52 protein-coding genes are annotated in these 54,911 nt (G+C 48.9%); 25 read left to right on the top strand and 27 right to left on the bottom strand.

Annotated elements, in window-relative coordinates:
- Window positions 1–181: 181 nt before the first annotated feature.
- Complete coding sequence (locus tag AC2YIT_RS31115; protein WP_106599443.1) at window positions 182–526, bottom strand: hypothetical protein; 345 nt, start codon at window positions 524–526, stop codon at window positions 182–184.
- A 203-nt stretch (window positions 527–729) separates the two neighbouring features.
- Here AC2YIT_RS31115 and AC2YIT_RS31110 point away from each other — a divergent pair, with 203 nt between their 5' ends.
- Window positions 730–3,015: an ATP-dependent helicase gene (locus AC2YIT_RS31110; RefSeq protein ID WP_430850563.1), complete on the top strand. Its 2,286-nt coding sequence runs from the start codon at window positions 730–732 to the stop codon at window positions 3,013–3,015.
- Between the two features lie 87 nt (window positions 3,016–3,102).
- Window positions 3,103–4,599: a DUF4301 family protein gene (locus tag AC2YIT_RS31105; protein WP_430850561.1), complete on the top strand. Its 1,497-nt coding sequence runs from the start codon at window positions 3,103–3,105 to the stop codon at window positions 4,597–4,599.
- A 122-nt stretch (window positions 4,600–4,721) separates the two neighbouring features.
- Here the strand turns inward: AC2YIT_RS31105 and AC2YIT_RS31100 are convergent, their stop codons facing one another.
- Both AC2YIT_RS31100 and fcl read right to left on the bottom strand, forming a co-directional pair.
- Window positions 4,722–5,195 carry an Lrp/AsnC family transcriptional regulator gene (locus tag AC2YIT_RS31100; protein ID WP_015813234.1) on the bottom strand — a complete coding sequence of 158 codons (474 nt, stop codon included), beginning with the start codon at window positions 5,193–5,195 and terminating at the stop codon, window positions 4,722–4,724.
- Between the two features lie 186 nt (window positions 5,196–5,381).
- The gene (gene fcl / locus AC2YIT_RS31095) at window positions 5,382–6,323 is read right to left on the bottom strand and encodes a GDP-L-fucose synthase (protein WP_430850558.1); all 942 of its coding nucleotides are present in this window, start codon (window positions 6,321–6,323) and stop codon (window positions 5,382–5,384) included.
- A gap of 93 nt (window positions 6,324–6,416) precedes the next feature.
- On the opposite strand from fcl, the gene AC2YIT_RS31090 reads away from it, so the two are divergent.
- Window positions 6,417–7,433 carry a toxin-antitoxin system YwqK family antitoxin gene (locus AC2YIT_RS31090; RefSeq protein WP_487281778.1) on the top strand — a complete coding sequence of 339 codons (1,017 nt, stop codon included), beginning with the start codon at window positions 6,417–6,419 and terminating at the stop codon, window positions 7,431–7,433.
- Between the two features lie 46 nt (window positions 7,434–7,479).
- A complete protein-coding gene (locus tag AC2YIT_RS31085) occupies window positions 7,480–9,174 on the top strand; it encodes a hypothetical protein (RefSeq protein WP_487281777.1) in 1,695 nt (564 codons plus the stop codon).
- Here the strand turns inward: AC2YIT_RS31085 and dacB are convergent, their stop codons facing one another.
- Both dacB and AC2YIT_RS31075 read right to left on the bottom strand, forming a co-directional pair.
- Window positions 9,175–10,449 (bottom strand): D-alanyl-D-alanine carboxypeptidase/D-alanyl-D-alanine endopeptidase, encoded by a 1,275-nt coding sequence (gene dacB / locus AC2YIT_RS31080; protein ID WP_487281776.1) that lies wholly within the window; start codon window positions 10,447–10,449, stop codon window positions 9,175–9,177.
- A 64-nt stretch (window positions 10,450–10,513) separates the two neighbouring features.
- A complete protein-coding gene (locus AC2YIT_RS31075; protein WP_487281775.1) occupies window positions 10,514–11,983 on the bottom strand; it encodes an ArnT family glycosyltransferase in 1,470 nt (489 codons plus the stop codon).
- 161 nt (window positions 11,984–12,144) lie between these two features.
- On the opposite strand from AC2YIT_RS31075, the gene AC2YIT_RS31070 reads away from it, so the two are divergent.
- Genes AC2YIT_RS31070 through AC2YIT_RS31060 form a run of 3 tightly spaced genes read left to right on the top strand, consistent with a single transcriptional unit; the run spans window position 12,145 to window position 17,835 of the window.
- Window positions 12,145–14,076, top strand: a complete 1,932-nt coding sequence (locus tag AC2YIT_RS31070; RefSeq protein ID WP_487281774.1) for a RecQ family ATP-dependent DNA helicase — start codon at window positions 12,145–12,147, stop codon at window positions 14,074–14,076.
- Window positions 14,073–15,506, top strand: a complete 1,434-nt coding sequence (locus AC2YIT_RS31065; RefSeq protein WP_430850546.1) for a DUF5723 family protein — start codon at window positions 14,073–14,075, stop codon at window positions 15,504–15,506. Before AC2YIT_RS31070 ends, AC2YIT_RS31065 begins: the two co-directional genes overlap by 4 nt.
- 1 nt (window position 15,507) lies before the next feature.
- The gene (locus AC2YIT_RS31060) at window positions 15,508–17,835 is read left to right on the top strand and encodes a CehA/McbA family metallohydrolase (RefSeq protein WP_487281773.1); all 2,328 of its coding nucleotides are present in this window, start codon (window positions 15,508–15,510) and stop codon (window positions 17,833–17,835) included.
- Between the two features lie 5 nt (window positions 17,836–17,840).
- Here the strand turns inward: AC2YIT_RS31060 and AC2YIT_RS31055 are convergent, their stop codons facing one another.
- The 8 genes from AC2YIT_RS31055 to AC2YIT_RS31020 all read right to left on the bottom strand — a co-directional run bounded on the left by AC2YIT_RS31055 (window position 17,841) and on the right by AC2YIT_RS31020 (window position 28,013).
- Complete coding sequence (locus AC2YIT_RS31055; protein ID WP_430850542.1) at window positions 17,841–18,164, bottom strand: DUF6787 family protein; 324 nt, start codon at window positions 18,162–18,164, stop codon at window positions 17,841–17,843.
- Window positions 18,165–18,170: 6 nt separating this feature from the next.
- On the bottom strand, window positions 18,171–18,902 hold the full coding sequence (locus AC2YIT_RS31050) for an RluA family pseudouridine synthase (RefSeq protein WP_430850540.1): 732 nt from the start codon (window positions 18,900–18,902) through the stop codon (window positions 18,171–18,173).
- Window positions 18,903–18,929: 27 nt separating this feature from the next.
- Window positions 18,930–19,748, bottom strand: coding sequence for a 3-methyl-2-oxobutanoate hydroxymethyltransferase (panB, locus tag AC2YIT_RS31045; protein WP_487281772.1), 819 nt, complete (start codon window positions 19,746–19,748; stop codon window positions 18,930–18,932).
- Between the two features lie 250 nt (window positions 19,749–19,998).
- Entirely contained in the window at window positions 19,999–21,339 is a 1,341-nt protein-coding gene (locus tag AC2YIT_RS31040; protein WP_430850536.1) for a murein hydrolase activator EnvC family protein, read from the bottom strand.
- 65 nt (window positions 21,340–21,404) lie between these two features.
- Window positions 21,405–22,280, bottom strand: coding sequence for a lipoprotein insertase outer membrane protein LolB1 (gene lolB1 / locus AC2YIT_RS31035; protein WP_487281771.1), 876 nt, complete (start codon window positions 22,278–22,280; stop codon window positions 21,405–21,407).
- Entirely contained in the window at window positions 22,270–24,003 is a 1,734-nt protein-coding gene (locus tag AC2YIT_RS31030; RefSeq protein WP_487281770.1) for a tetratricopeptide repeat protein, read from the bottom strand. The genes lolB1 and AC2YIT_RS31030 overlap by 11 nt, the downstream gene beginning before the upstream one ends.
- 180 nt (window positions 24,004–24,183) lie before the next feature.
- Complete coding sequence (locus tag AC2YIT_RS31025) at window positions 24,184–26,619, bottom strand: TonB-dependent receptor plug domain-containing protein (RefSeq protein WP_487281769.1); 2,436 nt, start codon at window positions 26,617–26,619, stop codon at window positions 24,184–24,186.
- Window positions 26,620–26,678: 59 nt separating this feature from the next.
- Complete coding sequence (locus AC2YIT_RS31020; RefSeq protein ID WP_487281768.1) at window positions 26,679–28,013, bottom strand: APC family permease; 1,335 nt, start codon at window positions 28,011–28,013, stop codon at window positions 26,679–26,681.
- 104 nt (window positions 28,014–28,117) lie between these two features.
- Here AC2YIT_RS31020 and AC2YIT_RS31015 point away from each other — a divergent pair, with 104 nt between their 5' ends.
- The 4 genes from AC2YIT_RS31015 (at window position 28,118) to AC2YIT_RS31000 (ending at window position 31,600) form a co-directional block, all read left to right on the top strand.
- Complete coding sequence (locus AC2YIT_RS31015) at window positions 28,118–29,230, top strand: sensor histidine kinase (protein ID WP_487281767.1); 1,113 nt, start codon at window positions 28,118–28,120, stop codon at window positions 29,228–29,230.
- On the top strand, window positions 29,227–29,922 hold the full coding sequence (locus AC2YIT_RS31010; RefSeq protein ID WP_487281766.1) for a LytR/AlgR family response regulator transcription factor: 696 nt from the start codon (window positions 29,227–29,229) through the stop codon (window positions 29,920–29,922). Before AC2YIT_RS31015 ends, AC2YIT_RS31010 begins: the two co-directional genes overlap by 4 nt.
- 122 nt (window positions 29,923–30,044) lie before the next feature.
- Entirely contained in the window at window positions 30,045–30,785 is a 741-nt protein-coding gene (locus tag AC2YIT_RS31005) for a dioxygenase family protein (protein WP_487281765.1), read from the top strand.
- A 110-nt stretch (window positions 30,786–30,895) separates the two neighbouring features.
- Window positions 30,896–31,600 (top strand): pirin family protein, encoded by a 705-nt coding sequence (locus AC2YIT_RS31000; protein ID WP_430850520.1) that lies wholly within the window; start codon window positions 30,896–30,898, stop codon window positions 31,598–31,600.
- On the opposite strand, the gene AC2YIT_RS30995 is transcribed toward AC2YIT_RS31000, so the two are convergent.
- On the bottom strand, window positions 31,597–31,968 hold the full coding sequence (locus tag AC2YIT_RS30995) for a PIN domain-containing protein (protein WP_430850518.1): 372 nt from the start codon (window positions 31,966–31,968) through the stop codon (window positions 31,597–31,599). The genes AC2YIT_RS31000 and AC2YIT_RS30995 overlap by 4 nt on opposite strands.
- Entirely contained in the window at window positions 31,943–32,140 is a 198-nt protein-coding gene (locus tag AC2YIT_RS30990; RefSeq protein WP_430850516.1) for a hypothetical protein, read from the bottom strand. Before AC2YIT_RS30990 ends, AC2YIT_RS30995 begins: the two co-directional genes overlap by 26 nt.
- Window positions 32,141–32,362: 222 nt before the next feature.
- Here AC2YIT_RS30990 and AC2YIT_RS30985 point away from each other — a divergent pair, with 222 nt between their 5' ends.
- Window positions 32,363–32,593 carry a hypothetical protein gene (locus AC2YIT_RS30985; RefSeq protein WP_309988874.1) on the top strand — a complete coding sequence of 77 codons (231 nt, stop codon included), beginning with the start codon at window positions 32,363–32,365 and terminating at the stop codon, window positions 32,591–32,593.
- Window positions 32,593–33,006, top strand: a complete 414-nt coding sequence (locus AC2YIT_RS30980) for a putative toxin-antitoxin system toxin component, PIN family (protein ID WP_430850514.1) — start codon at window positions 32,593–32,595, stop codon at window positions 33,004–33,006. The genes AC2YIT_RS30985 and AC2YIT_RS30980 overlap by 1 nt, the downstream gene beginning before the upstream one ends.
- A gap of 61 nt (window positions 33,007–33,067) precedes the next feature.
- Here AC2YIT_RS30980 and atpC read toward each other — a convergent pair whose 3' ends face one another.
- Together atpC and atpD are read right to left on the bottom strand one after the other, a co-directional pair.
- Entirely contained in the window at window positions 33,068–33,310 is a 243-nt protein-coding gene (atpC, locus tag AC2YIT_RS30975; protein WP_223406105.1) for an ATP synthase F1 subunit epsilon, read from the bottom strand.
- A 90-nt stretch (window positions 33,311–33,400) separates the two neighbouring features.
- Entirely contained in the window at window positions 33,401–34,915 is a 1,515-nt protein-coding gene (gene atpD / locus AC2YIT_RS30970; RefSeq protein WP_487281764.1) for a F0F1 ATP synthase subunit beta, read from the bottom strand.
- Window positions 34,916–35,181: 266 nt separating this feature from the next.
- Between atpD and AC2YIT_RS30965 the strand changes: the two genes are divergently transcribed.
- From AC2YIT_RS30965 to AC2YIT_RS30925, 9 genes are all read left to right on the top strand, one after another.
- A complete protein-coding gene (locus tag AC2YIT_RS30965) occupies window positions 35,182–35,415 on the top strand; it encodes a DUF433 domain-containing protein (RefSeq protein WP_430850509.1) in 234 nt (77 codons plus the stop codon).
- Window positions 35,415–35,666, top strand: coding sequence for a DUF5615 family PIN-like protein (locus AC2YIT_RS30960; RefSeq protein WP_487281763.1), 252 nt, complete (start codon window positions 35,415–35,417; stop codon window positions 35,664–35,666). The genes AC2YIT_RS30965 and AC2YIT_RS30960 overlap by 1 nt, the downstream gene beginning before the upstream one ends.
- Window positions 35,667–35,771: 105 nt before the next feature.
- Window positions 35,772–38,432: a tetratricopeptide repeat protein gene (locus tag AC2YIT_RS30955; RefSeq protein WP_487281762.1), complete on the top strand. Its 2,661-nt coding sequence runs from the start codon at window positions 35,772–35,774 to the stop codon at window positions 38,430–38,432.
- Between the two features lie 40 nt (window positions 38,433–38,472).
- On the top strand, window positions 38,473–38,928 hold the full coding sequence (locus AC2YIT_RS30950) for a hypothetical protein (protein ID WP_430850503.1): 456 nt from the start codon (window positions 38,473–38,475) through the stop codon (window positions 38,926–38,928).
- A 37-nt stretch (window positions 38,929–38,965) separates the two neighbouring features.
- Complete coding sequence (locus AC2YIT_RS30945; protein WP_487281761.1) at window positions 38,966–39,676, top strand: ABC transporter ATP-binding protein; 711 nt, start codon at window positions 38,966–38,968, stop codon at window positions 39,674–39,676.
- 47 nt (window positions 39,677–39,723) lie between these two features.
- The gene (locus tag AC2YIT_RS30940; RefSeq protein WP_430850499.1) at window positions 39,724–39,912 is read left to right on the top strand and encodes a hypothetical protein; all 189 of its coding nucleotides are present in this window, start codon (window positions 39,724–39,726) and stop codon (window positions 39,910–39,912) included.
- 93 nt (window positions 39,913–40,005) lie between these two features.
- Entirely contained in the window at window positions 40,006–40,728 is a 723-nt protein-coding gene (locus tag AC2YIT_RS30935; protein ID WP_487281760.1) for an RluA family pseudouridine synthase, read from the top strand.
- Window positions 40,729–40,802: 74 nt separating this feature from the next.
- The gene (locus AC2YIT_RS30930; protein WP_487281759.1) at window positions 40,803–41,537 is read left to right on the top strand and encodes a hypothetical protein; all 735 of its coding nucleotides are present in this window, start codon (window positions 40,803–40,805) and stop codon (window positions 41,535–41,537) included.
- A 57-nt stretch (window positions 41,538–41,594) separates the two neighbouring features.
- Window positions 41,595–42,395, top strand: coding sequence for a hypothetical protein (locus AC2YIT_RS30925; protein WP_487281758.1), 801 nt, complete (start codon window positions 41,595–41,597; stop codon window positions 42,393–42,395).
- 66 nt (window positions 42,396–42,461) lie between these two features.
- Here AC2YIT_RS30925 and AC2YIT_RS30920 read toward each other — a convergent pair whose 3' ends face one another.
- Together AC2YIT_RS30920 and msrA are read right to left on the bottom strand one after the other, a co-directional pair.
- Window positions 42,462–42,986 carry a hypothetical protein gene (locus AC2YIT_RS30920; RefSeq protein ID WP_487281757.1) on the bottom strand — a complete coding sequence of 175 codons (525 nt, stop codon included), beginning with the start codon at window positions 42,984–42,986 and terminating at the stop codon, window positions 42,462–42,464.
- Between the two features lie 141 nt (window positions 42,987–43,127).
- The gene (msrA, locus tag AC2YIT_RS30915) at window positions 43,128–43,814 is read right to left on the bottom strand and encodes a peptide-methionine (S)-S-oxide reductase MsrA (RefSeq protein ID WP_430850490.1); all 687 of its coding nucleotides are present in this window, start codon (window positions 43,812–43,814) and stop codon (window positions 43,128–43,130) included.
- A 145-nt stretch (window positions 43,815–43,959) separates the two neighbouring features.
- Here msrA and AC2YIT_RS30910 point away from each other — a divergent pair, with 145 nt between their 5' ends.
- The gene (locus AC2YIT_RS30910) at window positions 43,960–44,505 is read left to right on the top strand and encodes a CopD family protein (protein WP_430850488.1); all 546 of its coding nucleotides are present in this window, start codon (window positions 43,960–43,962) and stop codon (window positions 44,503–44,505) included.
- Between the two features lie 127 nt (window positions 44,506–44,632).
- Here the strand turns inward: AC2YIT_RS30910 and AC2YIT_RS30905 are convergent, their stop codons facing one another.
- The 4 genes from AC2YIT_RS30905 to AC2YIT_RS30890 form a co-directional block, all read right to left on the bottom strand.
- Window positions 44,633–45,904, bottom strand: a complete 1,272-nt coding sequence (locus AC2YIT_RS30905) for a M56 family metallopeptidase (protein ID WP_430850486.1) — start codon at window positions 45,902–45,904, stop codon at window positions 44,633–44,635.
- A gap of 5 nt (window positions 45,905–45,909) precedes the next feature.
- Window positions 45,910–46,278 (bottom strand): BlaI/MecI/CopY family transcriptional regulator, encoded by a 369-nt coding sequence (locus AC2YIT_RS30900; protein ID WP_430850484.1) that lies wholly within the window; start codon window positions 46,276–46,278, stop codon window positions 45,910–45,912.
- Window positions 46,279–46,511: 233 nt separating this feature from the next.
- Window positions 46,512–47,180: an FAD-binding oxidoreductase gene (locus AC2YIT_RS30895; RefSeq protein ID WP_430850482.1), complete on the bottom strand. Its 669-nt coding sequence runs from the start codon at window positions 47,178–47,180 to the stop codon at window positions 46,512–46,514.
- A gap of 66 nt (window positions 47,181–47,246) precedes the next feature.
- Window positions 47,247–47,852 carry a Crp/Fnr family transcriptional regulator gene (locus AC2YIT_RS30890; RefSeq protein WP_430850480.1) on the bottom strand — a complete coding sequence of 202 codons (606 nt, stop codon included), beginning with the start codon at window positions 47,850–47,852 and terminating at the stop codon, window positions 47,247–47,249.
- Between the two features lie 146 nt (window positions 47,853–47,998).
- Between AC2YIT_RS30890 and AC2YIT_RS30885 the strand changes: the two genes are divergently transcribed.
- Window positions 47,999–48,580 carry a hypothetical protein gene (locus AC2YIT_RS30885; RefSeq protein WP_430850478.1) on the top strand — a complete coding sequence of 194 codons (582 nt, stop codon included), beginning with the start codon at window positions 47,999–48,001 and terminating at the stop codon, window positions 48,578–48,580.
- A gap of 160 nt (window positions 48,581–48,740) precedes the next feature.
- Window positions 48,741–51,914 (top strand): T9SS type A sorting domain-containing protein, encoded by a 3,174-nt coding sequence (locus AC2YIT_RS30880; protein ID WP_487281756.1) that lies wholly within the window; start codon window positions 48,741–48,743, stop codon window positions 51,912–51,914.
- Between the two features lie 31 nt (window positions 51,915–51,945).
- Here the strand turns inward: AC2YIT_RS30880 and AC2YIT_RS30875 are convergent, their stop codons facing one another.
- The 4 genes from AC2YIT_RS30875 to AC2YIT_RS30860 all read right to left on the bottom strand — a co-directional run.
- Window positions 51,946–52,323 (bottom strand): pentapeptide repeat-containing protein, encoded by a 378-nt coding sequence (locus tag AC2YIT_RS30875; RefSeq protein WP_487281755.1) that lies wholly within the window; start codon window positions 52,321–52,323, stop codon window positions 51,946–51,948.
- A 128-nt stretch (window positions 52,324–52,451) separates the two neighbouring features.
- The gene (locus AC2YIT_RS30870) at window positions 52,452–53,375 is read right to left on the bottom strand and encodes a hypothetical protein (RefSeq protein ID WP_487281754.1); all 924 of its coding nucleotides are present in this window, start codon (window positions 53,373–53,375) and stop codon (window positions 52,452–52,454) included.
- Complete coding sequence (locus AC2YIT_RS30865; RefSeq protein ID WP_487281753.1) at window positions 53,375–53,605, bottom strand: hypothetical protein; 231 nt, start codon at window positions 53,603–53,605, stop codon at window positions 53,375–53,377. Before AC2YIT_RS30865 ends, AC2YIT_RS30870 begins: the two co-directional genes overlap by 1 nt.
- A gap of 445 nt (window positions 53,606–54,050) precedes the next feature.
- A partial coding sequence (locus AC2YIT_RS30860; protein WP_487281752.1) for a transposase occupies window positions 54,051–54,911 on the bottom strand: 861 nt, incomplete at its 5' end.

Raw genomic sequence — 54,911 nt, 5'->3', positions numbered from 1 at the left:
TGCTCCGGGACTCCCGAAACTCGTGGCCCTGATCGTTTTCAGTGCCGTTATCCCCGATTGGGAGTGCAAAAGTGGCAGCTTCTTTTCTTAAATGCAAGTGGTGATAGCAAAAAATTGTAAAAAAACTTTTCGACTTTTTAGCAACCGCTTGATAACCAGAAATTACCAATCCGTAATTTTTTCACAAATTTTTGAAGTACTCGATCACATGCATCTTCAAAAGCGCTTCCTGCTTCAAAAGATCCCCCGGAGGAAGCGCACGTTCCAGTTTGTAATGCGGCCATCCATCCTTGTCGGTGTATTCAAGGCTGTAATAGGACGATAGGCTTAGCACCTTGCATATGCCAATATGCATCAGGTCTTGCTTTTGCTCCTTGGAAAATCGCTTCGCACCTTGCCCTAATTCCTGCACGCCTATCAGGAACAGTACACCGTTCAGGTCGCCCGGGCGCTTGCCTACCATTTCTTCCAATTGCCCCAGCAGATGCTCCCATTGTACTTCAAGCGGTTGGTCCTCTATATTCATTGTACTCATTTGTTCTGTTCGCATGCAGGCGATGCCTTATATATATGATGAAATCTGAAATTGTTGCTAATTAACCAACAATGCACACCTTATGTTCTGGTTGCGGAATAATATTTAGGAAGGGCCTCTCTTACAAGCCCAGAGATTCAGGATGCTTTTGACGGTTTTTCCTAACTTTGGCTTTTGCTATATATTATAAGTAATTGGAAAAGCATACAACTTTGAACCACAACGATTATCTCTCGACCTTGAATGAGCCCCAACGGGAGGCTGTGCTGCACGGAAATGGCCCTTTGATGATCATTGCGGGCGCGGGTTCAGGGAAAACAAGGGTACTGACCTATCGCATTGCGCGGTTGATTGAGACGGGTGTCGACCCATTCCGCATTTTGTCCCTCACATTTACCAACAAAGCATCCGGTGAAATGCGCAGCCGGATCGAAGGCGCTGTCGGTACCGAAGCCCGGAACATCTGGATGGGTACTTTCCACTCCGTTTTTGCCAAAATACTCCGCATCGAAGCGCGCTACCTGGGCTATACCAGCGATTTCTCGATCTATGATACCGACGATTCGAAGTCATTATTAAGAAGTATCATTAAAGAATATAACCTCGACGATAAGGTTTACAAGGCCAATGTGGTTTTCAACCGGATCTCCGGAGCAAAGAACCGGCTCATTTCGCCCGATGACTACATAAATAATGCAGTGATCCAGGCCGACGACGACGCGGCCAAAATGAAGGAGATCGGCAGGCTGTACAAAACGTACGCAACACGCTGCTTCCAGGCCAACGCCATGGATTTCGACGACCTGCTTTTCAATACCAACGTCCTTTTCCGCGATTTTCCCGACGTATTATATAAGTACCAGCACAAGTTCCAGCATGTGATGGTGGATGAGTTTCAGGATACGAACGTATCTCAATACCTCATTACCAGGAAGCTGTCCGCGGTACACCGTAACATCGTGGTCGTGGGTGACGATGCGCAGAGTATTTACGCATTTCGCGGCGCAAACATCGAGAATATCCTCAATTTCGAAAAGGATTTCCCGGATGTGCGCGTGATCAAGCTGGAACAGAACTACCGCTCGACGAGTACGATCGTGAATGCAGCGAACTCGGTGATTGCCCGGAACAAGTCGCAGCTCGAAAAACATACTTTTACTTCCAATGAAGAAGGTTCGCTGATCGACGTAATCAAGGCCGGCTCGGATAATGAGGAAGGCCGGCTGGTGGCAACCGCGATTTTCGAAGAGAAAATGCAGAAATCGCTTCGCAATGAGAACTTTGCGATTTTGTACCGTACCAATGCTCAGTCCCGGTCATTTGAAGAAGCTTTGCGAAAACTGGGCATCAAGTATCGCATTGTAGGTGGTCAATCTTTTTACCAAAGAAAAGAGATCAAGGATTTGCTTGCTTACCTGCGGTTTACAGTGAACCAGCGAGACGAAGAGGCTTTCAAACGGATCATTAATTTGCCAAAAAGAGGCATCGGTGATACGACCGTGGCCAAAATCGCGGTAACAGCTTCGGAAAACAATGTGGCGATCTGGGATGTCGTGGCGAATATCAACCAATTTGGCTCAGGCCGCTCTATTGCTCCCATCGAAGGGTTTGCGACGCTGATCAAGAGCTTCAAAATTTTGGTCGAAGAAGGCAAGGATGCGTACGAAATTTCGTCCCATATTGCCAAAGCATCGGGAATTTTGCGGGAATTGTATGAAGATAAGACTGTGGAAGGCCTTTCACGTTATGAAAACGTGCAGGAATTGCTGAATGGTATCAAGGAGTTTGTCGATAGCGACGAAACGGAGGATAAATCGCTGAGCGCGTTCCTTCAATCGGTTTCGCTGTTAACGAATGCGGATGAGCCAGACGATAATAACGACCACGATCGCGTGACGATGATGACGATCCACTCGGCCAAGGGTCTGGAATTCAGGAATGTATTCATTGTGGGGCTCGAAGAAGACCTTTTTCCGAGCCAGATGATGCTCGAAAGCAGGCAGGATTTGGAGGAAGAAAGAAGGCTTTTCTACGTGGCGATCACGCGCGCGGAAAAGAAACTGTCATTCTCCTATGCCGAGAGCCGCTACCAATGGGGCCGCCTGAAAATGTGCGAACCGAGCCGGTTCCTGCTGGAAGTCGATCAGAAATACCTGAACGTCAACAGAATGGTACAGAGCGCCTTGGAACGCGATACTACGCCCCCTGTAACGACTTTCGCGCGTAATCTTGTTCAACGAAAAACCGAGGCACGGCCGGTTGCAACAGCAGCTACAAGCCATGTCCCGTCGGCCGATTTCGTGCCGACCGACACGTTCGACCTGGCCGAGGGCGACAAGGTGGAGCATTTGAAATTCGGTTTCGGAGTAGTAACCAAAATGGACGTCAATGGCACCGATAGAAAAGCAACGGTCAAGTTTGATCTAGTGGGTGAAAAAACGCTGCTGCTCAGCTTCGCCAAGTTGCGGGTGTTGAAATAAATGCTGGGAAACTTGATGAGGTTGTTAAAATTCCAAGCTTTTTTGTAATAAATCTTACCTAAACTTCACTGATTAAAACCATATATTATGTTTATTGAAAACGATATTCAACAGATAAAGGAAAGAGGAAGCGATCTAAAAGTCGTGGAAGAGCAAGTCCGTTATTTTGAAAAGGGCTTTCCGTTTTTGCAATTGTCGAAGGCCGCCACGGTGGGCGACGGCATTATCAGGCTTACGGACGAAGAGATTGCACAGGTAATCAGTGAGTTCGATAAAAGTGCCGCCGATGGTGAAATTGCACTTTTGAAATTTGTACCAGCTTCGGGCGCGGCTACCCGGATGTTCAAATCGCTTTTCGGCTTTTTGCAGGAAGATAAGAAGGACAAATCGGTGGACGAATTCTTCGCAAGGCTGAAAGATTTCGCCTTCTACGAAGACCTGAAAACTTCCCTGGCCGCAGATGGCTACGAAATCGAGTCTGCGGATGAAAAGACGATTGCTTCTTACTTTCTTACTGCCAAGGGATTAGGCTACGGTGAGTTGCCGAAAGGCTTGCTGAAATTTCATAATTACGCCGAGCGTTCACGCACGCCGCTGGAAGAGCATTTGGTAGAAGGGGCGAAATATGCAAATGCCGGCAGCAACGTGCAAATCCATTTCACAGTTTCCCCTGAGCACCGCGACAAGTTTGAAAAACTCGTCGTGGAAGTACTTCCAAGCTACCAGACGCAATACGGCGTTCGCTACATTGTTTCTTTTTCCGAGCAAAAAAGCTCTACGGATACCATCGCGGTGAACCTCGATAACACGCCTTTCCGTGAAAAAGACGACTCGTTATTGTTCCGTCCTGCCGGCCACGGAGCATTGCTCGAAAACCTTGGGCAGCTCGACGCGGACATTATTTTCATCAAAAACATCGATAATGTTGTCCCCGACCGCATTAAGGGCGAGACAATTACTTACAAAAAAGCGCTGGCAGGAATCGTTTTAAGATATCAGAAAAGGATTTTTGCTTACCTCGATAAACTGGCAGGAAATGTGGACGCCGCATTGCTCGCAGAACTCGACGGCTTTTTCCGTAACGAACTTTGCGTGATTCCGCCGGCAGGTTTTGAATCGTGGAGCGACGAAAAGAAGAAAGAATATTTTGTAGGAAAGCTGGATCGCCCTTTGCGCGCGTGCGGGATGGTGAAAAATCAGGGTGAGCCGGGCGGCGGACCTTTCTGGGCTGAGAACGCCGATGGGTCTTCGTCGCTGCAAATCGTGGAATCGGCGCAGGTGGATGTCGATAATGCCGACCAGAACAGCATTTTCAAGAACTCGACGCACTTTAACCCGGTGGATCTGGTGTGTGCAGTGAAGAATAAAAAGGGTGAATTATACGACCTGAAAAAATTCCGCGATCCGCTAACCGGCTTTATTACAGGCAAATCCAAAGACGGAAAGGAGCTGAAAGCACAGGAGCTCCCCGGCTTGTGGAATGGCTCTATGGCCGACTGGAATACGCTTTTTGTAGAAGTGCCGCTGATCACTTTCAACCCCGTGAAAACAGTGAACGACCTGCTTCGTGAGCAACACCAATAGGTTTGAATGCATACCAAATAAAAAATGGTCGGAAGCAATTCCGACCATTTTTTATTTGAGTTTATGAGTTTAGAGTTTGTCAGAACTTTAAACCTTAAACTCTTAACACTAAACTCCTAACATCAAGGTATCGGTAATACTTTACTTTCTTTGAAAGTCGACAGGATTACCATCGTTTGCGTGCTGGCGACCTCTTCGATTTCATTGATTTTTTCGAGCATCAGCTTCTGGTATGTGCTGATGTCTTTGGAAATTACGCGAAGCAGAAAATCGCCAGTTCCGGTAATGTGATGGCATTCAATGACTTCGGGAATTGCATGAATTTTCTCAACAAATGACTCCGTAACTGCCTTACGGTGCCCTACCAGCGAAATCTGAACAAAAGTGCTTACGCCCAACCCCACCTTCTCCGGTTCCAGCTGCGCGTGGTAGCTTTTGATGATCCCCGATTGTTCCAGTTTTTTCACACGTTCCAGCGTGGGAGCGGGTGAAAGTCCTATTTCTTTGGAAAGTTGAGCGTTGGTTATCTTCGCGTTCGTTTGTAAAATCTCCAGTACTTTGCGGTCTATCTGATCTAACTTAATAATGGCCGACATTTCTCTATGACTAAGGTTTATATGACGTGCCCATTTAGGGTACCGCGCAAAACTAATTAGTTTCCCGAAGATTCTTGTAATATTATACTGAAATTTTGTCTAAAAATAGAATTATCGTGGGTGAAATAGGATTTTGGTACTGAAATATTAGGCCATACCTAATGTAACCCACTGTTGCGATACTGGTTACACGGCATATGTTTCTATTTTTTCGAGAAAATCCTGGTAAGTCATGGTAATACCTTCTTCGAGATCGATAGTGTGCTTCCAGCCCAATGCGTGCAGCTTGCTTACGTCCATCAGTTTTCGTGGTGTACCGTCCGGTTTATCGGTATTCCATTTGATTTCCCCTTCATATCCTACCACTTGCTGGATCATTTCTGCCAAATGCTTAATAGTTACATCCGCGCCCACCCCGATGTTCAGGAAGCCGGCCTCATTGTAATTCTGCATTAAGAAATAGCACGCGGCAGCGAGATCGTCGGCGTGCAGGAACTCGCGGAGCGGCGACCCTGTACCCCAGAGCTCTACAAATGGCTTTCCATCCTCTTTTGCCTCGTGAAATTTGCGGATCATTGCCGGTAATACGTGCGAATTGTTGAGATCGTAATTATCATTCGGTCCGTACAAATTGGTAGGCATCACTGAAATGAAGTTGCAGCCATATTGTGACCGGTAAGCCTCACACATTTTTATACCCGCAATTTTCGCGATCGCGTAAGGTTCGTTGGTGGGTTCCAGAAGGCCCGTCAGCAGTGAATCTTCCTGTAAAGGCTGTGGCGCCAGTTTCGGGTAAATGCAGCTCGATCCGAGGAACATCAGCTTTTTGGCATCGGTGCGGTACGCACTGTCGATTACGTTGCTCTGAATAAGCAGGTTATCGTTCAGGAACTCTGCGCGGTAAATATTGTTTGCCATAATGCCGCCTACTTTGGCAGCGGCCAAAAAGATATATTCCGGACGTTCCGCTTCGAAAAATGCCCGCACATCTGCCTGGTTGCGGAGATCAAGCTCCGATGAAGTTCTGGTAATAATGTTGTGGAAACCTTCTTTTTCCAATTTTCTGAGAATAGCAGATCCAACCATTCCCCTATGCCCGGCAATATAAATTTTAGCGCTTTTTTCCACGGTGTTTTTTTAAATTTGTCTTGGAAATCAATATAGAAAAAACCAATTCGTTACAAAAGTAACAATCTTGCCCTGAAGAAAAATCCTATATACATGCAAAGAGTAGCACTGGTCTGCGGCTTTTTTTCAATCTGTCTGTCGGTTTCCGTTTCGGCCCAGAATGGTCAGAAGGATACTTCGACCCCGTCGTGGCTGCCCAAAGAGCAGGTAAAAAAAGATACGGCAACGCGTTCCAATGATCTGAAATCGTTCGTTTCAGGCCTGGACCCGGTGGTGGGCGCTTCGGTGCCGGGCGGCAAGGGCAAGTCCACTAATCTCTCCACACTGTTCGGAGAGACGATCCCCGATCTTGGACTTCGCGTAAAAGAATACAAAAGCCAGAAAAAAGACCGCAAGGCAAGGAAGGAAAAGGCCCGTCTTGCCAAAGTACAATATGAAGGCATTCCAATGCAGAGCATGTCTGTCAAATACGGCAGCGGCGACCGTGCTACGGTGGAAAATTTCCATGTGTTGAAAGAATATAAGCCCATGAACGAGTATGTCAGGGCCACGGAAACACGCTGGTATGACAAAAAATCAAGAAAACTGAGCTCTTCGGTGATTAAAGACAAGACACAGGCTTTGCCGCTCCATGGCTCTTATAAAAAGTATAGCGGCGAAAACCTGATCGAGGAAGGCTATTACTACATGGGCGTGAAAGACGGCCGCTGGGTGAAATATGATACCAAATTTAACCTGATCGACAAGGCCGTCTGGAACCGTGGATTCCCTGCCGAATCACGCATTACCTATTATGACTCCGCGCATACGCAGATAAAAGAAGTAATGCCGGTCGCATTTGGAGAAATAGAAGGCGAATACCTGCAATTTTACAAGGAAGGTCAGCTGGCTGTCGATGGCAAGTATGATTCGGGGAAAAAAGTTGGCCGCTGGGTGGAATACTACCAGTTCCGCCGCCAGCGTAAGAAAGAGATTCAATATCCGAAAACTGCCTGGGACGAGGATTTCGAGCCATTCATCCTAAGGGAATGGGACGACAAAGGCAAGCTGATTTACGATCATACCAAAGATCCCCGCGCCTCCGCTGAAGAGGAGGAAACCGAAAATTAGGCAGCGCATGGTTGAAAATCACGCCTCACCTGCTTAATTAGCACGCATGTTTTCATCTTTCCTCCGTTTTGTCAGAGAAAAAAGCTGGCTGGCATGCTTGTTGGGCCTGATACCCGTTCTGATTTATATTTGGGTATTCAAAGTTATTGCGCTGAATGTTAATTACGTAGCATTCGACGACATCCTTATTCTTGGCATCATTCCTGAATTTTCGAAAGCCGACCTGGCAGGTAAATGGAAGTTGCTGACGACGCTTTTTCCGGAGCACCGGCTTGTATTCTCCCGCTCGGTGATCCTGCTGCTTGAAAAGATATTCGGTACCGTCAACCTGGTTTGGCCGATGATGATCGCCAACACGTGTTGGGCGCTCTGCGCATGGGTTTTTTACCGCGCATTCAGGCATTTGCGGCTTGCTGTATGGTATTTTGTGCCCGTCATGTGGCTGTGGTTCAATATCCAGTCGTTTGAAAACATCTTCTGGGGCGTTAGCTCGCTGTGCAATTTCGGAGTGATCCTTTTTGTGCTTTCCTCGCTCTATTTTGCGGTTTACAAGCCCACGCAAATTGCCATTTCGCTACTTTTTGCTATCGCGGCGACATTTACTTATGGGAATGGATTGATGGTTTTCCCCGTGATCGGGCTGCTGTTTTTGCTCGGAGGTTATCGCAAACAATTCTTCGTCACCCTGGCGACAACGCTTATTATCGCAGTCATTTATTTCATCGACTTCACTCCTATCACCCAAAACCTCGATTTCTCGAACCCACAGCAGGTTAAGGAAGGTTTCTTCGGCTTCTTCGGGTTTATCGGCTCCTGGGCAACGCTTAGCGCCTACGGCACGCCCACATCCGGATTGTACATAGCCGTGGCAATGGGAATGCTGATGATTGCCATACTGCTTTTTTTATACCGCAAACAATATATTCCACTCTGGAATTCGACCTGGCTGAAAGAGCGGTACACCAATCCGACAGCCCTTTTTGCGCTTGCTATTGCAATTTTTACGGGTATTACGGCCCTCGCACTCACTTACAAACGCATTCCCACGGACACCTTCGAAGGCATGTTTAAAGGGCGCTACCGAATGTATTCGACGTTGTGGTGCATTGCCTTGTATTTCGGATTTTTGGCGGTGGTACAAAACTCAGTCCGGAGAAAACTGGCCCCTGGAATGCTGGTGGCCGCCATTGTTATGAACCTTACATTACTGCACGGCAACTTCGCCGAAGCAGTAAATGGCCGGCGTGCGGCCATTGTGCAAGAGTTCAATGCGCGGTATAATGCCGATTGGCTGGGTCTCCGCATGTTTTCGATGGATCAGCAGCATTATGAGCAAATCCGTTCCTATTACCGCTCGGCCGACCCGCTGGCTGAAAACTGGAATCCGCGGGCAGATTCGGTTTCCTGCGCCGGCACTTATCCGCCAGATGAAGTCGGGCAACTTGGCGATCACATTGTGGTGGGTTTTCACCAGGAATTCTTCCAGCCCGAAAATGACTATTCGGATGGTGCCTATGTGGTTCTGAAATCAACCGGGCATGTATACGCAGCACAGCCTAACCAGGCTTCAGTGCCGCTGAAAACGACGATTCGCCGCGGAATGTATTTTAATAAGGGTATAAATGCGAGTTTTCATAAGGCTAATATAGAGCCTGGTGTTTATCAGATTTACCTGCTCGTTCGCAAGAATGGACGCAACAGCATTTACTGCACCGGAAGGGTCTGGGAAGAAAAGGAATAATCAGTATTTGTTGCGGACGTTGGTCAGAATGCGCTCCACCTCCTTGCGCACATCGGCGGTAGGTTTGGTGAAGTTGTTATTCATAAAGCTGAAAGCCAGTACTTTTCCTTTTTTCGTAATCAGATACCCGCTCAGGTTATAAACATTGCTCAAACTGCCTGTTTTGGCAAAAATGAAAGGAGGATCTTCTTTAAACAAGCTCTTCAAAGTCCCGCTTTTCCCTCCTGCCGGCAATATCTGGAATAGTCTCTCCTGTGGTACTTTCGCGTGGATCTTTTGCAGCAGGGCCACCACTGTTCGTGGGGTAAAAAGGTTATAACGGCTCAGCCCGGAGCCATCTTTCCAGACTGGTTTGTCGGGTAAATCGGCTAAATGATGCTCTATGGCATGTGCAATGGCCTTTTCGGTGTTCAACGGCAACTTGTTCGCAGTGGCGTAAAGCAGCATGAGCTGTTCTGCCAGCATATTGTCGCTCACCAGCATCATGCGCGTGTACAGCGAGTCAGAGGGAATGCTATTAACGGTTTGCAATTCGATTTCGAGCGGGATATTGATCAGTTTAATCTCTTTTTTCAATGTATCATTCAATAGCTGCAACATGAGCTGGTCGGTCATATGAACGGGGATGTCTTTCGTAATTGCTTGCGATCCAGAAAGTTTTGAATGGTGAAATACATTCTGCAATTCCTCTCTTTCAATCCCTGAAACGGCAGTATCCTGTACCAAAGCTTTCTGCCAGAACCGCGGATTGGCCCGGTATTGTCCTGTCGGCGTGCTTTGGAATCGCACAATATTGCCATAGATCGGCATGGCGGTCACTTCGGGCTGGTAGTAGTCGTTGTAGTCGCTCCAAGCCCAGCCGGGGCCAAAGCGTTTATTTTCGAAATGGAACGGCGTAAAGAATATCTGGTCTTTACGGCCTTTCAGGAAATCGAAAACCTTGCTGTGCGGCAAATCAGGGTGTAATAGCGAAGGATCTCCGGTGCCGCGAATGATCAATAACTCGCCCCATTCGAGGTATTCGAGACCTGGAATGGAGTCACCGAGTGCCGACAGGCCCGCGTAAAAGCTGAACAGTTTGGTGTTGGATGCCGGGACGAAATATTTATCGTCCTGATATGAAGCCAGCGACTTCTTATCGCCGATACGCGCAATGGAAACGCCTGTATGCTGCTGGCTGAGAACCGCCGAGCGGTCGATTTCGCGTTTCAGATAATGGGAGGCCGAACAGCCCGACAAAGCAATAATACTGATGAAGAAGAGCAGCGTGCGCATGGAAACGGGTTAAAATGAACTTTAAACAAAGATAATATTTTCGCAGTATTGGCAAGCTGGCATATCAGGGGTTTTGAATAACCAGTAAGTAACCGCCGTGTAATGGCACGACGCTGTCCCGTTCCACATTAAATCGCGGCAGGCATGCTGAATCGGCAAGGACATATTTCAGGGAATCAATTCCGGTGGAAAGGGATAAATGATGATAGCGCTGAAAGTTGGCATGAATATCGGCCCGCTGGAATAAATCGTGACAAATTCCAATTGTGGACGCTGACGGTACCAGTGTACGTAGCCGTTTGGCATTGGCTGAATGAACATCCGGCGGGATGGTGACCAGTTTCTGAAATGTAGTCCCCCAGCATACCAACACGCCGACGCTTAATGCAATGGTTATTAATTGCTCTTTGTGTGCCATGATGAAGGCGATACGCTGTACCATGAGGAACGCAAAGAGCAGCGCCATGAAAGGCAGTGCGGGTAAAAGATAATGGGGGTATTGCTTGATGCTCACTAACATAGGGATAATCCCTGACGCGGCTACGAACGCGGTTAGGAGAACATTTTCGGAAATCGCTTTTTCCCTTGGAATCCTCCACTTAAAGCCGATGGATAATCCGTACAAAGCGGCACACGCGACCAAATGAGGTAATAGGTTTCGAAAGAGTTCCGATACCAGCGTAAAATGGGCGAGCCAGCCGGCACCTGCTTTTTCGCGTTTCTGTAACAATGCCTGTACCACCTGACCATTGAAATAGGTCGTCATGAACTCGCGCGCGGGTGTATACGCTAATACGCCTGCGGCGCCTAATGCGATCACCGCCAACATGATGACAGTCGGCCGGAATGCCTTTGAAAACCCGTAAGAAGGTATTGAAATGGCATAAATCGCCGAAAATGCGAGTGGATAAAGTCCTGCCGGACCTTTGGTTAAGAATGCCAGTACAATGCAAGTCCCGGCTAAGAATGGCCACAACGGATGTTGTTTTCGGGTAGATTCTTCTTTCAAATAAACCAGCTGAAAATAGCAGGAGGCGAGGCAGAACAGTCCCATAGTACTGTCCAGAAAGTTGTTTGGAATACTATAATAGACAACCACGATGGCATACCAGCACAAGACGGGTAACCAGCTAAACGCGCGGAATGGGCTGGCCGGACCGAGCAATTTTTGCCAAATTTTGACGATGAGGAAGATGTGGCCGCTTAGAATCAGCACATTATAGCCGTTTTCGACAGCGGGCGTGTCGCCGAAAATCCTGAAAAGAATGGACTGCAGCCCGAATTGCAGCGGCGGATGGCCTGAAAAATAAGGGCCGTTGTCATAGGGTAACCAAAATGAATGCGCGAAAAACGGCTGCCAGAACGAACCGATCCCTTCAGACATGTTGCGGGCAATGGCCGCGTAAGTGACGCCGTCCATAAACATCGTGTCGTCCACCGAACGCGGCAGAAATGTGATCGAAATGAAGCTCAGTGTAAAAAGCCAGGGGAGCCAGGAGGCATAGCTTTCTTTTCTGCCGGAAGATAAAATCATGATGCGGAGTGAAATTCTGTCGCTAAATAACGGGTTTTGTGCCCGGTGGAATACCTGTTTTGGCGTTTCTTTTTACCAAATGCGCGGTTTTCCGCTTTCGATAACGCACCTAATGCAATTACTTTGCAGAATCTGATCACCACACCGCAAAATGCATTCTGATGACTGATATTCGGTCTGTCCTGAAACAATATTGGGGTTACGACGCTTTCAGGCCGTTTCAGGAGGACGCCATCCAGGCGGTCCTGGATGGCATGGATGCGCTGGTATTGCTTCCTACCGGCGGCGGGAAGTCCATTTGTTTCCAGGTGCCGGTCATGGCTTCGGAAGGGGTTTGCATTGTGGTTACACCGCTCATTGCGCTGATGAAAGATCAGGTGGAACAACTCAAACGCAGGCAAATACCGGCCGCAGCAATCCACTCGGGGATGAGTAAGACGGAAATCGATATTACGCTCGATAATTGCGTTCACGGCAATACAAAGTTCCTGTACGTGTCGCCCGAGCGTCTGCGTACGGACATTATGATCGCACGCACGAAGCGTATGAAGGTGTGCCTGCTCGCGATCGACGAGGCCCATTGTATTTCTGCATGGGGCTACGACTTCCGCCCCTCCTACCTGCTCATTGCCGATTTCCGCAAGCTTTTACCCGGGGTGCCGGTGATGGCGCTGACCGCCACCGCCACCGAGGAAGTGCGGACGGACATTCTCGACAAGCTCGAAATGCGTAATGCGCGGGTGTTCAAACAGTCGTTCGCGCGCGCCAACCTTTCCTATTCGGCATTCGCGGAGGAAAGTAAAGAACGCAAATTATTGCAAATTTTACGGAATGTGCAGGGAACGGGGATCGTATACGTTCGTACGCGTAAGCGCACAAAAGAGCTCGCCGACTGGCTAATCAGGCAGGGAATTTCGGCTACAAGCTATCATGCAGGCCTGCCTTTCAAGGATCGCTCAGAGCGGCAGACGGCCTGGATCCAGAACCGCATCCGAATTGTGGTCGCGACGAACGCATTCGGGATGGGCATCGATAAGCCGGATGTCCGTGCCGTAATCCATTTCGATTTGCCGGATAACCTGGAAGCCTATTACCAGGAAGCCGGCCGTGCCGGAAGGGACGAGAAAAAGGCCTATGCGGTGGCGCTTTTCAATAAAATCGACCTGGAAGAACTCGTCGACAGCATCGGACGGAAATATCCACCGGTTGAAATGCTCCGGCGGGTATACCAGGCCCTGGCGAATTACTACAAGATTGCGATAGGTGCAGGCGAGTTGTCGGGCTTTGATTTTGATATTCAGGAATTCGCGGGAACATTCGGGTTGCCTGTGAATGACACCCATTATGCACTCAAACTGCTTGAAGAAGAGGGATTTGTGCAGCTGAGTGAAAGTTTTGGCGATTCTTCCAAAATCCATTTCCTCGTTGACAACCGGCAATTGTACGACTTTCAGATACGCTATCAGGAGATGGATTCGTTTATCAAACTGATCTTGCGGATGTATGGCGGCGAGCTTTTTACCGAGTATGTGCGCATTTCCGAAACGGAACTGGCGCAAATCCATTTTGCCAATGTACCCGAGATCCTGAGGAAGTTGAAATTCCTGGCAGAGCGAGAAATCATCGATTATGAGCCGAGGAAAGACAAGCCCCAGCTCACATTTCTGACACCGCGCTATGATTCTTCTTTACTGCCGCTGAATGTTTTTGAAATACAAAAGAAAAAGGACCGCGATCTGCAAAAGGCGCAAGCCGTGATCCGGTACGCGTCGCATACCAAACGGTGCCGCACTTTGCTTTTGCTGGAATATTTTCATGAATATGATGCGGAGGAATGCGGTGTGTGCGATATATGCATTCAAAACCGAAAGAATGAGACGATCCGCGACGCTGTGGGCGATGCCGATCTGGCGGAACAGATCACCGATTTATTGTACCGTGAGGGCCCAATGCTGCCCGCGGAACTCAGCCAGGCATTTGAAAATCTGCCCGGTGATGCGTTCCTGAAAGCATTACAAGAATTAATTCAGGAGGAAGCAATCCGTTACAACGAACAGGGAATGCTGACCCCAACTAACAAAACTCAACCTTGAAAACCTCATTACTAACCACAGCACTATTCATTCTGACAGCTGTGCAATGCGCTGTCGCTCAGCAGATTCCTGGCCTGCAATTCAGCAATTACGGTGGCTTGTACCGGTCGACTTATAATCCATCGGTGCTCGGCGGGCCGAGGCATAAGTTTCAGATCAATGTCCTCACGCTCGGCGGCAGTATCAAGTACCGCTATTTCCGTTTTATAGGAGAAAACTCATTCCTGTATCCCGTGCTCGCGCCGCATTCGACGAAAGAGCTTTACGGGCGTTCGCGTACGATGGGCTCGCTTACCTACAAGGACCCCATTTTCCTGGCCGGCGAGATCCGCTGGCCTTCGGTGTCTTTTGCATTGGGCAAATACCACGGCGTGGCGGTACAGCTGCGTACGCGCGGATTTGTGCTGGGGCGGAATATCCCTTCCGCAATCGACAACTTGTACATCAAGAGGCTCGACACGGGCAGTACCCCGCCGGTTTCCGATGAGGCATGGGGCGATTTCAGCCTTGTTCAGCAGAGCTTCTCCGATCTGAGCTTTTCGTACGGAGCGCAGTTGCTCGACATCGAAGGCCATAAATTCCGCGTCGGCGTGACTGTTAAACGCGTCTTTGGTGCACGTGTAGCCTATCTGAAGGGGAATGCAGATCGGTATAGCATTAATCCGGTCAGTAGCAGCAACCCGGATGTGAGCCAACTGGAAATAGACAATTTGACCTATGAAAGCGGATACAGCACGCCCAACCGCAAAATGAGTGTTGGAAACTTGTTTGATTCGGGTAAATATGGCTCCGGATGGGGCTACGACCTTGGTTTTTCGTATGAAATAGGGTCGGTTTGGAAGGATCGCAAGGAAGTTTACAACGACAGCCCCGATTACCTGATCCGCCTCGCGGGCTCACTGACGGACATTGGCTCGGTCAAATACAAAACGGCCGACTCGAAGGTCGTGAGAGGGTCTCATAGCGACGTGGTAATTGGTCAAACACAGCTGGAAACGATCAGTGACCGTGGTCCGGAAGGTTTTATGAGCCTTTTTCCAAGCGATACCAGCTCCGTGCTGGCCCAGAAGGCAAAACTGCCCCAGGCCCTTAATCTCGAAGCTGATTTGCAGGTTTTCCACGGTTTCTTCTTGAATCTTTCGCGCACAAGCCGCTTGAGTGGTGGTAGTAAGCAATCATTAGATATGTATGTGCCCAATACTTTTATCATTACGCCACGCTTTGAGGATGAAGACTCGGGCCTTTCTTTCCCGATCTCCTTCATTCAGGGAAATAACCGGCCTTCGATCGGCCTCGCAGGGCATTTCGGGCCGGTTTTCCTCGGTTTCAGTAATGTAAATGGGCTGATGAAAGGCGGCGGGGCGCGTGGGAGCATGATGTACGTTGGCTTCACCGCATGGAAGGCATCTCGTAAAAAAGACAAAGATTGATATGAAAACATCGTCTGCCCTATTCCTTTTAGCAGTTTTCTTCCCATTGATGCTGCTCGGGCAGCACGATCAACATGCCAACCATACCGCTGTTGACGCGGAGCCGCAGCCTTTGCTGGCGCAGGCAATGCGTTTGCAGGAAGCGCTTTCGTTTTCGGGTAATGCGTTGCAGGCGGCTGACGCCGCGAAGCTGAAAGCATTGGAACGCGGGCCATTATCAAAGGAAACGGTTGCTCAAATCCAGTCCATTCTGGACCCCTACTGTCTGAATGTGGTGCATATTAACCCGGAAGGGCGTGTGAAGGTAGATCGCGGCGCTGCGAAAGCAGTGTTGGTACAAGGCGGCTGGACGGCTTTTCTGGTTAAAATCCATAATGAGGCGGGTATCACGGCGAAATTGGAAGCCACCAGCCCGAATGCACAGAAGCCTTATCATTCTCCTTCCTTTGAGCACAGGGTCAAAAAAGAGCACGAATTGACCGAGGGCCAGGTTGCCAATCGTTTTTTGGATATCCAGATCTACGCAGGAAGGCCTTTACAGGCGAATTTGTCGGGTTTGAAGCTCGAATATGCCGTGGTTCAGATCTATTCCAAAGATGCGGGCAAGCGGGAGGCGGAAATCGCTTACAATGCTGGTCACGGCTCGCAGGATATCGGCTTCCGGAATTCCACTCATATTCTGTTTGATGCAAAACCTGCCGTAAAAGTTCGTTTTGATGTAAAGGACGACGACGGGACGCCTACTATGGCATCCTTCCTCATTACCGACGGGCAAGAGCATGCATCCGGCAAATTCAAAGGAATTTACCCGCTACCATCCCGTCGCGTGGCTGCATTCGACGAATATCCGGATTTCTTTTTCCAGCCCCAGATATACCGCAAAAGCGGCGAGCATGTGACATTGTCGCCGGGCAAATACAAGATCACGTACACACGCGGGCCCGAGTACATCCCGCAAACGAAGGAAATCATAGTCTCCGAGGGCAAGGACTCGATTACGGCCGCATTTCAACTGAAAAGATGGATCGAGCTTGCAAGACTCGGCTGGTTTAGCGCCGATCACCACATTCATGCGGCCGGTTGCAGCCATTATGATAGTCCAACGGAAGGTGTCGATCCGAAAGACATGTTCAGGCAGGTGCTGGGTGAGGATTTGAATATGGCGGCCAATCTGGCCTGGGGGCCTAGCTGGTATCATCAAAAAACGTTTTTTACCGCAAAAGATCACCCGCTGTCGGGTAAGAAAACGGTCATGCGGAACGACGTCGAGGTATCGGGTTTTCCGTCCTCGCACGCAGGGCATATTGTTTTGCTGAGGATCAAAGAAGACGATTACCCGGGCACTACCACGATTGAGCAGTGGCCTAGCTGGACGGCACCTGTGCTTTCATGGGCCAAATCGCAGGGCGGTGTGGTGGGTTATGCGCATTCGGGCTGGGGATTGGAGCCGATGGAAGCCACGAACAAGCTTCCGAACTACGTCACCCCGAAAATGGACGGAATCGGCGCGAATGAATACGTGGTGACGGTTACCGATGGCCTGATCGACTTTTTCAGCGCGGGCGATACTCCGGCGCCCTGGGAACTCAACATGTATTACCACACGCTCAATTGCGGCTTTAAAACGAGGTTAAGTGGGGAAACCGACTTCCCGTGCATCACGGACGCGCGCGTGGGCCAGGCGCGAAGCTATTTCAAACCGAAGAATGCCATGGATTACGACGGATACGTGGAGGCCCTGCGACTGGGCCGAAGTTACGTTTCCGATGGAAAATCACATATTATGGATTTCAAGGTGGAAGGCGTAGAGGCAGGTACCGGCGAAAGCGAAGTGGCGTTGAAATCGCCGGGTAATGTAAAAGTGTCGGCCAAAATTGCCGCCTATTTGCCGGAAAAACAGGATAGTGTGGGGGAGAAAATAGCAAAGTCGCCCATCACGGAAAAGCCTTACTGGGATATTGAACGGTCGAGGGTTGGGCAGTCCCGGACCGTCAGAGCGGAACTGATTTTCAATGGAGTGCCTGTCGATACTGTTGAGGTACAGGCAAATGGAAAATTGACCGATATTAGTTTTTCACCTAAAATCGCCAGGTCGGGATGGCTGGCAGTGCGCATTTACCCCAGCTCGCATTCGAATCCGGTTTTTCTGAAAATTAACAACCAGCCTATTGTCGAAAAACAGAGTGCCGAATGGTGCCTTGCGGCCTTGGAGCAATGCTGGAAAATGAAGGAGCCGAATATCCGCACTGAGGAGCGGAATGCAGCCGCAGAAGCGTACGAGAAAGCGAGGAAAGTATATCGCGGACTCATCGCCAGTGGAAGCAAATAAGGGCGTTATTCAGGCGTTGTTTCGGCCTTTTTGGAGCGGAACAGCCCACCTATGCGGCTGAACATCCGTTTTTCAAACTCCCAGAAAAACGTGAATTTGCCCCATATCCAGCCCCAGGCCAGTAATATGACCTGGTACAGCGGTAGAATGATAAGGATATTCACCGACCAGCGAAGCCAGGTTGGGGAGCTTTCGGTAAGTCCGATCAGCTCGAAAAGCCAGCGTTTGACGTAGAGGACCGAAAAACCGGTACAGGCAAAAACGACCAGAATAATGAGTACATCCCACCCATTCCGGACATTCCAGCGCTGTTTCAGTTTTTCGATCATCGGCTATTATTCATGAAAGAAATCCAGGTGTTCGGGCTTGATCACCTCTTTGTCCAAAGTTAAGAACTCTTCCCAAAAGGCGTCGTTCGGAACGCCTGCCCGGCAGATAACCGGCTCTTTTTTAACAGGATGCTCGAAATAGAGCCTCCGTGCATGCAAATTGATGCTGCCGTCCGGATTACCTTTGGGATAACCATATTTGACGTCCCCGCGGATAGGACAATTCATCGATGCCAGCTGCACGCGGATCTGGTGCGGCCTGCCGGTGACCGGCATTACTTCCAGTAAATGGAATTTATTGATCTCGCCGATCCATCGGTACGAAAGCTCCGCGCGCTGGGAGCCGGGTACTTCATGGTCGTGGGCGGTCGTTACATTGCGGGCCTCGTTTTTCGTAAGCCAATGCACGAGCTTGCCTTTTTTCTCGGCAGGTTTGTTTTTAACAACTGCCCAGTAGGTCTTCTGAACGTCGCGTTTGCGGAAAATCTCGTTCATGCGTTCGAGCGCCTTAGACGTGCGTGCGAACACCACGAGCCCGCTCACGGGGCGGTCAAGGCGGTGTACGGTGCCGAGAAACACGGCACCCGGTTTGTTATACTCCTCCTTAATATAGTCTTTGACCATATCGAGCAGGCACGTATCGCCGGTAACATCGGCCTGAACCAGGATGCCCGGCTCTTTATTGACGATGATCAGGTGATTATCCTCGTAAACAACCCGAAAAGGTTTTTTAGCCATATTATTAGTTTAATACTTTTTAAAAGGTCAGTATGATTCCGATTCGTTCGGGAACGACTTTCCTTTTACATCCGAAATATAATTGGTGATGGCGTTGGTCATAACGCCATTCAAATCGGCATAATGCCGTAAAAAACGCGGCTTAAACTCCTTGTTAATACCCAGCAAATCGTGGATAACGAGCACCTGGCCATCGGCATGTGGCCCAGCTCCGATCCCGATCGTAGGAATTTGAATGCTTTCCGAAACCTGTTTGGTCAGTTTGGCGGGAATTTTTTCAAGTACTACCGAGAAACACCCCACCTCTTCGAGCATTTTGGCATCCTCGATCAGTTTTTGCGCCTCGGCTTCCTGTTTCGCGCGGACGGTGTAGGTCCCGAATTTGTAAATAGACTGCGGTGTAAGCCCCAAATGCCCCATCACAGGTACACCTGCGCTCAATATGCGTGTAACCGAATCCTTGATTTCCAGGCCGCCTTCGAGTTTCACCGCGTGCGCGCCTGATTCTTTCATAATGCGGATTGCCGAGTTCAATGCCTCACGGGAATTGCCCTGATAGGAACCAAACGGCAGATCCACGACCACCAATGCACGTTTTACGGCCCGCACTACGGAAGATGCATGGTAAATCATCTGATCGATCGTGATCGGCAGGGTCGTTTCGTGACCGGCCATGACATTGGAAGCGGAATCGCCCACCAGGATCAGCTCGACGCCGGCAGCATCCACGATTCCCGCCATGGAGTAGTCATAGGCAGTAAGACAGGTTATTTTTTCGCCACGGTTCTTCATTTCCTGAATCACGTGGGTCGTAATGCGCTTGATATCAGCAGTATGTATAGACATGGTGGTTAGCGGTAATGGTAATCGAAAATCGTTAAGTCAAGTGTGGTCATTGTAGTCAGGTATTGTCAAGTGTTGTCATTTATAGTCAGGTATTGTCATGTGTAATTGGGAGGAGAATTTGCAGGTATGGTAAATTACACCCCTAACAATAAATGACCATTCCTGACTACAAATAACCTGTTCTACTATTCCTGACTACCTCTGACAATTCCTGACTTGCCTCCAAAGCGTTACTTCCGTGCAGAACGCCTCACCGGTGTATCAGCCAGTTTTCGGGGTTTAGTCGCGAGGTATTTTTCCAGATCTGGAATTGCAATTCCGAGGTGCCGTCGCTGTCCGTGGCTACGCGGCCGATGTTTTCACGTGCTTTTACCTTCTGGCCGGCACGTACAGCGACGCCGCTCATTTTGGCGTAAATCGTCATATAGTTGCCGTGCTGGATCGCTACCACGCTTCCCATTCCAGGCAACTCGGTAACATCGAGCACCGTTCCGTCGTAAACCGACCTCACCGGCTCCCCGGCGGTGGTCTGGATGTCAATACCCAGGTTATCCACCATCACACCCTTCAAAACGGCGTGCGGACGCTGGCCGAAATGACTGGACACAAAGCCTTTTACCGGCCAGGGCAGGCGGTTCTGCGAAGCCGTGAAAGACGAGGCCAACGTGGTTTCTTCTTCGCTCATACCGCTCGAAACGACCGGCTCCTCCTCCACTTCTTTCGGCGCTTCTACCGCTGCCTCCCCTTTTTTCTCCCGTTCGGCATTCTCCCGTGCAATCCTCTCACGCTCTGCCTTCCTGCGTGCTTCACGCTCCTCGCGCTCGCGACGTTCCCTTTCGAGTCGTTCTTTGCGTTCCCGCTCGGCAATACGGCGGATACTGGCTTCCAAAAGGTCGGTAGCGCGTTTATTTTCAGCAATTTGTTTCCTCAATTCTACTTCTTTCAGCGACAGTTCCTGGATTACCTCGTTCTGTTTCACTTTCAGGCCTTCCAGCTTGGTATTTTCGGTAACACGTGTGTCCAGCACGTTTTTCTGCTGATTCTTCTTGGAAGTAATGCGTTGACGTTCAGCCATTACTTGTTTTTGCAAAGCATCAATCTCTTTGGCCCGGCCCTGACGTGCCTCAGTATATTGTTTCAAGTATTTGTACCGGAGTACAAACTGATTGAAAGTGCCTGCCGAGAACAGAAAAACAAGCTGATTGAAATAGGCGTTCCGTTTCGACGCTTCATAAATCATATGGCCGTATTCTTGCTTCAATACCGCAAGGCTGCTATCCAGCGACTGGCGCCGTTTTTCGAGTACTCTTAGTTCCCTGTCGAGGATTTCGAGGTCATCGGTAAGGAGGTCTATCTGCTTTTTGTAGGTATTAATTTGCTGGTTCAGGGCTTTCAACTGGCCCAGGTTCACTTTCTTTTGGGAAGAAGTCTGCTTCAAAATGCTTTGAATTTCCCTGATTTTGCCCTGGTTTTCAGCCTTTTCCCGCTCCAATTGCTCACGGGTCTTCTGCGCAAATGCACCTGCGCATGCACAAAGCATGAATGTAAGCACTAACCAAAAACGACGGCTACCAGGGGTACGAAAGGGCATAATATTGATTCTTGCGGCCAAAAATACATCTCACGGCGGGCAAAGTTAAGCAGACTTTCTGTATTTTACCTTTTACGCTTGTAGCTCGAAGGAACATTAAACGGAAAACCGGGACTTTGGTTTACCAATTCCACCTTGCTGTGTTTGAGGCGCATGGTTGTTTCGAGTTTCTGCTGCTCTTTGGAAAGCACGTTCAGGTTGATATGACTTACGAACGGAAAGAGAAAGCCGCCCACCGCTCTGAAATCCTCGTAATCCAGAGTAAAAGTGTTTTGCGTAGGTACTTCCGTTGCTTTCAGGCGCGAAAGCTTCTGATTTTTTTCGGCAATGTAGTTGTCCACTTCCAGCCTGTCGACGGCCTGTTTAAGGACATAAAAGTCATTTTCCTTCACAAAACGGCCGTCTTCCTGCATTTCAAAGGGCATATTGCCGATGATGACCGACTGCAGAAGATCAAAATTCAGGTCGAAATTATATTGTTTGCTAAGCTGGTCGTAATTGAAAACGAAGTAGTCGCGGTGAATTTTGTCCATAAACACGATGGAATCCCGGGTAATAATGCCCCGCGCGACTTCCAGGCCTACACCCGTCACCGACAGCCAGATGATGCTGTCCTTTTTCATGCGGATATTGACATTGGTATTATCGAAATCCTGCTTTGCACTCTTGAAAGAAAATTTGGATTTGGCCGTTAGGTAATCGAAATCAACTTCGGCGACTTTCACAACGGGCATCGGTTCGCCTGCATCGGGCACTACCGCTACTGTATCCGTTGCTGCGGTATCTGCTGCTATGGTATCTTTGGGCTCCGGCCCCCTGGTAATCAGAGTTGTATCGCTATCCGACCTTTGGGAAACACTTTTGGAAGAACGTGGTTTGTGACAAGCCGTGAACCACATCAGAGATATGGCTACCAGCCCGACCATAATTTTACTGCTCATGTAATGCACCTGTCGCTATTTTTTTGTCAAGAAGTTCGGTGGTCTCCCCCATTCTTTTGGCTTTTTTCCATTGAGCCACCGCATTGTCCCGCTCTCCTAGTTTGAACAGGACGTCCCCATAATGCTCAACAATTGTGCCACTCACACCATTGCTGTCGAGCATTGCCTTTTCGAGGTACTCCTTGGCTTTTTTGTAGTCTTTACGAATGTATAATACCCAGGCGTAGGTGTCCAGGTAGGTTGGGTTGTTCTGATGCTGCTGCACCAGTTTTTCCGACATTTTGAGTGCCAGATCAAGCTTTTCCTTTCTCAGGGAAAGAAAATAGCTGTAATTGTTCAGGACATGATCGTTGTCCGGGTCGGCCTTCAATGCGAGTTCGTAGGCGGCATCGGATTTGTCGTGGTCGCCTATTCCATTGAATGCATCGCCAAGTTGAGCGTGGATCAAAGGCAGCAGTTGGGTATTCTCGCCGATCATTTTCAGGCTTTCTTCGAGTGATGAAGTGGCTTCCTTATAGTTTTTCTTCATTAAATTCGCCGTGCCATTGAAATACCAGAACATGCCCTGATTGGGGAATAACTCCAATGCCTTTTCCGAATGTACCAGCATGCTGTCGGGCTGATTGAGCTGGCCGTCGAGCTGCATAATGGCGATCCATACCTGGAATACATTGGGATCGGCCGTCGCGGCTCTCAGGTATAGCTGCCGGGCTTCTGGATATTTGCCCTGGCGTGTCAGCAAATCCGCGTAGATTACGGTTGCCTTGGATTCGTTCGGGTGAGTTTCTGAGAGCTGGCGCGCCAGTGAAACGGCCTCATTCACTTCATTTTCTGTTTTCAGCATCGTCAGGTAACCCGAAAGCACGCGGATTTTAGGGTCGGCATCGAGGTTCGGGTTGGCAAAAACCTGTTTCAGCTCCTGGTTGCATTTCTGCACATCGCCGTTCCTGCGGTAGATATCCGCCAGCAAGACGTGCGCCTGCGCCTCGTCCGGGTTAATTTTCAACGCTTCTTCCAGTGGAGCCACCGCTTCTACAATGCGGTCGTTGGCGATTAGCATTTCGGCCAGTTCCACACGGTAGCTTACCTCGCCAGGCTCCGCAGCAATCAGTTTACGACCTTCGGCCAGTGCTTTGTCAAGATTATTCTGGCGGAGATAAAGCTGTTGCTTCTGGTGTGTGATCTCTTCGGTCACACCCATCGATTTTTCCAGCTTGTTATAAGTATCGATTGCTTTATCGAACTGGTCGGCAAAAACATATACGGCTGCCAATTCTATTCCATACTCGATATTTTCGGGGTTTTTGGCTACCAGCGTTTCGTAAATCTGGGCGGCTTCGGAGTATTTGCGGCGTTTCGCGTAAAGCTCTGCAAGCTGTTGGGAATAGAAAATGTTTTCTTTATCGAGATCATGAGCCTTTTTAGAGGCATTGATTGCTTCGTCGTATTTTTCGAGTTTGATCAGCGCCGTAGCCACCATATAATGGGCCGCAGGATCCTGCGGGCTCAGGAGCGCAAGTTTTTCAAACACGGGTAATGCACGGTCGGGCTCGTCCTTCATCATGAATTTCATCCCCTCGGCGGCCATGGATTCCCCTTCCAGCTTTGTGAGGACGCCATCCTCTTTAACTTCCTGTTTGTCACGATCCTTACGACGCTGGGCGTGGGCCGGCGTCATCAGCCAGGAGGCTGATACGAGGCAAATAAGAAGGGTTATTTTCAAATATTCGGTCCTCATATATGAATCGTGCGCCATCAGATCGTGGTCATGACCGGCTATTTCAGTGTAAATAACAAAGTTACCAAATTTTGTCAGTATGCTCTGCCCAAATGTCTTTGCAAATAAGTATACTAACGTCGAAAAGCATATAATCTTATCCGCGGATAGCCTCATTGCATGGCATTATCGCACCGGATAGGCCGATTTTCCAAAACCGGGCAGCCCCGTCGGCGTTAGCACTTCTACATGGATGTCCGCAGCACCGACGGCATCGGAATGGTAGTAGCTTACCCGGGCCTTGCCATCGCTACCGGTTTTGAGCATAGGTGCCCAGAAAACGGTCGACCGGAAATCGGGATTTGGAGCCGGAGTGCTGATTGGGCTGTATTGTGGCGAATAGAACTCGCGCGGGGTGTGGAAACCGGCTATTTTGGTTACCAGCACACCCGGTACAATGTCTTGTGAATAGTCGTAATTCTCATTTCCACGCTTGGTAAGCACCGAAATAACCCCGTTGCCTCCCCTGCTGCCGTAAATTGCAGCGGACGCTCCTTTCAGCACGTCGATCGACTCCACGTCGTACACGCTCAGCGATGTGATCAGCTGCTTGTCCACCGGCATACCGTCCAGTACGAAAAGCGGCTCTCCTCTGTTGCCTCGTATGGATACCACGGCATTCATCCCCGACCCCATTACCGACACGCCTGCAACCCGGCCCTGAAGCATATCGAGTATGCTGGTATAGCCCGCAGACATCTGAGGGGTCACTTTCAAGGTAGCATCAGCAGAACTGTAAAGCTTTCGCGAGTCGCGGGGCACTTCTTTTTTTGCTTTAATGGTGACCTCCCGCAGAAGCCGCTCGCGGTTTTCCCGGATTTTGGTGGAAATCTCCTGGTCTCTGGCCGCATTTCTGAGAAAATCGGCTAGCCGTTGTGCATCGACGGTTACGGGTTTGAAAGGAATTTTCACCACCGAAGCGCGCGGCGGATCGAATGGATTCAGGGTAAAAGACAGGTTCTGGTTTCCCTTTTTATTCATTCCCTGCAGACGAAGTTGGAGGGAATCGCTGAAAGCCAGGTTGTAGACGATGAAATGGCCATTTTGGTCGGTTTCCGCCGTCATGAAATTGCTGAGGCTGTCGTTGCTGAGAAAGAGCGACAAAACGGTCTTTTCAGTCAGTTTTTTATTATTCCGTTTGGTATCGCCTTCGAGCGTGATGCCCTGTTCGACATATCTTTTCGTTGGCGGAATGGAGTCGCTCAGTACGTCATCCCATTTGAAACGCGTCCAGCCTTGCGTCATCATCAGGTAGTCGAGATGGATTTTGCGTTGCGGTTTTGTGGGGTCCAAATAATAGGCAGGCTGTTCTATAAAGCCTTTTAAATCAGAAGATAATAACAAATAGGAAGCGATGTTTTGATCGAGGGGCTGCTGTAATATTTGGCCGGCATCCGTTACGGCCAGCGAAAGATTTGCTTCCACAGGTTTGCCTGCGGAGTCGGTAACGGTTACCTCTACATCGACTTTTTCTCGCGGCTTGTACTCGGCCTTGGATGGCTTGATGTGGACACGCAAGCTCCTCGAATGGTCCACGAACACCAGCCGTTCGCAAACTGGCTTACCCGTGTCGTCGAAAAGCGTAACGTGTGTAATGCCGTCGGGCAATTCGGTGGTTGGCAGCTGCATCATTAAGCCGCGGTTACCGATTTTTCCTTTTGCCACAAATGCTACAATGCCCCGCGCGTGCCCCACGACATGAACCGGTACTTCCGTTTTTCCGGGAATTTTAGCGTAGGCTATTGCCCTCATTTTGAATGGATTCGAAAGGTTGTCGATCAGCATTGTGAAACCTGACTCATGCACTTTCGGAAATGCAACTGGTGTCGATCTGCCGTCGCTTTCCTTTACAAATGCACGGTAAGACTCCCCTGTTTTAGGCGCAAACTGAAACCGGCCCATTCCCAAATGCTCGCTTTTGAATGAAGCAACGGTATCGCCGCTTTGGCTTAGCACGAAGCCCGCGACATCCTGGGCCAGCCCCGCTTCATTCACAGCTTTGAACGCGACGCGGGTGTTGATATCCGCGACCAGCTGCCCGCCCTCCGGAAAAAATTGCAGGTCTATGTTACTGCCAGCGGTGTTTGGTGTAGTATTTTCTTCGTAATCAAATACATACACATTTTTTTGGAAGAAAAAGTCTGCGGAGGAGTTGCGCATCCAGTTGGTGTATGCGCGGATCGTGTAAGCGCCGGGCGTCAGCGAATCGGAGAGAACGAACTCGCCGTGGCCAACGCCTCCGGTCATTTGTACACGTTTCAAAGCTGCATTCCTGCCCGAGCGCTGCTCGATCAAGTCTACGTAGAGGAGGTTACTGGCGCTGTCTGCGAGGTGCAGCGACCCTTCGGCAAGATAAGCTTTGAACCAGATCGTATCGCCTGTTACGTAATAGGGCTTGTCGAGGTGGAGGTAGGCTTTCTCCACGGGCCGTGCGCCGCGGTATTTATTTAATTTGTTGGAAATGAATTGAGTGAAGTCTTCTTCCGACCATTGGAATGCGGTAATAAGTAATGTAATGGCGGCAAGTAGTGCACTGTTGATGAAGGTTTTTTTCCACGGCATGTCGTTGATCAAGATTTGTTATATATGCAATTTACCTAAAATAAACTTGCAAAATAATTCTACTGATTCAGCTTACTAACCAGCAAATAAACGGGATAGCTTATCACAAGGAACAGCAGTGCATACTGGCTGCTCGGAAGGTCCTGAACAATGGCGCCGACCAGGAAGGCTATGGACAGAACAAGCATTAATATGGGCAGAAAAGGGTAGGCGGGGACCTTCCATGGCCTGGGCAAATCGGGTTCCTTTTTTCGTAATGCGAGAAGCGACGCAAATCCAGAAGTATAACCCAGTACAAAAAAGAATGTCGCGATGTCGGACAGCTTCTCTGTTGCATCTTTCCCGATGAGAATCAATGTGATAGCTACTGCGGAAGTAATAAGCATCGCGACTGCTGGCGTACCGCCCTGGTTGACGGTAACACCCGATCGGAGAAACAGCCCGTCGCGGCTCATGGAGTAGAGCACGCGGGGATTGAACAATAGCTGTGCATTGACGATGCCGAGAATAGAAATCATCAGGAACAAGGTCACAATTTTGCCGGAACCTTCGCCGAAAATCAACGTAATAGCATCTGCTGCAGCCAGTTTCGATTGTGCGAGCCGGTCCATCGGCAGCACATGGAGGATCGCCAGGTTACAAAGCAGGTAAATGGCAATGATCACCAAAACGCCCCCGATCATCGATTTGGGCAGGTTTTTGGAAGGGTCACGGTCTTCTTCGGAAAAATAGGCCGCAGTATGCCAGCCGTCGTAAGTATAAAATATGGCTTGCAAAGAGAAAACCACGGGCGCTATCCAGGAGCCTGTTTCGATGATTTTGCTAGTCGTTACCCGAGCTTCTGCAACCGTAACCTCGCTGCCATACAAATAGCAAACCGCAACGAATGCGAAAAGCCCGATACCTTTCAGCAAACTCATAATGTTCTGAAAACTGCTCGCCAATGCCAGCCCGATCCAGTGTATAAGCGTGAGTGCGAGCAGGATAGCTGCTGCCACGTAGGATTCATAGCCTGCGAGCGACGGGATCAGCAGCGCCAGGTATTCACTCATGGTGTACACTCCAAAACCCAGCGCGGAACAAGTGCCGAGCCAGCTATTGATCCCGACCACGAAACCCGCATAGTTTCCGAACGCACGCTGTGCATACACGTACCAGGCGCCTGCCCGCGGGACCGACGTGCCGAGCTCGATGGTACACAGCGTTCCGAGAAATGCGTACAGGCTTACTCCAACCCATAGTGCCATGATCAGCACCGGATCGCCCAACTGTGCGGCGATCGGACCGGGCTTCCGGAGAATGCCGGTGCCGATGGTGCCGCCGACGGTCACAGCGACGCCGAATCCGACGCCCAGGATCTTGAAAAGTTCGTTTCGGGTAGAAGGTTGCTGCATTGGGAGTGAAAATGTGCTTTTCGAAAATAGGAAACTTTTTCTGAATGTAACTCCTATCTTAGGCACCAAATACAAGCGTAGCCGCTAATCTCCGTCACGCCGCCATGTTTAAGGCTAAAAACCTTTGGATCATTCATTTGCTGGGCTGGGTACTGTTCATGAGCCTGCCGCTGACGATCGTCTTGCGCCAGCCGGGCACCGATTGGGCCTCCCTGGTTTTGCGCTCATGGTGGTTCTGGCTGTTTTTCCTGATTTACGCGGCATTGTTTTATGGCAATTTGCTGTTGCTCATCCCGAAACTGTACCTGAAACAGCATTACGTAGCCTATACGGGTATTTTTGTATTGTTGTTGGCGCTTATTTATTTTTCTCAACCATTCGAGAAGCTGATATTCAGGAAGTTTCAGCAGGAGCAGCAGGACAGGGAGGCGTGGACGGAACCACCTCGCGAAGCTTTCCGGGAAGGTCGGATGCCCGGCCCGCCACCGCATTTGGGGCCTCGCCCGCGTCCGGTGCGTGAGCGGGCGGTGGATTTTGTGAGCCTCACGCTCTTCATCGTTGTCTGGGCGGTTGGAATGGCGATCCGCATTTCCCGGGAATGGAGGCAATCGGAGCGGCGGGCGATACTTTCCGAAGCCGAGAAGGCACATGCCGAGCTGTCATTTTTTAAAGCGCAGATCAACCCGCATTTTCTTTTCAATACCCTCAACAATATTTATGCCCTGGCCGTCAGCAGCAGCGCGCATACGGCACCGAGCATTCTCAAATTATCGCAAATGATGCGGTACATTACCGAGGAGGCGACTGAAAATTACGTTCCGCTGGAAGATGAGCTTGCCTGCCTCCAAAATTATGTAGAACTGCAAAAACTCCGGCTCAATGCGAAAACCCGGCTGGATTTTGAGGTAAAAGGCCAGGAGGAGGGTATCAAAATCGCGCCGCTGATTCTGATGACGTTTGTGGAAAATGCATTCAAATACGGCGTAAGCAACCACCGCGACTCGCTTATTCGTATTGCGGTAGAGGTAACAGGGAGAAATATCTTGTTCTTTTGCCAAAACCGGATTGTCGATCGGAGCAAAGATGAACAGCGCACTGGCGTGGGAATTTTGAATACCCGAAAGCGGCTGGATTTGCTTTATAGCGGATCCTACGATCTCGATATACGTAATGAGGGGGAGGTTTTTACAGTGAATCTAAAACTCACAGGACGATGAAATGCGTGATCATTGACGACGAGCCGCTGGCGCTGAGCATTTTGGAAAAATACATAACCGCATTTCCGGTGCTGGAATTAATTGGCAAGTTCGACGATGCGATCGAGGGAGGGCGGTTTCTGAAAGCGACTATTGTGGATTTGCTTTTTATTGATATTAATATGCCCGATTTGTCCGGATTGGAGCTGGTTGCCGGGCTGGAAAGCAGACCCATGATCATCTTTACGACTGCTCATAAAAAATTCGCTTACGAAGGATTTGAGCTTGAAGCGGTGGACTACCTATTGAAACCGATTACAATCGAACGTTTCGAAAAGGCTGTGCAGAAGGCCACCGAGCGTTTTGAGCTGAAAAAGCCGCGGGAAATGGAGGAGTCTATCGTGGTCCGTTCTGAATACAAGGCGATCAAGATAGCATTGAATGATATTGCGTATATCGAGGGAATGGAGGATTATATTAAAATCCATTTGCTGAGCTCTCGGCATCCGGTCATGACGCTCATGTCTTTGAAAGGGATTCTGGAAAATTTGCCCGAAAGTGGGTTCAGCAGGATCCACCGCAGTTACATTGTGCCTAATTCGCAAGTGAAATCCATTCAGAACAAGAAAGTTAAGCTTTTGTCCGGGGCTGAGCTGCCGGTAAGCGACAGCTATACCGATTTTATCGGAAAGTGGAAGAACCAGCAGGCCTGATTTCAGAGAACCTGCCGACTCACCGGTAAAATAGGGTCATTGACCGACACATTCCACCCGTTCCGCAACAAAGGAGGAAACGAATACGATAATGTATTTAAACTCACAGAACTGCTGCAATTATGGAACGCAAAGAATTTTTGAAAAGAGGGTTTTCGGCATTGGGACTGGCGGCGATCATACCGGTGATCAGCTGCTCCAATGATTCGGTAGATCCCGTCGAAACCTCAACGGATACAACCGGAACTACGTCTGGCTCCACATCAGGCTCAACTTCCGGAACCTGCGCCGCGACCGCCTCCGAAACGGAAGGGCCATTCCCGACGAAATCACCGGCCAGCCTGGTATCAAACGACATTACTTCCGACCGCCCGGGTGCGAAACTGACCGTCAAAATCACGATTCAGAACAAGAATAATAGTTGCGAAGGGCTGGAAGGGGCATTAGTGGATATCTGGCATTGTGATGCCGCAGGGAATTATTCGGAGTACGGCGGCACAGGTATGCAGTCGACGAACTACACGAGTGTGCATTTCCTCCGCGGTCGCCAGACGACCGATGCGAATGGACTTGTGACATTCACCAGCATTTATCCGGGCTGGTACTCCGGCCGTGCGGTGCACATTCACGTACACGTATATAATGCGAGCGGGAAATCGTTGCTGGTTACGCAAATCGCATTTCCGGAAGATATCAGCAAGGTCGTATTTGCGCAGGGCGTGTATGCGAGCCACGGCCAGGCCGATACGACGAATGCGAAAGATAACGTCTTCGGCGACGGTGTAAGCACCGAGATGTCGACCGTTACCGGCAGCGTTTCGGCAGGTTATGAACTGACGCACGCGATTGTGGTAAGTGCTTAGTTTGACTTCGGCTGTCGGCTTTCGGCAGTCGGACTTTTTCCTTTAATGCAGGATTTTAGACGGTCGATCATTAGAATAGTAATCAAGCCGATAGCCGAAGTAATACAACTATGTTCCCAACAACCCCAGCTCAAATATACCTGGAAAGCCTTCGCGGGCGGTTTCAGGCGGGAGGTTACCGGAGTTTCAGGACCTTCCGTTTTGAAGAGTACTACGCTCCCGATCGAGGGCCGTTCGGAACGCTGGAAGTCCTGAATGACGAGATGTTGATGCCTGAATGCGGCCATACGTTGCGTGTGGAGCGGTTTTGTCAGGTCATTTTGTTGCCGGTGGCGGGGGCCATTGAGGTCGGGGAAAAGGGTAGGGAGCCCAGATTTGTCAATTCCGGCGAGGCGTTGTTCCTGCTCGCGTCGCCGGACAACCATTATACCATTACCAATCCGTATCCCGAAGAGCCCATCAATTATTTGCAGATCCGGGTCGCGGATGACGAGTTTTTAAGCACCCCGATGTCGTTATCAGGCATCACCAGTCAGTTTGATCTAAGTGAAAAGAATGTCCTTCTCCCGGTCCGGGGCTACAACGGAAGCTCCGCCCATCTGTTTATCGGCCAATACGACGGCCGGGCAGAAGGCATTTTTACCAGTTCGAACGTCGATCATAACACATTCATTTTCGTGATTGAAGGGGCGTTTGAAGTGCAGAACCGGCTGCTTGAAAGGCGGGATGGATTGGGCTTGTGGAATGCGGAAGCGGTAGAGTTCGAGGCGTTGTCGAATGGGGCGATTTTGTTGGTGATTGATATTGGAGATTAGGGCTGATAAAGTATGAAAATCAGCTCTTTAACTCTTTCAAAGTGATCGTCTGTCGACAAAAGTGGAATACCCAGGAAAATGGATGTAGCAGCAATTATGGCGTCGAGGAGTTTGAGATTGTATTGACGCTGGATGTAAATGGCAATTTCCTTGATTCCATCAATCAGGCCGATGACTATGCATTCATTCAAAAACTTTTCAACCCAAGGCCCTTCCTCGACGGGTATTGCTTGATAACCCAATAATTCCAATTCGCCAACAATGGAAATGTAAGCTTCTGTGTCTTGCAAAAGTACAGCCAGATATCGGTCGCCTCTAAAGAGGTTGATCGCAATATCTGTGTCAATCAGGATCTTGGTTCCACTCATTTTCTCGATCGGTTTTCTGGATGTCGTCATTAAATTTGATTGCGCCTACAAATTTTTGAGCATTAAGTTTTTTCCCGTTTGCGCTGAATGCGGCAGGCGGAAAAAACTTCGAACGTGCAGTAGGGGAAAACACCTCACTTAGCATTTGACCTTTTTTCAAAATCAGTTTCATGGTTAGCAGTGATTGGGTTGATAAATTAAAAATAGGCTGAAAAAGACATAAGGAAATCGATAAATGTGTGAACAGCCGTGCTCGATGATCAGGAGGTGGATAGGTCCTATGTAGGTCCTAAGCAACAGCAAATTTTGCTATTGTTAGACTTGGACTCGTCTTTCAACGCAATCAAAATTGAGGTTTCCATGTTATATTCGTGTAAGGTAAATACACATAACTATGGAAATAACGATCGATATCCCTGAGAATGAAGCTCCATTCGTGTTGGAGCTATTGAAAAACTTGAAATTTTTGACAATCAGAAAGGCTGAGCCGCAAAATTCATTTGCAGACTTTCGTAGTGAATGGGCGAAGCTTTCTAGCCGTTTACCACAAACTGATCCAGATATCACGGAAGATGAAATTCTTGCCGAGATAAAAGCAGTTCGGGCGGCTAGAAATGCGAAGTAGTGCATATAGTCATTGACACCACAGACTATATCAGTGCTCTCATCGGAAAAACGCACCGGGCTAAGTTGGAGCGCATTTTCTTGAATGAGAATATTCAGATTTTGGCTGATATCACCCTTTTAGAAGAGATCTCCGAAGTCGCTTATCGTGAGAAGTTCCGGAAATACATTACAATTGAGGATGCCGATGAGTTTATCAGTTCGTTAAAACGGCGCCTAAAACCTGTTGTCGTAACATCCGTTATCGATGCCAGCCCGGATCCTGACGACAATTTCATTCTCGCATTAGCCAGAGACGGCATGGCAGAATATATTGTAACCGGTGATAAGCGGGGCTTGTTGGAACTAGGATCTTTCGAAGAAATTCCAATCGTTCGTCTGCAAGCCTTTTTAGACATTTTGACCTTACCATAAAACACAAAAACCGCGGATGCCGTTTTCACAGCATCCGCGGTTTGCATTAAATATATATTCCTTAAAGAACTGCCTCGGCGAGAACCAATACTTTGTTATTCAGCACTTCCACAACACCACCGTCGATGACGAAGTTTTGCTTTGCAGCGCCGGTATCGACTACCACATCACCTTTGCCCAGCGTGCTGACCAGCGGCGCGTGACGGTTCAGAACCTGAAACTGTCCTTCGGTACCCGGTAATGTTACGGCATTCGCCTCGCCGGCAAATACCTTTTTATCTGGGGTAATGATTTCTAAATGCATAATAGTCTATGAGTTTAAAGTTCATGAGTTTATGAGTTTAAAGTCTATGAGTTTTATACTCATGAACTTTAAACTCATGAACTTTATAACTTATCTGCCTGCTTCCGCCAGCATTTTTTCTCCTTTCGCCTGAGCGTCTTCGATGGTTCCAACGAGGTTGAAAGCCATCTCAGGAAGGTGGTCATAAGCACCGTCCATGATCAGGTTGAAGCCTTTGATAGTATCATTAATATCTACCAATACACCTTTCAAACCTGTGAACTGCTCAGCAACGAAGAATGGCTGCGAAAGGAAGCGCTCTACGCGACGTGCACGTGATACAACCAGTTTATCCTCTTCGGAAAGTTCTTCCATACCGAGGATCGCGATGATATCCTGCAATTCTTTGTAACGCTGAAGAATGTTTTTCACACGTTGTGCGCAGTCGTAGTGCGCTGCACCGAGTGTTTCAGCATTCAAAATACGTGAAGCGGAGTCAAGCGGATCCACAGCAGGGTAGATACCTTTCTCAGATACTTTACGGCTCAATACGGTAGTAGCATCCAAGTGAGCAAATGTGGTTGCCGGAGCCGGGTCAGTCAAGTCATCCGCAGGTACGTAAACCGCCTGTACGGAAGTGATTGAACCACGTTTGGTAGAGGTGATACGCTCCTGCATCTGGCCCATTTCAGTAGCAAGCGTAGGCTGGTAACCTACCGCAGATGGCATACGTCCCAAAAGAGCGGATACCTCTGAACCAGCTTGTGTAAAACGGAAAATGTTATCGATAAAGAAAAGGATATCGCGGCCTTGACCTTCGCCATCTCCGTCACGGAAATACTCAGCCATGGTCAAACCTGATAAAGCCACACGGGCACGTGCGCCAGGAGGTTCGTTCATCTGGCCGAACACGAATGTTGCCTGCGAATCTTTCAGTGTATTGTAATCAACTTTGGAGATATCCCAGCCGCCTTCTTCCATGCTGTGCTTGAAATCCTCGCCGTATTTGATGATACCCGCTTCGATCATCTCACGCATCAGGTCATTACCTTCACGTGTACGCTCACCCACACCGGCGAATACCGAAAGACCGGAATATGCTTTCGCGATGTTGTTGATCAACTCCTGGATCAATACGGTTTTACCTACACCCGCACCACCGAACAAACCGATCTTACCACCTTTTACGTAAGGAGCAAGAAGGTCGATTACCTTGATACCTGTGAAAAGTACCTCGGTAGCGGTTGCCAGCTCTTCGAATTTCGGAGCTGCGCGGTGAATGGAGATACCTTTTGAAGAATCCAACGGAGTAAGACCGTCGATCGCTTCACCGATTACGTTGAACAGACGTCCTTTGATACCTTCGCCGATAGGCATCTTGATAGGTGCCCCGAGCGGAGTAACCTCCATGCCGCGTTGCATACCTTCAGTACTGTCCATCGCGATAGTACGGATACGGTCTTCGCCCAGGTGCTGCTGGCACTCAAGAACTACTTTCTGACCGTTTGGTTTGATGACTTCCAACGCATCAAGGATCGCAGGGATACGTCCGCTGTCCTCAAATGATACGTCTACAACCGGGCCAATTACCTGCGTAATTTTTCCTACGTTTGCTGCGTTTGCCATTATATAATTTTGATTATCTCGGATGAGGTTTTTTTCAGACCGCAAAAGTAGGAGATAATTTGGTCAGTACCAATAGCAGACGGGCCGAAAATTTGGATATTTTTTAGAAAATCACCCGTTTTTCCCGAAAACTGTGTTTAATATTTCCGGAAAGTAGGTTTGAGAGGGGTGGAGCGGGAACTTTTTAAGCGCCTGCCCGACCGCTCCGGAGTTTGAGATAGTTGTTAAAATCGCCTAAATTTGAATTGAACACCGACAAAATGCAGATGAACACGCAACTTCTGGAACGTATTACATTCAATCCGAAACAATGCGGCGGTAAGCCTTGCATCCGGAACATGCGTATCCGCGTGACGGATGTGATCGAGTTGTTGGCGGCGGGAATCACGCCGGAACAGATTGTTACCGACGAGCTACCGGACCTGGAACGGGAAGACATCACCGCGTGTCTGCTTTACGCGGCTGCAAAACTGAACCACCCCGTTTTGCAAGCGGCCTGATGATCATACTCGACGCCCAACTGCCTCCGGCGCTTGCTATCTGGATCACAGAGACTTTCGAAATCCCCTGCTTTTCGGCACAATTTCTAAGCCTCCGTCATGCGGAAGACGAAGAGATATTTGCTTTTTCCAAAACAACAAATGCGATTGTCATAACGAAGGACGACGATTTCGTTTCGCTATTGAACCGTTTCGGCAGTCCGCCGAAAGTCACTGGCTTACTTGCGGAAATACATCCAAAAATAGATTGAAAGAAATTTTCGAGGCAAATTTGGCATCTGCATTAGCTTTGCTAGAAACGAACGACTTGGTGGAGATAACCGGTCTCTGACCGGTTTCCGATTAAAATACATAATATGAACAATTTACTTTTCTGGAAGGTGTGGTCGCCGTCCGAGCGGCGGATGGCTGTGGGCGCCCTCCTGGTTTTGATTTTGGGACTGGCATTCCTCGTTTGGCAATGCATTGATCCGTTGGGAAATGTAGTGCGGTGGAATGTGATAAGCGAGTTGTCGGAAACGACGGCGGTAGTGGATGTGCTGCAACTCGGCCAATGGCAATACGGCATTTCGACGCCCACGCACCTAGTGACAGAGAGTTTTATGTCGTCGGTGATGGAGGTTAATGCGGTGACGATCTATTTGTTCTGGGGCGGGGCGCTGATCGGCCTTTCGCTCATACTGGCGGCGCTGACGACCATGTCGCGGTTCTGGTATCTGGCCGGAACGATCCTTTTTATTTTATTCCTCGCATTCGCGAGATTGGAGACATTACGTGTTTTCGGAGCGGAAAACCGCCTGTTGTTTCTGACAGCGACTGTTTTATATGGAGGCGTTTCCTATTATTTCCATGCATTCCGGCCTGATTTGGGCATTACTATGCGCATTGCGGGTATCGTGGGCGTATCGGTTGTGCTGGCGGCATTGGTTGCATTTGGCGCTGCATCGCCGGTTCCGGCATTGACGGCCGCAGTCTATTCTTTTCCGATGTGGCTGGTTGCTACAATGCTTTTTCTACTTGTTTCCGCTACCGAAATTATGGCAGGCCTCGTTTGGCTCAGCACAAGCGGGCAGTCAGGAAAAGGCCGTTCGGGGCTTGTGCAATTTGTAGTCATCAGCGTGCTGTATTTACTGCTTCTATTATTGATATACCTCCAAAATACCCGCCAGATAGACTGGAATGTGACTTTGATCAACCCTCTCTACCTCGCATTGGTAGCGGGCGTGCTGGGTATCTGGGGATTCAGGCGCCGGGCGGACTCTACGCAGGGGGTGCTTCCGTTCAGGACTACGGGTTTCTGGCTTTATATCGGGTTGTTTATTGTTGCGGCATCCTTTGGCGGCTTAATGGCCGGTACCGCGAACGATCCCGTGCTCGAAACGCTGGAAGATACGATTGTGCAGGGACAGCTGGCGATGGGTCTGCTTTTTCTATTTTATGTGTTGATCAACTTCTACGAGGTATTTCAGCAAAAACTGGCTGTTTACAAGGTTTTGTATAAACCGCTCCGTTTCGGGCTGACGCAAACACGGCTCTTTGGTTTTGCAGGAGTGGTGGTATTATTCTCGATGCAAAAGCTCCTTCCGCTTAATCAGGCGATTGCCGGTTATTTCAATGGATTGGGCGACTTGCATTCCACTACGGAGGAGTTTACCCTTGCCGAGCAATATTATAAACTTGCATTGCAGCAGGAATTTCAAAACCATAAATCGAACTACGCGCTGGCATCCATTGCATTGAAACAGGGCGACCGCAATGCAGCCGCGTATTATTTCAGGCAGTCGTTATTGAAAAATCCTTCCCCGCAGGCCTACGCGGGCCTGAGCGGCATTCTGATTCAGGAAAGCCTGTTTTTTGACGCCGTATACAGCTTACAGGAAGGCCTTCGCCGTTTTCCGGCTAATGGCGAGTTGCTGAATAACCTCGGAATGCTCTACTCCAAAACCAATGTCGCCGATTCCGCTTATTATTACCTGGATCTGGCCAGGACGAATGCGACGCGCCCGGAAATTCCGGCCACGAACCTCCTCGCAATCCTCGCCAAAAGTACCGATTCAGGCCTGCTGGATTCCCTGGCGGCGAACTCCGATAAGCGCGACTATCTTTCCTGGCAGGCTAACTGGCTGGCGGTTCAGAATATGAGACAGCAGTTTCAAAAAGAGGATTTTAACAAGAATGCGGTCCCGAAAGATTCGCTTTTGAGCGTCTCTTCTCTGGCTTATTTACTCAATTATGCCACAAATCAGGCTGCATTTGATTCGCTACCGGCTGCATTGCTGCCGAAACTGGCGGCAAAAAATCCGGTACTATCGCAGGATTTGTCCCTCGCGGCACTGTATCCGGAATTTTATAGCGGGAATAAATTAAAAGCATTGGAAACGCTCACCGGCTGGGCGGCGGAAGAAGGAGAAAAGAGTGATTTGTACCATAAGATATTAGGGCACTGGCTCCTGCAACTCGGGCTGTACGATAAAGCGATCGAAGCATTGTCACCTGTGGAAGGGATCGAAGGGACGATCGGGATGGCGGTAGCGAATGCATTGTCCGATAAAAAGGAGGTGGCCGTGGTATTGCTTGATAAAATCCAGGATAAGCAACAAAATACGGCGATAGAGCAGCTGAAACAGTCATTATTCTCGGGCGTCAGACCCAAATCGGTGACGGACTCCCTGTTTGCGGTGGTTTCGAAATCGCCTTCTGCGCAAAATATTCAAAGTGCCGTGCGCGCCAACCCGTTCGATGTGCGCATTGTCTCTGCGGCGGCGGAATATTATCGAGGTAAAAAGCAGGCAAAACAGGCTTATCAACTGGTGCTGGATGCATTGCGATACAATGAATACGCCCCCGAACTTTGGGAACAATATGCATTTCTGAGCCTCGAACAAGGCTTGCTCGGACAGGCGGCAGAAGGGGCGGAGAAGGTGAAACAGTATGCATTGCCTGCCGGTTATCAGCGTTTTTTGGCGCGCTATCAGCCGATGCGGGCACTTATCGAAAAACAAAGAGCAGAATTTTGATGATTTGATATTTTAGCCATCTCAAAATTACACTTCACCAATGACGGCTTTGTCCTGGAAATCCAATTTCACTGAAACGGAATGCCGGATTTTCCGGGGTAAGGTCATTGCCGGGATTCTGAAAACATCCCTCTGGAAATACGACGGCCGGGGCGAGCTTGACGGCTACATGCTCACATTCAAAAGCAAAGGGTTTTTCCAATCGCGCACCGAAATATGCGACATCGAAGGGAAAAATGTGCTGGGCAGCATCGATTACAACGTTTTTCGAAGCAAAGCGCAGATCACCTACAACGGCGTGCATTACTACTGGCGGCTCGATTCGTGGCTGCGGGGCAAATGGGCAGTGAGCGATGGCGAATCCGAAGCGCGGTTTGAGTCCGACGGGTTCTGGAAGCGGGAAGGACAAGTGATTAATGAGGATATTCCGCCGCCGGTGATCCTGGCTTCATTTTTTGTGCATGGGTTTTTTCATAAAATTTCATCCGCATCCTGACTCTTAAAAGCTACATTCCTACTGAAATATTGCATTCATGAAAATCATAGAAACCAGCGAGATTGCCAAACGTTATGTAATGGGTAGCGAGATCATCCAGGCGCTCAAATCCGTTACTATTTCGGTCAATAAAGGGGAATATGTGGCGTTTATGGGGCCGTCGGGCTCTGGGAAATCGACGTTGATGAACATTATCGGATGCCTGGATACACCTACGACCGGACGATACGTCCTGAACAACAAGGATGTAAGCGACATGACAGAGAACGAATTGGCCGAAATCCGGAACAAGGAGATCGGTTTCGTATTCCAGACATTTAACTTGCTTCCCCGGATGTCTTCGCTGGATAATGTGGCTCTGCCGCTTATTTATGCAGGATTAAGCAAGGCCGAAAGGACAGAAAGGGCCATGCAATCCCTCAAAAACGTAGGTTTGGAAAACCGTGCGGGGCACAAGCCGAACGAACTGTCCGGCGGCCAGCGCCAGCGCGTCGCGATCGCCCGCGCGCTCGTGAATGAACCGAGTATCCTGCTCGCCGACGAACCCACCGGTAATCTCGACTCCAAAACTTCCTACGAAATCATGGATCTGTTCGACCAGCTTTACAGCAAGGGCAACACGATCGTGATGGTGACCCACGAGGAAGACATCGCGCATTACGCGCACCGCATCGTCCGCCTCCGCGACGGGCTCGTAGAGTCGGACACTATCAATCCAAACCCTACGAAGGTCAGTGCGTTGGTTTAGATGCTGATTTTGGCTAACTTGAATAAAATTCGAAAAGGGAATGTGCTATGAAAGGAGTTAGCTATTTGACAGATGAGGTAGGTCACAAAAAGGCGGTTGTTATCGATCTGGATTTACTGAAACATCGTGAAAACCTCGCAGACATTCTTGAAGATATTGAAGACGCCGTCGCTATCGAGACCAGAAAAGATGAAGAATCGGTGGATTGGGAAGCTTCGCAGAAACAAATAGTATAATTATCTTTGTAACGGATAAAGGCCAGTGGCCGAGAGAATCCGGATGAATGGCCCTGCGAGGCGCATCATCCGGATTATTTTTATAGCAATATCATGAAGATCAATTTCAAAGACATTATCATATTCGAGGACGAGGATTTTCTGGTGGTGAATAAGCCGCCGCATCTGGCAACGCTGGATGAGCGTACGGCCGACCGCGGCGGAAGCGTACTGAGACTCGCCAAAGAATATAACCCCGAATTACAAGCAGCCCACCGCCTCGATAAGGAAACATCCGGCGCATTGGCGTTTGCGAAGAATCCTGCTGCTTACCGGCATTTGGCGATGCAGTTCGAGCACCGTGAAGTTACCAAGCGTTATCATGCGGTTGTGAACGGCATCCACGATCTCGAAGGTGTGTCGGTTTACCTGCCGATCCTGCCTTTGAAAAATGGAACGGCGGTGAAGATCGACCGGGTGGAGGGGAAGGAAGCGGAGACTATATTCAATACTTTGCAGGTATATCGCGGCTATACTTTAGTGGAATGTATCCCCATTACAGGGCGTATGCACCAGATCCGCGTGCATTTGTCGTGTCTCAAAGCGCCGATTGTGAACGATCCGCAATATGGCGGTGAGCCTATTTTCCTGTCTAGTCTGAAAAGAAAGTTCAATCTTAAAAAAGACACGGAGGAACAGCCTCTTATTCAGCGGGTTGCGTTGCATGCGCGGTCGCTTTCGTTTGCAGTCATGAACGGCGAGAATATACGTGTAGAGGCGCCCTATCCCAAAGACTTTGAAGTGCTGGTGAAACAGCTCAATAAATTCGGGGTGTAATAGCACGGTTTTTGTTGAATGTTAAAAGTTGTGTACGTTTAATCCATCTTTTTACATTCAAAAAACCTAAAACTATGCGGGCACACACGTTACGATTTACCTCCTTCCTGCCGCTTACCCTGCTGTTTACATGGGTGAGTTTAGCCGCTTTGGCACAAACCGGCCGGAAAAACGATGTGATCATCAAGCGCGACAGTTCGCGCATTCAAGCGCTCATCACGCAGATGAGTTATGAAAAGATCAACTACCGCGACTTAGGCAAGGCCGACAGCGCGGCCACTTACATTTACCTGGATCAGGTGGCCCGGGTGCTGCTGAAAAACGGCAAGACGATCAATGTCAAAGACTCCATTCCCCCAGGCCGTATCCCGCCCGATAGCGTCGGTCAGTATGCGGATATGAACAATCTGCCCACCGATCCGTTTGAGAAAAGCGTGGTGATGGCTAATTCAGATCAGCTGCGGGATAAATATGAGTATCACCACAACCGTGCCATGGATGGCAAGCAAGGCGCCATTGTATTTACCTCGGTGGCCGTGGCAACGCTGGTATCCGGCATTATCGTCGCCAGCACCGGTGATAGCCCGGATAATAAGACGATTGGGACCTCGCTTGTGATCGCGGGCCCTGCGGTAGGTGTTGTTTTCGGGTTGATTGGCTTTAAGAATTACAAAATTCATAGCAAGAAGGCTGAGAAGATCAAGAACGAACTGCAACGGAGAAACCAGCCATTGACCACTTTCAGCATTACGCCGCACGTCGATCCGTTCAATAAATCGGCACAACTCGGGCTCAGGCTGACGTTCTGATTGCGGTAAATTGATTACTTTCATAGGGTGAAATCAGTTACAAAAAGTCCTTCCCACATGAAAGTAATTTTACCCAAGCTGAAAAATCAGCTCCTAGCCATGTTAATGCTGCTATTTGTCGTTCAGGCAAACGCACAAACGCCCCGCAAGGCGGATGTGATCAGGCTGCGCGACGAGTCCAAACTGGAAGTGTACATCCAGGAAGTGGATGATCAGGTTGTAAAATACAAGAAGATAAGCGACCCGGAAGGGCCGCTTTTTTCCGTTAAAAAGTCCGAGATCGCTTCGATCCTCTATGGGAACGGTGAAGAGGAAACGTTTGAAGCTACACTGGAAGTGCAGAATTACTATTCTCCCGGAAAACCAGCCCAGGTCGCAAAGCCGCAGGAAACACGTCCGGCGGCGCGCAAGCCTGTTAATGGGCCGGTAAAGCCGTCGGTTCAGTTCGCAGAGGATGTCAGAAATTCTTCGCCCGAGCATTTGCGAAGCATGTATACCTATTATAAGACGCGCTCGAAAGCGGGGATGATCATGGGTATTGCAGGCACTTCGGCGGGCATGATTGTGGCGGCGATTGGTACAGGCATTGTGGTCAGTGCGATGGACGACAACGGCAATTATAAGAGCTACCAGGATGAGTTGCGTGCGCGTAAGGGCGCGTATATGATGCTCGGAGGCTTTGCGGGCGCGATCACATTCGGTACTGTCGGATTTGTGAAGGGCGGCAAGAATGGCGCCAAGGCCAGCCGGATTCGCCGGGAGCTGATCCGTCGGGGAGAGCCTTTGACGATCAGCATCAGGCCGTCGTTCAGCCCAAGGCAACGAGCGGGAAGCCTGACATTAGCATTGAATTTCTGAAATACTGAAAACAAAAAAAGCGGGCTTCGAATACCTCGGAGCCCGCTTTTTTATGATTTGAATTTCTTAGAATTTGAAGGCGATACCTGCTTTCAAAGCGGCAGCATTGTAGCCAACCTCTGCAAATACACCCAAGTTTGGCTTAAAGTAGTAACGTGCGCCCGCGAATGCACCGACGAAAACGCCACTGCCATATGCATCGTGACCAATCCCATCATAAGAAGAGCTCGCAACGCGGTAACCCAGTGCTGGACCAGCATAGAGATCAAGGTTATCCAGTTTTAGGAAATGTTTACCATAGTGGTAAGAACCTCTGGCTGCGATATTGATAAAGTTATAACTCCATCCATATCCATAGATCCCACCTCCATAACCCCAGTGCATGTAGTCGAATTGACCACCAACGCTAACAAAGTCATGCACGCCACCTTCGAACGAAGCACCTACACCGACGCCACCGCCGCCGTACGTACCACCAAGGTTGATACCGGCATTCAATAATTTATCTCCTTTCTCAAATTGGGCGAACGCCTTCTCTGAAGCTGCGCTGAAAAGAGCGGCAACCACTAGCATGAATAGAGTCTTTTTCATCGTAATAGATTAGTTATTGTTAAAGAATAATGGCACAAATTAAAGCCTTTATTTCAATGCTTCAAAACTTGTGCCATTTATAGTTATTAACCGGAGATGGTTACTTGGTGAGTGGTTCCGGCTTCTTTATTTAATCCAAAATCAGATGTGCTTCCTGAGCTTATCCTTAAAGACCTTTTTGAATTTGTCCAGTTTTGGTGCAATCACGAAGGCGCAGTAGCCCTGCTCGGGATTGTTGGCGAAATAATTCTGATGGTAATCTTCCGCCGGGTAAAACTTCTGAAATTTGGTGATTTCGGTTACAATCGGGTTTGCATAAGCGCCTGATTTGTCCAGTTCAGCCTTAGCCGTTTCCGCAAGCTGCTTCTGCTCGTCGGTATGGTAAAAAATGACTGAACGGTATTGCGTACCGACATCATTTCCCTGGCGGTTCAGCGTGGTAGGGTCGTGGCTCCGGAAGAACGCTTCCAACAGGTCGGCGTAGCTGATCACCTTGGGATCGTAGGTCACTTCCACGCATTCCGCGTGACCGGTTGTACCCGTGCATACGGCCTTATAGTTGGGGTTGGGGTCGTGTCCGCCCGAGTAGCCCGAAACCACTTTTTTGACGCCTTCCAGCGACTCCATCACGGCCTCGGTGCACCAGAAACATCCCGTACCAAATGTTGCGACTTGTGTGTTCGCGGTATCAACGTTGCTTTCGTCGAGTGCGGTTGAGGCTGTTTCTTTGTCCATTTTGCTCTTGTGTTTTTTGTCCGATTGCGCGCACGACACGAGGGCCGCGCAGCACAAAAATATAAACGTGAAAATCGGGATGGTGGTTCTCATCTTCAAATACGGGTTATCACTGTTTCGGTAACGATTACGGGGTCAATAAAGTTTTATCACCGTAATCCTATAATATTTACGAAATTTGAAGGCCAAAAGATCAGGGAACAGTCAGATCCCGTTGGCACCAAATCTGCGGTAGTTTATGACCTATCTTCATTTCAAAGCGCTCCACATCATATTCGTAGTGAGCTGGTTTGCAGGGCTTTTCTATATGCCCAGGCTGTTTGTGTACCACACCGAAGCCAACGACAAACCCAGTCCCGAGCGGGAAATCCTCCTTGCGCAATTTACCAAAATGGAGAAATTGCTGTTCAATGCAATCATGACGCCCGCCTGCTGGCTGGCATTGCTATGCGGCACGGCGATGCTCTATATCACGCCCGCGTGGCTCGATCAGGGTTGGATGAAGCTGAAATTGCTGTTTGTACTCGGTCTGTTGGCCTACCATTCCATTACCCGTAAAATATTACTGGAACTCCGTGCCGGCAAGTTTCGGTACAGTTCGTTCCAATTGCGGCTTTTCAATGAGATAGCGACGATATTCCTGTTCTCCATCGTGTTTTTGGTGGTGTTAAAAAATACGGTCGACTGGCTGTGGGGCGTGCTTGGCTTGATTGCCTTTGCGATCGTGATCATGACCGCGGTACGGATTGTGAAGCGAATGAGAGAGAAAAGGGCGGGAGCTTAGCAGTTAATGTGAGTGGAGAAGGCCCTTCGGACAACACATCCGAAGGGCTTTTTACTTCATGAACCTCAACCGGAATTACTGATGTTTCGTTTTATAACTAAAATTTAGTTATAAGGAATAAAAAATTTTACAATTTCCTGTACTCATAAAATACGCGACCGGCCGAAAGCTTTTCGTCGGCGGGGTAGTGCTGCCACGCTTCCATTGCACCATTGCCGTCGCCTTCGAGCTGCAAGGAAATGACCGACGTTCCTGATTGCTCATTGTTGCAGAAAAGCTGCACTTCGTTACCTGCGCTGTTGCTTTGCCACCTGCCGGTAAGTTTGTGGCTATTCCTAGCGTCCTGCATTTCGAAACAGCCGTCGGCCCGAAGTTCTAGTTTGGACAAGCACACTTTCACATCGCCGGAGCGTTCCGGGAAATCGCGGGGCGTTTTGCCGTCGTTGTCGTTGATCGTAATGCGGTTCATATTTTCCCACAAGCCGATCAGGTCCTTGTGAAGATATTCTGAAATGCTGTTTGCTTCGCTTGCCGGCCTTTCGCAAGAGAAAAGGAAGAGCATTAATGCTGCCGCTGGTAATGTCGCCAGGAAGCGCAGCCGGCTGATGGTCCTGGATGGAGTTTGATGTAACATGATGATCCGTGATTTGATTTGACCATAATATGAAAAGTAATGCAGGGTTGAGATTTGCGTAGAAGAGGCTAACCGTACGAGTAAATGCGTGTAGCGAAATCTCCCGGCCTGGCTTGCGGCCTGCGCATCGGCTGTAAACTCATGATTGGCGGTGATCGCCTGGCGCCAGAAACGCATCAGCGGATTGAACCAGCAGCAAGCGCTGAGGAAGCGAATGAGTAGCCAGTCGCCCGTGTGTAAGTGCCTGCAATGCACGAGTTCGTGCGCAATACATGTGCGTAGTGACTCGCTATTGCGCAGGTTTTGGTTGATAAAAATGTAATTAAAAAAAGAAGAGACGGGCATTTCATTCCCGACAAACATCAAACGTACCCTACCCAGTTTTCGGGAAGGATATTTCCTGATTAGCCAGGCGACTGAAAGAATGTCGGCCAATAATTTGTACAAATGCCAGGTGGCAATGCTGCCATAAATTATCCAAAGGAGGTATGAAAAGTCTGGCAGGTGCCATTGCGAAGCATGTTCCGCAATGACTTCGGGCAATGCATATTCGGGCATGAAACGCGAGGCTACGCCCGGAGATGCTTGCCACTGTTCAGGCAAAAGCGGTAGTTTCAACGTGGGCGTAACGATGCTGAATAGCATCGCGAAAAGAAGATAAAACCGGTTGGCTGTAAAGAAGGTAAGCTTCTGGAATGCGATCCTGTAAAGCAGGATCGCAACTGCGAGGCAGAGGTTTACTTCCAACAGATAAGTACCGGCCATAATGATCAGGATTTGGGATAATAGGAGTCTATCAATTGCTTCAAATCATCGATTTCGTCCGGTTTCAGGTTATTTTCCTCCATCATAAACGATACGATATTCTTTGGGGAACCCTGGAAATAATGCTTCATCAAATCGGAAAACGACCGCCGGGCATACTGCTTGCGGGTAATGGCGGGGAAGTACACATAAGTTTTCCCATAAGCTTTATGATCGATAAACCCCTTTTTTTCCAGCAACCGTACAATCGACGAAACGGTAGTATAAGGTGGCTTGGGCTCGGGTAATTTTTCAATAATGTCATGCACAACGCCTTCGCCAAGGTCCCAGAGAATGCGCATGATGTTTTCTTCTGAATGAGAGATCGGTTCCATGGTCCAAAGGTATAACTAAAATTTAGTTATCAAACTTATATTTCGTTAAAAATTAAGAGGAGCTGCTGCTGGCCTGATTTCATGCTATTTCTATGAGGAAGTGCCGGGGCTCGCGGACGAAACTTACCTGATCGTGCCGGTAGGACGGAGTATTCGGCTAAAAAACGTGTATTCGGAGCTTGAAGAGTTTGGTTATATATGAATCATGCTCCATGCATTTCTGAAATAGCATTCTACTTCTCAAATACCAATGTCTCAGCTTTCGCACCCAGCTCTTCCAATGCTTTCAGGATGGATTCCGTGAATGCATCGGGCCCGCAGACGTAAAAAGGCTGATCGAAATGGGTGATGTGTTTTTGCAGGAAAGCCTTGTCGATGCGGCCGTGGTAGTAGCCTTGCGCATTTTCATCCGAGATAAGGTTAAAAAAATGGTTACCCAGAATCTGTTCGAGTTCCTCTTTGAGGATAATGTCGGCCGTGGTGCGGTTGGAGAAGAAAAGCCGGTTTGCCCCGATCTGTCCTTTGGAATACAAATCCCTGAAAATGGCTAAAAATGGCGTGATACCGGCTCCGCCTGCGAGAAATACGCCTTCGCCTTTGTATTCGATGGCGCCCCAGGCGTCGCTGATTTCGAAATGGTCACCGGGCTGGACCTTTGTCAATGCATTGGTTACGCCATCATGGTCGGTGTAGGATTTGATCGTGAATTCGAGCGTATCCGCAGTGGGCAGCGATGTAAAAGTGAACGGCCGCTTTTCCGCCGTCCATGGCTCTTTCTGAATCGAGAGATCCGTTGCCTGGCCCGGTATGTAGGTGAAACCCGCCGGTTTCTCGACCGTATAGGCATTTACATTATGGGTAACAGGCTTTTTGGCGAGTAGTTTGACGGAATAATCGGCCATGGCGGTAGGTTTGGGGGACGTTGTGAATGCAAACTTTATGCAAAATACACACTCGCAGCGGCGCTGTCAAGGGCGGGTTTTGTCGAATTGCACGGTTTTCAGGCAGCGGCTGAATGTGGCCGGCGTAGTGCCGAGGTAAGTGGCGATATAGTGATCGGGAATGCGGCGGAACAGCGACGACGGTTGGGCAATGTAATGTGCAATGCGCTCTTCTACGGACAAGTATTTAAAGACCTTTACCTTATCTGTAAAATTGATAAGATGTTGTTCCAAAAGCCGGACAGCCAGCTTTCCCATATGCGAATCTTCTTCGACCAGTTTCCGGTACGAATCGTAGGAGATCGCATAAACCGTCGTGTCTTCCAGCGTTTCCAGCACCTCATTCGAAAGCTTTTGCAACAGGAAACTTTCCGCAATGCAAACAATATCGCCTTCCGAAACCAGCAGCGAAGTAATATCCTCGGACCCGCGCAGGTAATACGTACGCATAACCCCTTTTTCAATAAAATACAACGACGGACTCACCTGTCCCAAATCGACCAACACGCGCCCTTTCGGGATCATGAATCTTTTCAGGTTCTGCTGAAATTTCTCCCTGATTTCCTCCGAAACCATGAATTTGGAAGCTTCCAGCAAATGGTGCAATGGCTTTAATTCTTCGGAGAGTTGCATTTGTATAATTGAATTGATAAGGGGTGGGAAACTTGTCGAACGACAATGTAAAATCTTGTCGTGCGACAATTGAAAATGATGTCTTTTGACAAGATATAAAATAATAGCAGGGAAGTTAATTTGATGAGGACAAAAAACGACTCACAATGAGCTTCACATTACTTAAAATCTTCGTTTTATCCAGCCTCATCGGGTGCACAATCATGCGTGCGGAGGCGCAGGATAAGGGTAAAAGCGAACTAAATATCGGAGGTGGGATGATGGCTTCCGAAAACGCTTTTGCGGATGCTATTATACTTTTACTCAGTGCGTTGATCAACGATCCCGAAGACGTAACGATACCGGGCGCCGCGTGGTCGCTGACCTATAAGTACAATCTTTCAGAAAGGCTGGCAGTAGGCGGAGCTTCGATATACAATCCTTCGCCGGACCGGTGGATACCCGATTTTGCTATCAACGACCGCTGGAAACGACGTTCGCTAACCACTGCCGGCGAGGCAACTATATATTGGGCTAAACAGCGCGCATTTCAATTTTACGGTACGGCGGGTGTCGGTTTTTTTGTCAAACGCAAAACCTTTTACGAAGTACAGACTGAGACTGATTTTGGCTACACATTTCAGGCTACTCCCGTTGGATTGCGAATTGGCAATAAGGTGGGCATGTTTATGGAATTGGGTTATGGATATAAAGGAGTTTTTAATGGCGGGTTGAGCGTGCGGTTCTGAGAGTGGTCTATAAAAATGAAGCTGAGCGTTACCGGTAAATTATCAATTATGCCGATCGTTTTCCAGGGGGTACATTAGATTGGGATTTACTCTATCTTCGTAAATGTATTTGTCAGTTACAAATACTTACATTTGTGTTTTACGATTGATATGTGACGCTATGAAAATTATTCTACCATTCTTCGCGCTACTCATCCTGACCGGCCAAGTTTCATTTTCTCAAACGATGGACATTCCATGGCCGTCCGGCCCCGGTACGATGACTTCGGCGTCCATCATCGTACTTAGTAATGGGAATTTTGTCATTTCAAATAGGGAATATGATGAGGGAGGAAAAGCGAACATCGGGATTGTTTATCTTTTCAACGGTCAAACAAAGAAACTGATCAGCGCTTTGAAAGGGTCTAACGCCAATGATCAGGTCGGTGATCGGCTGTTCGCATTGCCCAATGGGAACTTCGTGGTTGTGAGTAGTTATTGGGACAATGGGGCCATTACTGATGTAGGTGCCGTGACGTGGGTCAATGGTGTTACAGGGCTAAATGGTGTGGTGAATCCGGCCAATTCACTGATCGGTAATGTAGCCTCGGATGTGGTAGGGACCAATGGGATTACCGTTTTGCCGAATGGCAACTACCTCGTAAAGAGCTATTCATTGAAGGCGCCGGGAAAGCTGGCGGTTGGTGCCGTTACCTGGTGTAATGGTAATACAGGACTGACCGGAAACGTGAGCACAGCCAATTCGCTGGTTGGTGCGAACCAAGGGGATGCGCTGGGATATCTGGACATATTGGTTTTATCGAACAGTAACTACGTCGTTCCGTGTCCAGGCTGGGACAGTCCTACCCATCAGGACGTTGGCGCGGTGATCTGGGGTAACGGATCAACGGGCGTCTCCGGCGTGGTAAGCGCAGCCAATGCATTGACTGGCTCCCATAGCGGGGACCGTATTGGCGACGGTTATGGGTTGACAGGACTTACCAATGGAAATTATATAGTGAGAAGTCCTGAATGGGATAACGGAAATATTCAAAACGCGGGTGCTGCCACTTTTTGTAATGGTTCAACCGGCCTCACGGGTGTTGTCAGTGCGGCCAATTCATTGGTAGGTACCGAGGCAGAGCATCGCGTCGGCAGCGGCGCTACCGCACTTTTGAATGGTAATTACGTCGTCAGCAGCCCTTCGTGGTCGAATGCCGCGACCGGGGCTTTTGGGGCTGTTACTTGGGGAAATGGTGTAACCGGCATCACAGGAGTAATCACAGAAACGAATTCACTTTACGGATCCCGGCGCGGCGACACTGGGGGCGCTATTGCATTGTCTAACGGCAATTATGTGGTTAACAGCCCCATATGGACGCGCGACAGCATCATATACGGTGCGGGAGCGATTACCTGGGCTGATGGAACCACTGGTATTACAGGCCGGATTTCGGCGTCTAATTCGCTGATAGGAAGAGACTCGCTCGACAATATCGGTTTGCGGGGCGTTTTTCCGCTTAGCAATGGCCATTATGTGGTGGCGAGTCCGTTTTGGAGCAACAACGGTAAGCGATATGTGGGTGCGGTGACTTGGTGCGACGGTTTCACTGGCCGGATCGGAGATGTGACGGACATGAATTCATTTGTCGGAACAAAGGAATCAGAGCAGGTTGGAAATGTCAAGGTAACGCCCCTTGCCAACGGCAACTACGTCATCCAAAGTTCATTTACGGAAATTAACGGAATAGATCGTGCCGGGGCCGTCACTTGGGCCGACGGGTCGAAGGAGTTTGTAGATACATTGAGCGCAACCAACTCGTTGTTTGGCAGCCATGCGGTAGATCTGATCGGACGGACAGTCAGACCGCTCGCCAATGGGAATTATTTGATTTTGAGTGATATTTGGGACAATGGAAATACAATGGACGCAGGCGCCGTGACCTGGGCCAGCGGAACAAGCGTGATCACGGGAGAAGTCAATAGCGCTAATTCTCTGGTTGGAACAAAGGATGGTGGTAAGCTGGGACAATATGGAATGGTCGAGACGTTGCCTGGGGGTGACTATTTCGTGAAAACTACCTGGAACAATGTGGGGGCCATTACCTGGGGGAACGGCGCGACAGGTACAACCGGGGAGGTAAATGACTGCAACAGCTATATCGGGGCAGGTAATGGCGTATACAATCCCACACATGGGTACCTTGTTACAGTAAATTCGGCAGAAAACGTCGTGAGGCTCGTTTATCGCACGGGCGGCCCACTTTTGGCAAGGTCGCAGGACGCAGCCTCTGCCGACATCAACGTGGCACAAACAACATCCTTCATGGGAGGAGCAGGCTGCCGGATTATCGCCACTGTGAGTTCGCAGGGAGCCAACCCTGTTACCGGAAACGTAAATGTCAAAGCCTGGCTCGAAAACGGTGTTCCCTCTTTCCACTACGACCCATTTGTGGCCAGGCATTATGAGATTACCCCTGCACTGAATGCCGCTAATGCAACCGGGCGTGTCACATTATACTTCTCCCAAGGCGAATTTATTGCCTTCAATGCCGCACCCGGCAGCACGCTCGATCTGCCCGCGGATGCAGGAGATGCCATGGGAAAAGCTAACCTCCGCATCGGCAAATATTCCGGTACGAGCAACGATGGCAGCGGCCTGCCGGGCAGCTATCCATCCATTGCGTCTGCGATCATCGACCCAGATGACAATGACATTGTCTGGAACGATACGTTCAAACGCTGGGAAGTGACTTTTGATACCGAGGGTTTCAGCGGCTTTGTTATTCAGACGAGCCTGGTTCCTTTGCCAGTCCGCCTGGTTTCATTCAATGCAAAACCGGAAGGAAAAACCGTCAAACTCGATTGGGAAATCGCTGATGCCGTCAATTTCAGCCATTTCGAAGTCGAGCGTGCCTCCGACGCGAAGCAGTTTGAACACATTGGAAAAATCAATTTTGAAGAAGGCACTGAAAATTACGCCATGACAGACGCCCAACCGCGCACCAATGCCGGCGGGGAACTTTATTACCGCTTAAAAATGCTCGACCGGGACGATAGCTACGCGTACAGCAAGATTGTGAGCGTTGAGCTGGACGGCAGCAACGTCGCTTACGTATATCCCAACCCGGTTGCAGATCGTTTCAAAATCTCGCTGCCCGGCTATGATGGCAAAACCGGCACATTGGCGCTTGTCGACGCCTCGGGCAAAGTGGTGCTTAGGAATGAATTCACTGTCAAAAAGGGTGAGGTGGAATTTGATTTAAAGCAATCGAGGCTGGCAGAAGGCATTTACACCATTCAATTGCAAATGGGCGGAGAAAAGCGGCAATTCAAATTAGTTCGCGCCCGCTAAGCGCTGAAACCCTGCCGGAGCCACATTCTAATCAACTCCGGCGGGCCAAAAGCTGCGAAACCAGCACTCCATCGATCCGCAGACCTTCGATATTACACCCGGAAAGCTCGACCCCACGCAGGTCGCAATGCACAAATTTGCTTTTATGCAGGTCACAATCCTCAAAAAGTAACGGCCGTTGTTCCGCATTCGGGTCGTACATCGGATGGTCCGATGGGCACATGCCAATGTTCCGAAACACTGCACCGCCCAACTGCGCGCCCTCAATTTTGAGATCGCTCAGATTGGCATCTGTGATCGATATATTGCTCATATTCACATCATTGAGCGTCGAACCGGATAGCATTACGCGGTTTGCAGTGATGACCGCGCATTCACTATCAAGCGTGATTTGTTTGATGGTTTCCATGGGGTATTTCTTTTTAAGATGAAAGCGGATCACTAAGTCTGTACCGGGGGAAGGCGCGGTTGCCAATGTAAAAATAGTTAAGCGACAACAGCGCCGAAAGGGTTATTAGCGATGGATTTGATGTGCAATCAGGACAACGTTTCCTGCGGATCACTTGGTAGACGAGGCTTGATCAACACCAGCATGAAAAGCGCTATTCCAAATACAAACCCGCCAAGCGTCCAGGCCAGTTTGTGGCCGTTCCGCATTTCGGCAGGCTCTTTTTTCGGTTCGAGAATGATAAAATCGTTATTGACGGGCTTCCGTAATGCATTTTGAACAGCTATACGAAAGTTCGACCGATCATACGATGCCGGCTTATTTTCGAAATGGTCGACTGTGTAAAAGTCATATTGATGCATTTTGGTTGTGCATTCATTGAAAAACGTCCTGAAACGCTGTTCTTTCTCTCTCTGACTCAGCAAATTGCTGATTTGCTTATGAAAAGCAACACCATACCAATAGCGCGGCGTCATGGTTAGGGCCTGTTTTTTATGCGTCAGGATCGGATTTACAAAATAAATATCCATATGCAGATCCTGCTTGAACCGCCCAAGTGCTCTAAATGAATAATGTACGCCCCCAATAAATTTATGCACTGCGAACTCCTTCACCCGGTAATATCTAACCCGGTCATGTTTATGGATTTCTTTCACATTTTTGACCTCCAACAACTCACCGGTAGCAGTTGTGAGCAGAAACTGTGAAGGAATGAGCATGGCCGCCATCGAAACCCAGGCAACGCCTTGCATTTGCCAGCTACCTTTATCTTTTCCCGCTTTATATTCGAGTCTGTCGAATCGTGGTTTCAGCCAGATCAAAATGGGAATCCACGGGGCAATAACCGGTATCCAAAATTGCCAGATGTCCTCATCCAGCTCCATAATCGGGAATTTGCCCAGGAACAGCCACCACCTCAGAAACACAAGAAGCAGTAAAGTAGCCCAGGCGACAATGATAAATGGAATAAGAATTCTTTTGAGTTTTGTAAGGTAGTTTGGGTTGATGTGCATTATTTGAAATGCTTGTTAAAGTCGTTGATCTGATCGATCTTCTTTGCGGCAAACTTTCGCCTGCTCTCATTGGAGCCGTATTTCAGAGGAATTTTGACCCTTTTTCTTATAAGGTCGTTCTCTTCCTCACTGTACACGTAGAATTCAATGTACCATTCTTTGGTGAGGTCTCCACCTCGATCGCGAAGCAAGGCTAGCTTGTAGCCTTCGGCTTTGCTGTCCTTTTCCATGCCATATGTGTGTGACTTTTTTGTCCCGCTATTTGTCCCGAAAAGCAAAAACGCCGTTCCTGATAACAGAAACAGCGTTTTGTGCCCGCAACGGGACAAATGTCGAACCGGTTTCTTGAGGATTTAAGAACGATAAGTCAATCAACTATTTGATTATGAGTTTTTGTTTATTATTTCGAGTTAGAGCTTGAAATAGTCGTTGTAATGAAATTCCGATGTCCTACCAAGAGCTAACTTATAATCACCAGAAAAGTGCTTGTATTTAATAATACTTGACTTAAGGTTTAAATTCTGATTTCAAACTGTCTACCGTTTCGGGACACTTACACAGGCACTCTCGGCCACCCGGCTACTTTTAACATTTCCAGTTGTTCGATTATTCGGTCGTGGCTGTTGCAGAACTAGTTATGTAAAATGTTCACAATCTCTAATTGCCTGATACTTTTTAGAATGAGTAGCAAAAGACAGGAAAAACAGTAGAAGTACGGATGTACGTGCGGATAACAGGCTTTCTAGCTTCTAACACTTCGCTTTTTTGAGTTCTTCTTGTAAGTGATTTGAAGTATTTTTTCAGGTTGAAGCATGTAGCTGCCATCAGCATAACTTTTTCGGCTCCGGCTTTACCAATCACATTAATCTTTTTCAATCCATAATGATAAACCAGACTACCGAAGACTGGCTCTACTGTACTTTGGCGTAATCGCTTCATCTGGTAACCTCGTTTACTTAACTGCCCGTGATGAGCTCGGCGGTAGTGCTCATCATATGCAGTAGTCTGTATTCTTTTAAACGGCGACTTCGGAGTACACGCATCTTTTAAAACACAGGGTAAACAGTCTTTTCGTGATGCCCGATAACCCTTTAGCAAGCGTCCATCTGAGGTCTGTTCAAAATTTTTAAAAGGTATCGTTTTACCCATAGAGCAGATAAACTGGTTTTTTTCCTTGTCATAAGTCAGGCCCTCTCTTTCTGGTTTATACATACCGAAAACTGGTATCCAGCCAGTTATGTTTCTTAGCTCCAGGAATTCATAGTTAGATCCATTAGAATAGCCGGCGTCAGCTAAAAGATCAGTCATCCGAAGTTCGTTCGCTTTAAGTCGGTTTTGAACTTTGACAGTCATTGCTGGCAAGTATTGACTGTCTCGTCCATCCGCAAAATCGGCCTGAATGTGACTAATTACACCTTCTGCAGTATCTACCGACATGCTGCAGTGATAATTAAGCTTTCTTGCTTTACCAGGTTTTACCGAAATACGCGCATCCGGATCATTAGGACTGTAATGCGTCTTATTACTGAAGAGTTG

The sequence above is a fragment of the Dyadobacter sp. SRI_021 genome, from assembly GCF_057586235.1.
Note: the sequence above shows the minus strand (reverse complement) of the source record. Positions and strands in the feature narration are given on the sequence as shown.

Excerpts from the sequence above, each read along its gene's own strand:
- AC2YIT_RS31115 (WP_106599443.1), bottom strand. The coding sequence starts at position 526 with ATGAATATAGAGGACCAACCGCTTGAAGTACAATGGGAGCATCTGCTG.
- AC2YIT_RS31105 (WP_430850561.1), top strand. The coding sequence starts at position 3,103 with ATGTTTATTGAAAACGATATTCAACAGATAAAGGAAAGAGGAAGCGAT.
- AC2YIT_RS31100 (WP_015813234.1), bottom strand. The coding sequence starts at position 5,195 with ATGTCGGCCATTATTAAGTTAGATCAGATAGACCGCAAAGTACTGGAG.
- AC2YIT_RS31090 (WP_487281778.1), top strand. The coding sequence starts at position 6,417 with ATGCAAAGAGTAGCACTGGTCTGCGGCTTTTTTTCAATCTGTCTGTCG.
- AC2YIT_RS31085 (WP_487281777.1), top strand. The coding sequence starts at position 7,480 with ATGTTTTCATCTTTCCTCCGTTTTGTCAGAGAAAAAAGCTGGCTGGCA.
- dacB (WP_487281776.1), bottom strand. The coding sequence starts at position 10,449 with ATGCGCACGCTGCTCTTCTTCATCAGTATTATTGCTTTGTCGGGCTGT.
- AC2YIT_RS31075 (WP_487281775.1), bottom strand. The coding sequence starts at position 11,983 with ATGATTTTATCTTCCGGCAGAAAAGAAAGCTATGCCTCCTGGCTCCCC.
- AC2YIT_RS31070 (WP_487281774.1), top strand. The coding sequence starts at position 12,145 with ATGACTGATATTCGGTCTGTCCTGAAACAATATTGGGGTTACGACGCT.
- AC2YIT_RS31060 (WP_487281773.1), top strand. The coding sequence starts at position 15,508 with ATGAAAACATCGTCTGCCCTATTCCTTTTAGCAGTTTTCTTCCCATTG.
- AC2YIT_RS31055 (WP_430850542.1), bottom strand. The coding sequence starts at position 18,164 with ATGATCGAAAAACTGAAACAGCGCTGGAATGTCCGGAATGGGTGGGAT.
- AC2YIT_RS31050 (WP_430850540.1), bottom strand. The coding sequence starts at position 18,902 with ATGGCTAAAAAACCTTTTCGGGTTGTTTACGAGGATAATCACCTGATC.
- panB (WP_487281772.1), bottom strand. The coding sequence starts at position 19,748 with ATGTCTATACATACTGCTGATATCAAGCGCATTACGACCCACGTGATT.
- AC2YIT_RS31040 (WP_430850536.1), bottom strand. The coding sequence starts at position 21,339 with ATGCCCTTTCGTACCCCTGGTAGCCGTCGTTTTTGGTTAGTGCTTACA.
- lolB1 (WP_487281771.1), bottom strand. The coding sequence starts at position 22,280 with ATGAGCAGTAAAATTATGGTCGGGCTGGTAGCCATATCTCTGATGTGG.
- AC2YIT_RS31025 (WP_487281769.1), bottom strand. The coding sequence starts at position 26,619 with ATGCCGTGGAAAAAAACCTTCATCAACAGTGCACTACTTGCCGCCATT.
- AC2YIT_RS31020 (WP_487281768.1), bottom strand. The coding sequence starts at position 28,013 with ATGCAGCAACCTTCTACCCGAAACGAACTTTTCAAGATCCTGGGCGTC.
- AC2YIT_RS31015 (WP_487281767.1), top strand. The coding sequence starts at position 28,118 with ATGTTTAAGGCTAAAAACCTTTGGATCATTCATTTGCTGGGCTGGGTA.
- AC2YIT_RS31010 (WP_487281766.1), top strand. The coding sequence starts at position 29,227 with ATGAAATGCGTGATCATTGACGACGAGCCGCTGGCGCTGAGCATTTTG.
- AC2YIT_RS31005 (WP_487281765.1), top strand. The coding sequence starts at position 30,045 with ATGGAACGCAAAGAATTTTTGAAAAGAGGGTTTTCGGCATTGGGACTG.
- AC2YIT_RS31000 (WP_430850520.1), top strand. The coding sequence starts at position 30,896 with ATGTTCCCAACAACCCCAGCTCAAATATACCTGGAAAGCCTTCGCGGG.
- AC2YIT_RS30995 (WP_430850518.1), bottom strand. The coding sequence starts at position 31,968 with ATGAGTGGAACCAAGATCCTGATTGACACAGATATTGCGATCAACCTC.
- AC2YIT_RS30990 (WP_430850516.1), bottom strand. The coding sequence starts at position 32,140 with ATGAAACTGATTTTGAAAAAAGGTCAAATGCTAAGTGAGGTGTTTTCC.
- AC2YIT_RS30985 (WP_309988874.1), top strand. The coding sequence starts at position 32,363 with ATGGAAATAACGATCGATATCCCTGAGAATGAAGCTCCATTCGTGTTG.
- atpC (WP_223406105.1), bottom strand. The coding sequence starts at position 33,310 with ATGCATTTAGAAATCATTACCCCAGATAAAAAGGTATTTGCCGGCGAG.
- atpD (WP_487281764.1), bottom strand. The coding sequence starts at position 34,915 with ATGGCAAACGCAGCAAACGTAGGAAAAATTACGCAGGTAATTGGCCCG.
- AC2YIT_RS30965 (WP_430850509.1), top strand. The coding sequence starts at position 35,182 with ATGAACACGCAACTTCTGGAACGTATTACATTCAATCCGAAACAATGC.
- AC2YIT_RS30960 (WP_487281763.1), top strand. The coding sequence starts at position 35,415 with ATGATCATACTCGACGCCCAACTGCCTCCGGCGCTTGCTATCTGGATC.
- AC2YIT_RS30955 (WP_487281762.1), top strand. The coding sequence starts at position 35,772 with ATGAACAATTTACTTTTCTGGAAGGTGTGGTCGCCGTCCGAGCGGCGG.
- AC2YIT_RS30950 (WP_430850503.1), top strand. The coding sequence starts at position 38,473 with ATGACGGCTTTGTCCTGGAAATCCAATTTCACTGAAACGGAATGCCGG.
- AC2YIT_RS30945 (WP_487281761.1), top strand. The coding sequence starts at position 38,966 with ATGAAAATCATAGAAACCAGCGAGATTGCCAAACGTTATGTAATGGGT.
- AC2YIT_RS30940 (WP_430850499.1), top strand. The coding sequence starts at position 39,724 with ATGAAAGGAGTTAGCTATTTGACAGATGAGGTAGGTCACAAAAAGGCG.
- AC2YIT_RS30935 (WP_487281760.1), top strand. The coding sequence starts at position 40,006 with ATGAAGATCAATTTCAAAGACATTATCATATTCGAGGACGAGGATTTT.
- AC2YIT_RS30930 (WP_487281759.1), top strand. The coding sequence starts at position 40,803 with ATGCGGGCACACACGTTACGATTTACCTCCTTCCTGCCGCTTACCCTG.
- AC2YIT_RS30925 (WP_487281758.1), top strand. The coding sequence starts at position 41,595 with ATGAAAGTAATTTTACCCAAGCTGAAAAATCAGCTCCTAGCCATGTTA.
- AC2YIT_RS30920 (WP_487281757.1), bottom strand. The coding sequence starts at position 42,986 with ATGAAAAAGACTCTATTCATGCTAGTGGTTGCCGCTCTTTTCAGCGCA.
- msrA (WP_430850490.1), bottom strand. The coding sequence starts at position 43,814 with ATGAGAACCACCATCCCGATTTTCACGTTTATATTTTTGTGCTGCGCG.
- AC2YIT_RS30910 (WP_430850488.1), top strand. The coding sequence starts at position 43,960 with ATGACCTATCTTCATTTCAAAGCGCTCCACATCATATTCGTAGTGAGC.
- AC2YIT_RS30905 (WP_430850486.1), bottom strand. The coding sequence starts at position 45,904 with ATGGCCGGTACTTATCTGTTGGAAGTAAACCTCTGCCTCGCAGTTGCG.
- AC2YIT_RS30900 (WP_430850484.1), bottom strand. The coding sequence starts at position 46,278 with ATGGAACCGATCTCTCATTCAGAAGAAAACATCATGCGCATTCTCTGG.
- AC2YIT_RS30895 (WP_430850482.1), bottom strand. The coding sequence starts at position 47,180 with ATGGCCGATTATTCCGTCAAACTACTCGCCAAAAAGCCTGTTACCCAT.
- AC2YIT_RS30890 (WP_430850480.1), bottom strand. The coding sequence starts at position 47,852 with ATGCAACTCTCCGAAGAATTAAAGCCATTGCACCATTTGCTGGAAGCT.
- AC2YIT_RS30885 (WP_430850478.1), top strand. The coding sequence starts at position 47,999 with ATGAGCTTCACATTACTTAAAATCTTCGTTTTATCCAGCCTCATCGGG.
- AC2YIT_RS30880 (WP_487281756.1), top strand. The coding sequence starts at position 48,741 with ATGAAAATTATTCTACCATTCTTCGCGCTACTCATCCTGACCGGCCAA.
- AC2YIT_RS30875 (WP_487281755.1), bottom strand. The coding sequence starts at position 52,323 with ATGGAAACCATCAAACAAATCACGCTTGATAGTGAATGCGCGGTCATC.
- AC2YIT_RS30870 (WP_487281754.1), bottom strand. The coding sequence starts at position 53,375 with ATGCACATCAACCCAAACTACCTTACAAAACTCAAAAGAATTCTTATT.
- AC2YIT_RS30865 (WP_487281753.1), bottom strand. The coding sequence starts at position 53,605 with ATGGAAAAGGACAGCAAAGCCGAAGGCTACAAGCTAGCCTTGCTTCGC.